Raw genomic sequence first — 56504 nt, 5'->3', positions numbered from 1 at the left:
CAAGCGTCTACGAGCGCAGCCGTCCGCTTTACGCGACCGCTGCCACCCGCCAGTCCAAAATCGGCCATGGGCGTACCTTAGGGCGGCAGGCTGCAGAGTGAAGAGTGCAGCGTTTTGTTTGAGCACCAAATTGGAATGCTGATCGAGAGGAGTCGCTTGGCCTACGTTTCGTCGGCTTCCGCAAACAACTCCTCGAAGGGCGCGATGACTTGCTCTTGTGTTTGTGGCTGCCGGAGAATGGCAAGTGCTGCGATCTCAGCACCGAAGCGCTTGCGCGCCGCAGCAAGATCGACGTCGCGCTGCAGGTTCAGCCAGAGGTCGGGCGTCGTCCCAAGTACATGACCCAAGCGGAGCGCCATCGGCGCGGTGACGGCGCGCTTGTCATTGAGGAGTTCATTGACGCTCAGGCGCGAAACGCCGAGCGCCGAAGCGAGTTCATCCTGCTTGACGCCGCCCATTTCGAGAATGTGCTTGCGCAAGACAGTGCCGACGGACTCAACTTCGGCTTCGCTCGACATGAAAACTCCTGGTCTAGAAACGCTCGAGGCTGGGGTTGACGATGCGGTCAAGCTCGTCGTCCCATTCGAAACTGATCGCCCACCGGCCATGAACCGGCGCGGCGAACCGGCCGTCCTTCAAAAGGGCGACCTTGGTGAAGACGCCGATGTCGGACCAACTGGCGGCGGCCGTCAGCAGGCGCATAAGGCGGTGCGCGTTCCGGACGACCGGCAAAGGCAGTTCGGGACACGCGGCGGTGGTAAAGATGCGCGCAAGGCGCGGGTCGGGGATATCCATATTCATTCACTCCAGGGACCTGATTGATCGATGCGCGGCAAAGCGCTTGGCGATCCAGGGCTAGAGGTGGCGAGACGCCGGTATGGATGTCGAAGATTCGGATACGTTCGAATGTGTTTCGCCCGTCCGGTCGGGCAACGGCGCGTACAAGACGATGCTGTCCAATGACGAGCGCGACCTGTTCGAAAATGTCGCGAACGAATGCTTCGATCGTTTCGGCCGAGCGATCGCCCATCTTGCTGATGCGCGCGAGGACATTGTCAAACAGCCGCTCGGTCAGGCGGAGATCTAGACCCATCCGCTGGATCATGCCGAACGACTTAAGCGGCGGCGCCGGCTTGCGCAGCGCCGAGCGGGTCGTCTGATTGACGGCGACCTGGCGATTGAGGAAGTTGCTCAGATAATAGATGGACCAAACCCGCGGGGCGCCCATCCTCGCCTGCACGCCGATCGCCGCCGGATCGACCGCGTTCAGCGCGGTCTCGCGAAAGTCATTCCAGGATTGTTCGCGTTCGGCAAAAACCGACTTGCGTAGCTCCGCCGGTTTGCTGCCGTCACTTGCGGGGGAGGAATTGTCTACATCCGAACCGACCGGTGCGGCGGTCTCGTCGCTTGGAAGCGGCGGTTTGCAAAGGTAGCGATATCCGCTGACACCGTGGGTCTCGGCTTGACGCAGTAGTGGTAAACGCGGGTTCGACGCATTGCACCGCGCCAACAATGAGACCATTTCTGGCGGCGCTTGCAGCGACGTCGACCAAAGGGTCATTCCCTTGATGCTTGTTGCAGCCGAGCAGGCTTCGGCAACCTCGCGCGCCCTCTCAAGCAGCGCCGACGATGCCGAGTGCTGTCCGTCGCAAACATGGCGAAGCGCCTCGGACGTCCCCAGCATCCTGTTATGACCATCGCAGATATGGTGAATCCGTTCGGTCGCTTTGGTATAGGCGAATGCGCTGGAGCGCGCCCGTTCCAGCGGGTCCTTGAACATCGGCATGAGGAGACGCGACCCGAAGTTGGCAGCTTCCGCCGCCGCCATCTGCGATTCTGTCAACGGCTCGCGCCGTCCCAGCATCTCGCGAAGAATGCTGCGCGCTGTCTTGGCGCTTTCCGCCGGTTCGGATTGTCGCGCGACGTCTTTGGCGAACCCCGCCGTATGCGATGGGTCGTGCGCCACCGGCTCGCGAGAGGAATCGCCTCTGGGCCGCGACGCCGCGATTTCCTTCGCCTTCGCCAAGGCGGCGTCCTCTGTTGCAGAGTCGGGAAAGGCGGTGGGTGACGTCATTTGTATGCTTGTAATGTATAGGATTACGTTTGTCAAGCGGAATCGCTTCGCTGCCAGTCATGGCTTACCATGCTCAAATGGAACCAGGCCTGAACGAAGGTCGGGATTGCCTCAATTTTCCGCTGGCGGCGCGAACCCCCATTGGCGCAGCCGCCTCGCCCGGAGCGGAGACTTGGCGGCGATACGGCCGAGCGCCTGTTCTACCGTGGCCCGGATCTCAGGACGGTCATGTTCGTGGCCACGCGCCATCTGAAGCGCCGTTCGGACAAGGAGAGAGAGGTCGGATCCTTCGGTTCCCTCGAACATCGCCTGATAGGCATCCACGTCAATGCCGGCGAGCAGGGCGAGATCATCATCCTGCCAGGCGCGGCCGTGCGCGATGTCAAGAATGACGGCCTTCGGATCGCGTTCGTCCCGGAACGTCGCGAGCCGCTGCGCGAGCGCCGCGGCGAGCGCCGGATCGGCGGGTTGGTCGGCCGGGAAATGATGATTGAGAATGTTGAAGAAATCGGGATTCTCGGGCTGCGCATCGACATAGGCCTTGGCAATCGCGTCGGCCTGCTGTCCGCGTCCCTGCTCGCGGAGGAAGGCGATCGTGCCATTGATGTTGATCGAGTCTGTAATCGCGAGACTTTCGTGCGCCGCCTTTTCGATGGCGTCGATAACGAAAGCGTCATCCTCGACGAGCGACTCCCTATAGCGTTCCCATGCCTTCGACAGAGGGTTGATGCGGCTGTTGCGCTGCAACTCCTCGTGTAGCTTCGCCGCTTCCGTCCGCAGCCGCTCGGCATCGAAATAGCCCGCCGCGGCGGCATCGAAGATGGCCACATCGAAATCGTCGCTCGCATTGTAGGGCAGGTTCGAGAGTTGGTCGCGCCAGCGTATGAACGCCTCGTCGGGGCCGTTCTCGCGCTCCATCATGGCAGCATGGAGCGAATTATAACCCAGCAGAAACTCCAGCGATGGTGCCTGGCCCGGCTCATAGACGGACCAGCCGCCGAGGAGACAGGCGACGATGCCCTGCGAGATTATGCGCTCGGGCGCGCCGGGAAGCAGGTCGACGAGTTGCAACGCGATCCGCTCGATCTTCTTGATCACCCGGATATTGGTGATTCCGAGCGTAATCACGCCCCGGCGGAGTTCGTCGCTGATCGCGCCATCGCCCGGGATCGCAATTGCCGCGGCCTCGGCCGGCGAGGGCGCGAATATGACGGCGGTGTCGACCACCTTTTCGAGCAGGCGCTGGAACTGATCGAGATCCAAATCTCCCATTGCCCCATCGTTGAGGAGCAGCACGATCTGGCAATTGCGCTGTTCCTTTAGGAAGGAGATCAGTCCCAGCAGGTCGCGCGGAGACAATCCGGCGCCGGCACGTTCGAGATCGTCAATGCAGATGAGTTGATCGCGCACGAGAAAAAAGGCCGAACGCGCGAGCATGTTGCCGATCTCGCCAAAACCGACGGGGCCGAGCGCGGCGCCGAGCCAGCCTCGCGATTTGCGGACAAGGGATTTCCCCGCTTCGAACAGGTCGGCGAGGCTTTCGCTATCCGGACCGCTTATCGCCTTATCCGGTGAAACCCGGCCTTCGAAAATCGCGTGCCGGACCTCGTCGAGCGAGTTCAGTCCGAAGAGTGAGACATAGGAATATTTCTTGGCGTGGAGTTTGCCGCCGGTTTGCGTCTCGCCGAGAATCTGAAGCCAGGCATAGGTCTTCCCGACGCCCCAGCGGCCTTTGATGCAGAGCACCTCGGCCTTCTCGCTCTCGAGAAAGCGCCGAATCTCCTTGATGACGAGCGTAGCAGACATTGTTCCTGTTTATTCACACGATCCGCACCGCCGCTGCAATCGCGACGTCAGCTTTCGCCGATTTCGAACTAAAACTTGTCAGTCCGAAATCGGCCATCACCTCATTATTATTTGTCGACACGAACGTTGGCTTCTTGCCCTACTACCCTGAGGGCAGCAGGACCACAGCCCGTCAAACACTGTTCCAAACGGCTCAAAACTGGCGCTGGAAACTCTCAACGCTACTCGTCCACCGTGACAGTTTAAGTGCCGCCGCGTTGCGCATCTCGCAACGCCGCTCTCCGCTTGAGCAATAACGCTGCGCTCCGCTGCGCTCATAGATTGGGCCCGAAATTCAGGAGGGCAGCTTTGATGAGATATGCGATGTCAGCGGTGGGGGTGGCGATTCTGGCGAGCGGCACGGCGCAGGCGCAGACCGAAACGCGTCCGGACCCCGACAACGAGATCATCGTTACCGGAACGCGCGCGTCGGGCCGTGCGGCGCTCGAATCGTCGGCGCCGGTCGATGTTGTCAGCGGTGACACGATCGCCGACACGGGCTTCCCCGATCTGGGCCGTGCGTTGAACTTTCTGCAGCCATCGGTCAATTTTGCGCGCGCGGCAACGACCGCTACCGCGGCCAATACGAAGCCGGTCACGTTGCGCGGCCTGTCGCCCGACCAGACGCTGGTGCTCGTCAACGGCAAGCGGCGCCATGCCAACGCGGTTCTGAACGTCAATAACAGCATCGGACGCGGGTCGGCGGCAGTTGACCTCGACACCATCCCCGAAAGCGCGATTGAGCGGATCGAGATCCTGCGCGATGGCGCTGCTGCGCAATATGGGTCCGATGCGATCGCCGGGGTCGTCAATATCATCCTCAAGTCCAACGCCAGCGGCGCGAGCGCCGAGTTGTTCGGCAGCGTCACCGAGGAAGGAGATGGCGAAACGGGCCTTGCGAGCGCGAGCGCCGGCCTCGCGCTCGGCGACGGCGGGCATCTCACTGTCAGCGTATCGGCGCGTGCGCAACGTCCCACCAATCGTGCCTTCGTCGATCAGCGGTTCAACCGTGTCACCTATCGCATCGGCGACCCCAAGGCGTCGGTTGCGAGCCTCGCATTGGATACCGCGCTGCCCCTTGGCAACGCGGCCGAAATCTATGGTTTCGGGACATTGACGCGCAAGATTTCGAACAATGGCGCGGGCTTCCGGGTCCCGGGCTTTTCACCGATCTATCCGGACGGCTTCCTCCCCATCATCGAACCGCGGATATGGGACGTCGGGGGCACCGTCGGTGTTCGCGGCGACATCGGCGCTCTGAAGGCCGATCTCAGTCAGAGCTTCGGTTCGAACGAGGCCGATTTCAGCGTCTTCGATACTGCCAACGTCTCGCTGGGCCTCGCCAGCCCGACCCGCTTTAATTCGGGCGGGGTGACCTATCGCCAATATGTCACCGACTTCACGCTCTCGCTGCCGCTCGACGGCGTGCTCGCAGGCGGGAATATCGCGGCAGGGGGACAGTATCGGCATGAATCATACAAGATCAGAAGCGGCGATCCCAATGCCTATTTCGGTACCGGCGCCGATGGTTTTGCGGGGTTCAACCCCCGTAACCCGACGAACGAGAGCCGCAACGCCTGGGCCGCTTTCCTCGATCTCGAACTGCGGCCGGTGGAACAGTTGCTGCTCGGCGGCGCGATCCGCTACGATGATTATGGCGATTTCGGCGGCAAGACGACCTGGCGCGCAACCTCCCGCCTCGAACTGATGGAAGGCGCGGCGATCCGCGCGACTTATGGAACGGGTTTCAAGGCGCCATCGCTGCAGCAGCAGTATTTCAGCGCGGTGCAGGGCGCGCTCAGTGCCGGGCGGCTCGTCACCGTCGGGACGCTGCCGGTCGGGGACCCCGTCGCGCGCGCGCTTGGCGCGAGCGACCTGAAGCCCGAACGGTCGCGCAATTTCACTGCAGGCCTTGTCGTCGGTCCGATCGACGGTTTTTCCTTTACCGCTGATTATTTCCGGATCCGGATCAAGGACCGTATCGCGCTCAGTGAACAGCTCGGCGGCGCGGCGGTTGTGAATATTCTGACCGCGGCGGGTATCACCAATTTCCAGCAGGTCCGCTTCTTCACCAACGCGATCGACACCACGACGCGCGGCGTCGAGCTGACAGCACGGTGGCAGGGGGACTTGGCCCCCGACACGCAACTGTCGCTGACCGCGGGCTATGGCTGGTTCAAGAGCCGGCTCGACACGCTGCGGCCCAACCCGGTCCTGCCCGCGCTGCCGCTGCTCAACATGAAGTCGATCCTGTTCGTGACCGAGGCGCAGCCGAAGTCGAAATTCACCTTTCAGGGCAGTCTGACGCACGGTGCTTTCGACGTCGGGGTCAATGTAGCCGCCTTTGGTACCTACACCTCGCAGCCGCTGACCGCAGTGCAGACCTTCGGCGGCAAGGAGACAGTCGATGTGTCGATGGGCTACAAGATATTCGATGGCGTGCGCGTGGGCCTGGGGGTCCAGAATCTGTTCGACGCACGGCCCGACACGATCGACGATCAGGTGCTGGCGATCGCCGCGACCGGCGGGAGCTTTCCGACCGGCGAGGAAACGCCGATCGGACTCAACGGGCGCACCTGGTATGCCCGGCTGACGGCGCGCTTCTGATGTTCGGGCGGCGCCAGCTTCTCGCCGGGGCGGCATCGCTCGCCGCAACCCGGTTCCTCGCGGCAGCACGCGCGGCGCCGGCGGATCATGTTCCGCACCTGTCTGCCGACCCCTTTGCCCTTGGCGTCGCGTCGGGCGAGCCGGCGACCGACGGTTTCGTTCTGTGGACGCGGGCGTTGGGGCTAATCGGCGATACCCGCCTCGGCTATGAAATCGCCAGCGACGAGGGCTTTCGTAGCATCGTCCGTTCGGGCCGGGTCGATGCGCCGGCGGCGCGCGGCGGCGCGGCGCATCTGGAGGTGCGGGGGTTGCCGCCGGGTCGACCTTTCTTCTATCGCTTCCATCTCGGCGATGCTGTCAGCCGCATCGGCCGGACCGCGACGATGGCGGCTGATCCGCAGCAGCTTCGCCTTGCGCTCACTTCGTGCCAGCATTGGGAACATGGCTGGTTCAGCGCCTATCGCGACATGATCGAGCAAGGCGTCGAAGCGGTGCTGCAGGTTGGCGATTATATCTATGAGAAATCCTTCGGAAGCGGTCCCGACGTTCGTTCGTTCGGTGTGCCCGATCCGCAGACGCTGGGCGATTATCGCGCTCGCCACGCTCTCTATCGCACCGATGCGGATCTCGCCGCAGCGCACGCCGCGATGCCCTTCATCGTCGCCTTCGACGATCATGAGGTCGAAAATGATTATGTCGGCGAGCATGGCGGTGTGACCGCCGAACGCACCGCCTTTCTGCGCCGCCGGGCTGCGGCTTGGCAGGCCTATTTCGAACATATGCCGCTGCGTCCGTCGGCCCTGCTCAGTAACGGCGGACTCCAGCTCTATCGTCGGTTCCGCTGGGGCCGGCTTGCGACGGTCCATATGCTCGATACCCGGCAGCATCGCAGTATCCAGCCCTGTTCGGATACAAAGCGCGGCGGACAGGTCGTGCGGGATTGCGCCGCCGTCGATGACGCCGCTGCGACGGTGCTGGGCGCGCAGCAGGAGGCTTGGCTCGACGCCGGACTGATGCGCGAGACGGCCGGGTGGAGTCTGATCGCTCAGCAGACGCTTTTCGCGCGCCTTGCGCTGCCGCAGGGACCCGACGCCCGCTGGTCCGACATGTGGGACGGCTACGAGGCGGCCCGGATGCGCGCGCTTGCGAGCCTGTCGCGTCCGGCGGTTCGCAACGCCGTGGTGCTGGGCGGCGACGTCCATTCCTTCTGGCTGAACAATATCCTCGCCGACTTCGACGATCCACAATCGAAGGTCGTGGCGAGCGAGGTGGTGACAAGTTGTCTCGCCTCGCGAAGTGGTCCGGCCGCGCTGTTCGATGGTGCGGCGGCGAGGAATTCGCACGTCCGCTTCCATGACAATGCGCATGCCGGATATGCGCTGCTCGACCTTGTTCCGCAGCGGCTCGATGTCGATCTGCGCGCCGTATCGTCGCTCACCGATCCGGCGGCGCAATGCGTCTCGCTTGAGCGGCGATCGATCGAGGCGGGTCGACCCGGCTTCGCCTGACACCGGCCGGAGAACGACGGGCCGGTCATTGCATCCGGTGCAATTGTCGTTCGATTCTGGCCGTTTGATTGCCAGCCCGTCTGCGGCGAACCTGCCCGCCAAGCCATGTCGTGCGACGACGGGCAACGGGCAGGGGAAAGACATTGCACAGTGCCGAAGCCGTCAACCTCGTTGTCGATCGCAGCGGGCCGCTTCCCGGTGACCTCGTCATGGTTCGCGATGCTCCTGCCGCGGTGCTGCAAGACAGGGCTGTGCGGCTCGCGATCGATTGTTTCAGTCTCAGCGCCAATAATCTGACCTATGCGCTCCTCGGCGACCGATTGGGCTATTGGTCGCTCTTCCCCAGGCCGGACCCGTGGGGCATGGTGCCGGCCTGGGGCTTTTCGACCGTCGTCGAGAGCCGCCATGCCGCGGTCGAGGTTGGCGAGCGCCTGTACGGCCTGTGGCCGATGGCGTCGTCGGCGGTACTGGAGCCGGGGCGGGTCAACACCCGGCTGATCGTCGAGAACGCGCCGTCTCGGCGCCCGCTGCCGCCAGCCTATAACAGCTATTTCCGGGTTGATGCCGACCCGATCCATGCGCCCGGTACCGAAGAACGGCAGGCGGTCATCCGTCCGCTGTTCATCACCTCCTTCTTGCTCGACCGGCTGATCGGGCGGACCGGAGCTTGGGGGAGCGACACGGTGATCGTCACCAGCGCGTCGAGCAAGACGGCGCTGGGGCTCGGCTGGCTGTTGCGCCGAAACAGACCGGGGTTGCGGGTCATCGGCCTCACGTCCGAACGCCATCGCGCGGCGGTTGCGGATCTTGGTTTCTTCGACGACGTGGCGACCTACGGCGCGCTGCCCGCGATCACGGGGGCCGCGATCATCGATTTTTCCGGGAATGATGCCGTGCTCGCCAGCCTGCGCGAGCGGTCGCCGCCGGTCCATCTCTGCCGCGTCGGCCTGACGCACGGGCGCGATGAACCCGCCGTGCCCCGCCCCGACGAGCATTTTTTCTTCGCGCCCGACGCGATCATCGCCGTGGCGGCCGAACTGGGGCCGGCCGGCTTCGATGCCGCGCTCGCCAGCGCGACCCGCGATTTCATCGACGCGTCACGCGAATGGCTCGCGATCGACGCGGTGCGCGGCGCGGAGGCCATTCGCGACGTCTGGGCGCGGATTCGCTTCGGCAATGGCGATCCCACCAGGGCGGTCGTTGCATCCTTTTGACCACAAAAGAAAATCGGGAGGGTTTATGAGAATGAATTTTCGCTGCGGGCTGTCGCTCGTCACGCTTGCGTTCGCTCCGTCGGCATGGGCGCAGGGAGAGGGGAATGTCGACGGATCGGGCGACATCGTCGTCAACGCGACCAAGAGGTCGCAGAATCTGCAGGACGTACCGATCGCGGTTTCGGCCTTTTCGTCCGAACAGCTCCAGAAGTCGGGAATCAACGATACGCGCGAACTGATGACGCTCGCCCCCAGCCTGAACCTGACCAGCACCACATCCGATTCTGCCGGTGTCGTTATCCGTCTTCGCGGCGTCGGCAGCGAGGCGATCAACCCCGGACTCGAATCCTCGGTCGCCACCTTCGTCGACGGCGTCTATCGCAGCCGTTCCAATCTCAGCCTGACCGACATCCCGGGCATCGAGCGGATCGAGGTGCTGCGCGGTCCGCAGGGGACGCTGTTCGGAAAAAATACGTCGGCGGGCCTCATCAACGTCATCACCTTCGCGCCGAAATTCGAGCCGAGCTTTGATGCGGCCGCATCCTATGGCAATTACGACATGGTCCGGCTGAATGCCGGAGGGGGCGGGACGCTGATCGCCGACACCGCGGCTTTCCGGATCGATGCCGCCTGGCAGCGCCGTGACGGCTTCCTGCGCGATTTCGACAGCGGCCAGCGCTATCGCAACCGCAATCGCGTGACGCTGCGTGGCCAGCTTCTGCTCACGCCCGCGGACGACCTCGATATCCGGCTCATCGCCGACTATGGACATCGGCGCGAGACGGGTCCCGATACCTATTCGCCCACCGTTAACGACCCTCTCTATGTCGGCATTTTCGCGGCGATGGGTTTCGACAGCCATATCGGCCGCAGGGACCTGACCATAACGACGACAGAAGATCGCGCTTCGCTCGAAGAAACCGATCAATGGGGCCTGTCGGGCGAACTCAACTGGGAGCTCGGCGGTGCGAAGCTGACCGCGATCACCGGCTATCGGCGCTGGCGTAACGATCAGGCGCGCGAGGTCGACTATGCCGAGGCCGACCTCGTCTACATCCCTTTCAAGGCCGCGGCGCAGGCATTCGACACGTTCACGCAGGAACTTCGCCTCGACGGGACAGCGGGGCCGGTCGACTGGATGGTCGGCGGCTTCTACAGTCATGAAAAGGCTTTCGGCCGCTATGGCTATCGTGTCGGCCGCGACCTCGAACCCTTCCTCGACCGGCTCTTCGGGCGGACGACAGGGCTGGCTAATCCGATTTCCTTCTACACCGGTCTGCCGGTCGGGGCGAGCTATCCCGAGGGATCGGGCGTGGGGCGTGACGATTTCCGCCAGACGTCGCGCAGCATTTCGGTATTCACGCACAATGTCTGGCACGTCACCGACCGGCTCGATCTGATTGGCGGCCTTCGCTTCACGCGCGAGACCAAACGCGTCGACGTCGATATCGTCGACACGCTGAATCCCGGCTGCCAGGCGCTGATCGCCGCGGGCCTGTCGGCCCCCGGCGCAACGCCGATCTCGGGCATCCAGTGCCTGCAACTGTTCGACGCGCGCTACGACGGATCATACACAGCGCGAAAGGTCGAGAAGGAATGGTCCGGGATCGCGACGATCAGCTATGATTTCAGCGACGCGCTCCATGGCTATGCGACGTACAGCCGCGGCTACAAGGCGGGCGGCTTCGTGCTCGACCGCGCCGGCTTTCGTCCGATCACGGTCAAGGCGCCGGACGCCGACGACCTCGCCTTCGATCCGGAACTTGCCACGAACTACGAAGCCGGGTTGAAACTCCGCTCGCCGGGCGGCGCGGTCACGGTCAACGGCGCGCTCTTCTACACCCGCTTCACCGACTATCAGCTCAGCTACAATACGGGGGCCGCGCTGATCACGACCAACATCCCGCGCGTTACCGCCAAGGGTTTCGAACTCGAAGCCAGCGTGCGGCCGGCGCCGGCCTGGCAACTGGCGGCGGGCGTGACCTATGCGAGCTCACGCTATGGCGCGATCCCGCCGGGCCCTCCCGCCAATGTCGTCGCGATCGCCGGGCAGCAACTCGCCAACGCGCCGAAATGGGTCGTCACCGGCTCGATCGGGTGGGATGATCTGGTTGCGGCGGGCAAACTGCGGGCGTTCGCGCAGGTCGACGGACGTTATCAGTCCGATGTGCTGACCGAACGCCTGCTCCGGCCGACGTCGGGGCAGAAGGGCTATGCCTTGTTCAACGCCCGTTTGGGTTTGGGGGCGGCGGACGAGCGCTGGACGTTCGAGCTATGGGCGCGCAACCTTGCCGACCAGCGCTACATCGGATCGATGATTCCCGCGACCTTCCAGGGCGCAACGCTGGTTGGAGCGCAGGGCGAACCGCGCACCTATGGCCTGACATTGCGGACGAAGATACGATAGCCGCAAAGGGAAGGGGCCGGCTCGCCCAGTCGGGAAGCCGGTTTGAAAATGGGGGAGCGCCACAACGGCGGCTCCCTTTTTTCTTAGCTGGATGATGCCGCGTCCCGGGTGATCACCCTGAACAGGGCGGTGGCGCGGCCCGCAAGCGCCCCGTCCGCGGTTACTTCGGCCGATGCGAAGGCGATGGTCCGGCCCGGTTGCGTCGACTCGGCCGCAATCTCGACCCATTGCCCCGCACGCGCCGCGCCGAGGAAATCGACCGACAGATGGATGGTGACCAGACTGGTCCCTTCGCCGACCGCGAGTGCGCAGGCGATGCCCATGGCATTGTCGCAAAGCGTCGACAGCACACCGCCGTGCAGCATAGCGCGCGCATTGCAATGTGCCTCAGCGACACGCAAGCCGATTACAAAGCGACGGGCGTCGCGTTTTGAATATAGCGGCTCCCACGCGTCGGTCACGGGGCTGCGGCGAAAGTGCCGCGCGAACCCCGCAGGCGGGTCGGTGGGGGCGCTCACCAGTCGAGCCGAAGCGTCGCGCCATAGGTACGCGGCGCGTTATAGGCGACGGAGTAGGCGCCAAAGAGGGCGAAACTCTGCACGGCGAAGCTCTCCTTCGTGATGTTGCGTGCCCAGAGCGCGATGTCCCACCCGCGTTCGCTCGTCAGGCTGATGCGCGCATTGACCAGCGTGTAGGACCGCTCCTTCAGATAGGGCGTATTCTCGGCATTGAGGAAGAAGGCGCCATTATATTTGCCGTCGACCTGGATCGCCATATCCCACCCGTCGCCGACGCCGAACTGATAGCGGGCAAGGAGGTTCGCCGAAAATTTGGACGCCAGCGGCAGGTCGTTGCCGTCGAAGACCGGCTGCGCCGGATCGTCGATCCGCGTGTCGATCCATGCGAGGCCTCCGCGCAGGTCAAAACCGCGGACGGGACGGAATGTGGCGTCGATTTCCAGTCCGTTGACGCGGGCCTTTGCGAGATTTCGTAGCTGGTTAAACGGCAGTCCGGTAACGGTGTCGACCTGCGCGACGCGGACCTGCGGTTTGCGGAAATCATAGTGATAGAAGGACCCGTTCAGGAACAGGCGGCGGTCGAGCAAGGTCGACTTGATCCCAGCCTCGTAAGCCGTCAGCGTCTCCTCCTCGAAAGGCTGAAGCTGCTGGCGCGTGAAGGCGAAGTCGCCGTCGAAGCCGCCGCTCTTGAAGCCGCGGCTGACGCTGCCATAGATCAGCACCGCGTCCGAGGGCTTGTAATTGACTCCGATCTTGCCCGAAAAACTCTTGTAGACAGCTTCGTCATCGACCACCGCGGCATCGGCGGAGGTTGAGCCGAAATTGACCCGCGCGCGCACCGGCGTCAGCCCGTCATTGTAAATCCACTCCGACCGGCTCCGGAAATCCTTGCTTTCATAGGAGTAGCGCACGCCGCTGATCAGGGTGAGCTGGTCGGTCGCCTTCCATTCGGCGTGAGCGTAAGCAGCTGCGCTCCATGTGTCCTGCGCGAAGTTGAGTTCGAGCTGGTCGGCGACGCGCCTGGCAAGCGCCGGGTCGGTGAAATTGGTGAGGCCGAGCAGCGGCGACAGCGTGCCGAAGAAGCGCAGGTCGATCTTTTCGCGCGCGCCATAAAGGCCAGCGATCCAATAGACTCGTCCGCTATCATCGGAAGCCAGTCGTAACTCCTGAGAATATTGCTCGAGCTGCGTGTCGCGGAGCTGGTTGAGCTCGTGATGCGGCGCGCCGTCGGTATCGGTGAATGCCCGCTTGCCTGCCTCGTCATAGGAGGTGATCGAGGTCAGCATCGCGCCACCCAGGTCGAACTCGCCGCGCAGCGAACCGCCGTAATTATGCTCGCGGTTGCGCCCAACAAAATCGACCCGGACACGATAGGGATCGCCGTCGAGATCGGTATAGCCGAAGGCATCGCCGCAGAATCGCGGATCGCGGATGCCGGTGAGCGGCGTCGCCGCGCAAGGCTGGGCAGCCCCCGGGATCGAAGAGAAGCCAATCGAGGTCAGCGGCAGAACGTCGCCGGTTGTTTCGCCGCCATGGACATTGAGCAGCAGGTCGACGCCGTCGCCGTCGTCAAATTCGAGCAGCCCGCGGAGCGCCCAGCTTTCCTGCTCGCCCGGCCTGCGTTTCGGGTTGAAGAACAGCGGGCTGAGCGGCAACGCCGTGTCGGCGGGTGTCCAGTCGTTGATATAATAGCCGCTCGCCTGATTGGCGTAGCGGCCGGCGATCCGGGCCTTGAGCGTGGACGACAGGGGGCCGCCGACCGCCGCGTCGAGCGTGATCGTCCGGTAGTTCCCATAGGAGAGTTCCGCATAGCCCTCCGCGGCATCGGTCGGCCGCCGGGTAGAATAGCTTACCGCGCCGCCGGTGGTATTCCGGCCGAACAAGGTGCCTTGCGGCCCCTTTAAAATCTCGACGCGGTCGGTGTCGAAAATCTGAAAGCCGGTGAGGATGTTGGAGCCGAGATAGACTTCGTCGAGATAGACGGCGGCGGCGGGTGCGACATTCGGCGCAAAATCCTGAACCCCGACACCGCGGATGACGAAGGTCGGCTGGCGGCCGAGATAGCTGTAGACTTGGACGCCCGAGACCGATTCCGAAATCTGCTGGGCGGACGTCACGCCCAGATCCTTTAGCTGATCGCCCGTAAAGGCAGCGATCGAGACGCCGACATCCTGAAGATTCTGGTCACGCTTTTGCGCCGTAACGACGATCTCGCTCAGTTGATCGTCGGCCTGCGTTGCGGGTTCGGTTGTCGCGGTCGGGTTCTGGGCCAGCACCGGCACCGGTGCGGCCATCAAAAGCAGGCTGGCGCCGGCGAGAAGCCTGTTTTTCATATCCGTCTCCCTTGGCGGCGGATTCGTCGAGATCCGCCCTGTCGCAAGGATGGGGGAGAATGGCAGGCGCGGCCATTGACGGGTTCGCGACCCGCGTTGCGCCGATCGCAATGCGGGCGCGGCGCGCGACACGCAAATCCCGTTGCAGCCTCGGCAACGGTCAAGTCGCGGAGCGGCGATATAGGAGGGGCCTGTCGCCGGTTTGGCAGAGTGAGGAGGAACTGCAATGAAGCTGATGGACGCTGTGGCTTGCGAAGGCGCCCAGAGCGTAGGCGCGATGTTTTCCGGCGCGTGCGATCGTTTTGCGGAGCGGGCGCTGATCGAGTTTTGCGGCCGTGCCATTCGCTTCGGGGAAATCGCCTCGGCGGCCGCCAGCGTCGCGGCGGGATTGGCGGCGCGCGGGGTCGCGAAGGGCGATGTCATCGCGCTCTATTTCCGTAACACGCCCCACTATCCTGTGCTGTTCTTCGCGGCGATGCGCCTCGGCGCGGTGGTGGTCAACCTGACCCCGCTCGATGCGGCGCGCGAGTTGCGGTTCAAGCTGGCCGATACGGGGGCCAGAATCCTGGCGACGCTCGACGAGGAGCCGTTTCGCAGCCAGGCGGCGACGCTGCTTGATGACGGTCTCATCGATCTCCTTCTGCTCGGAAGCGATGCTTACTGGACTGGCGGCAATCCGCTTGCACCTGCCGGGAAAGCGTTCCTGTCGATCGATGCGATGGTCGCGGAGGCGGCCGCCTGTCCGGCCGCGGTTGTCGCGCCCGGCGACCTTGCGCTTATCCAATATACTGGAGGGACGACGGGCGTGCCGAAGGGCGCCCTGATCACCCACGGAAATCTCGTGAGTGCCGTCGCGATGTTCGATGCGGCGATCGCCGCGACCTCGAATTGGCGCCGCGGCGAGGAGCGTCATCTCGGCGTTCTACCGCTCTTTCACATCTATGCCCTTGCCGGCGTCCTGTTGCGCGCGATCGCGAACGGTGAAACGATCCTGCTGCGCGACCGCTTCGACGCGGCGCAGACGCTCGACGACATTCGTCATGGCGGAGCGAGCTTCTTTTTCGGGGTTCCGACCATGTTCGTCGCGTTGCTCGAATTACCGGGCATCGCCGCGGGCGACCTTGCGTCGATCAGCTATTGCGTCTCGGGCGGCGCTCCGCTGCCCGGCGAGGTTGCCGCGCGCATGGCCGAGCTCGTCGGACAACCGCCGGTCGTCGGCTGGGGGATGACCGAAACCTGCGGCGCAGGAACGCTCGGACGGCAGGGCGCGGCGGGCGAGGCGGGCGCGATCGGTCATCCGCTGCCGGGCGCGTCGATCGAGATTTTGACGCTCGACGCCGACCGGAAACCGATGGGGATCGGGGAGGTCGGGGAGATAGCGATTTGTGGCCCCAATGTGATCACCGGCTATTGGAACCGCCCCGAAGAAAGCGCAGAGGCCTTCGCAGCGGGGCGCCTGCTGACGGGTGACATGGGGTTTATCGACGCCGGGGGACAGGTCCATCTCGTCGATCGCCGCAAGGATCTGATCATCGCGTCGGGTTTCAACGTGTATCCGCGTGTCGTCGAGGAGGCGATCTACGAGCACCCCGCGGTGGCCGAGGCGCTGGTGTACGGTGAGCGCGATGCCTATCGCGGCGAGGTGGCGGTCGCCGCGGTCTCGCTGCGAACCGGCCAGACGCTGGACATTGGCGAACTGCGCGAGTTTCTCGCCGACAAGCTCGGCCGGCATGAACTGCCCGCCCGGCTGGAGATCCACGAAGCGCTCCCGCGCACGGCGGCGGGCAAGCTGTCGCGCAAGGATCTTCGCGACGCAGCGACAAAAAAGGACAACTGACATGGATGACTTTCAATGCGTCGCCAACGGTCTCGCCTTCCCCGAAGGGCCTGTCGTGCTCCCCGACGGAAGCCTGCTTGTAGTCGAAATCCGCGGCCAATGCCTGACGCGCATCGCTCCTGACGGCGACCGGCGGATCGTCGCCGCGCTGCCGGGCGGTCCCAATGGGGCCGCGGTCGGGCCCGACGGCGCCATCTATATCTGCAACAATGGCGGGTTCGCGTTCGGCGACGTGGAGCTTTATGCGATCAACATCCCGGTCGGACCGGCACCGGATTATGCTGGCGGGTCGATCCAGCGCGTCGATCCCGAAACGGGCGAGGTCCGGACGCTTTACACCGCGGCGGGGGGCGTGCCGCTGCGCGGGCCGAACGACCTGGTTTTCGACCGCCATGGTGGCTTCTGGTTCACCGATCATGGCAAATCGGGACACCGCGAGCGCGATCGGGTGGGCGTGTTCTATGCCGCCGCCGACGGCAGTTTCATCCGTGAGGTAATCTTTCCGCTCGAAAACCCGAACGGAATCGGCCTCTCGCCCGATGGCTGCACGCTCTATGTCGCCGAAACCTATACCTGCCAGCTCTGGGCCTTCGACATATCGGGGCCCGGAGAGATTGTGCCGTACCCCAATCTCTTCGGTCATGGCGGGCGCTTCCTCCATCGTCCCGCGGGCTTTCGCTATTTCGACAGTCTTGCGGTCGAGGCAGATGGCAATATTTGTGTCGCCACGATCGGCGAGCCGGGCATTTCGGTTGTCTCGCCCGCCGGGGAATTCGTTGAGTTCGTGCCGACGCCGGACGTCTTCACCACCAACATCTGCTTCGGCGGTCCCGACATGCGGACCGCCTATATTACCCTTTCGGGCACCGGCCGGGTGGTTTCCACACGGTGGCCGCGGCCCGGACTGCGGCTGAACAACGTTTGACGGCGCTCAGACAAAGCGATCGAGTCCGCTCTTGATCCAGTTCCGGAACTTGATGGCGTCGGGGCGGCGTTGCACCGCTTCGTCGGCGAAGACCAGATAATAGTCGATGCCCAGCGGCGCCTGATAGCCGCCGATCCGAACGAGTCGGCCCTGGTCGAGCAGCCGGTGCGCGAGGATCGGCGCAACGATCGCGACGCCGAGTCCGGCCGCCGCCGCTTCGAACATCAGGAACTGCGCCTCGAAATAGGTCGGCGGCGACAGCGGCGCGCCGTCATACTTCATATTGCGCAGCCATCGCTCCCAAAGGCCTTCGGGACGGTAAACGGCGAGCCTGTCGACATCGGGCAGCTCGGCGAGGCGGGTCGGCGGCGACCGTCCGGAAGCCAGCTCCGGGGCCGAAACCAATATGCCGTTGATTGGGGCGATGCGGATTGCGGGCATCGATCCGATGTCGCCGGGCCCGACATAGATCGCGGCATCGGCGTGCCCCCGTCTGAGATCGTCGATGTCGCGCCCGATGCGCAGTTCGACATTGACCTCCGGATGCGCGCGCTGGAAATCGGGCAGGTTGGGGATGAGCCAGCCGATCGCGAAGGATTGCGGGACGACGATGCGGAGCGCCATGCCGCCGCGCTCCGCCTGCAGGTCGACGGTCGCGCGGCGGATCGAATCGATCGCGGGCTCGACCGTCCGCAAATAGCGTTCGCCGGTCTTCGACAGCGTGACCGAACCCTTGTCGCGCACAAACAGCGCCACGCCGACAAAGGCTTCGAGCGCCTGAATCCGACGCGAAAAGGCTGATGGACTGAGCGCAAGCCGGTCAGCCGCGTCGCGGAAGCTTGACGAGCGCGTCGCGAGGATGAAGGCTTCGATCGCCTCGAGTGGAGGTGCCTGTCGTCGGATGGTTCTGCTCAAGCCTCCCTCCCTGCCGTCTACACGAGGGCGGTGGCGCCGTGAAGGCGGCGCGTCACCAGCCGAACGCCCAATTTTCGAGCCGTTCATAATCGCGGCCTTGCGCCACCATCACCTCGCCTTCGCCGGCGGTCGCTGCGGGATCGGCGGCGGCGTGGCGGGCAAGCTCGAATCTTGCCAGCTGGTTCGAATGGACCTCGTCGGGGCCGTCGGCAACCTGCGTCGTGCGCGCATAGACATAAGCCATCGTCAGCGGGATATCGGCGAAGCCGCCGCCGCCGAAGGCCTGGATTGCCATGTCGACGATCTCCGCTGCCATGCGCGGGACGATGATCTTGATCATCGCGATTTCCGCTTTCGCCGCCTTGTTGCCCGCGACGTCCATCATCCACGCCGCCTTCAGCGTCATCAGTCGCGCCTGTTCGATGCGACAGCGCGCCTCGGCGATGCGGAAGCGCCAGAGCGACTGGTCGGCGATAAGGGTGCCGAATGTCGTGCGCTCCGACAAGCGGCGGCATGCGCGTTCCAGCGCGCGGTCGGCGACCCCGATCAACCGCATGCAATGATGGATGCGCCCCGGGCCCAGCCGGCCCTGCGCGATTTCGAACCCGCGGCCTTCGCCGAGCAGCATGTTTTCGGCGGGGACGCGAACATTGTCGAAGATCGTTTCCATATGGCCGTGCGGGGCGTCGCTTACCCCGAAGATCGGCAGGTAGCGCCGGATATGGACCCCGGGTGTATCGGTCGGCACGAGGATCATCGACTGGCGGGCGTGGCGGTTCGGATTCTCGGGGTCATTCTGCCCCATCACGATCATTATCTTGCACCGCGGGTCGCCGGCGCCCGAGGTCCACCATTTGCGCCCGGTAATCACATATTCGTCTCCGTCGCGGCGAATACGCGTGCCGATATTGGTTGCGTCCGATGAGGCGACGGCGGGTTCGGTCATCGCGAAGGCCGACCGGATCGTCCCGTCGAGCAGCGGCTGCAGCCATTGCTTCTGCTGTTCAGCCGTGCCGTAGCGGACAAGAACTTCCATGTTGCCGGTGTTCGGTGCGTCGCAGTTGAATATCTCGGGGGCCCAATAGGATCGGCCCATGATCTCGGCGAGCGGCGCATAGTCCAGATTGCCGAGGTTCGCGCCGAATTCGCTTTCGGGGAGGAAGAGATTCCAAAGCCCGGCCGCACGGGCTTTCTCCTTCAGATCTTCGAGGATTTCCAATGGCTGCCATTGGCGAAAATCGTCCGGCTGTGCAAAGACCTGATCGTAAATGGTGCGCTCGGCCGGGTAGACATGGCGCTCCATGAACGACTGGAGATGCTCGATAAGCGCCTTGCAGCGGTCGGAATACTCAAAATTCACAGGCATTATCCTTTTGCGGGCGGGGCGAGGCCGAGGCAGGCGAGTCCGGCTTCGGCGATGACGTCGAGTTGGCGGAGCATGGCGGGAGCGATGGCACCGGTCGCATTGCGGTGCAGCACGCCGTGCGCGATCGCAGCGGTGCGATAGAGCGCGAATGCGCGATAGGCTTGCCAGGCGGCGGGCAGCGCGAAGCCCGTGGCGCGGCAATAGCGCTCTACAAGCGCGGTTGGCGCGGGAATACCGGAACCGGATCGCGAACGTCCCGCTAGACCCGGCAGAATCGGATTATCGTGCGGCAATTCGAAAGCGAGCAGGAAATAGGCGAGGTCGGCGAAGGGGTCACCGAGTGTCGAAAGCTCCCAGTCCAGCACGGCGGTTACCCGGCCGTCCGCGAGCAGCAGGTTACCGAAGCGATAGTCGCCGTGGACGATGCTCGTTCGCGACTGCGAAGGCAGGATCCGCGAAAGCAGGCTGCCGAGTTCGAGCAGCGCTGGCGGGACTATTCCGTCGGCGGCGACCTGCTCCGACCATCGCATTAGCTGGCGGTGATTATAGTCTCCCGACGATCCGAACCCGGCAAGGCCAATCGCGCCGGGCGAGAGCCGGTGCAGGCGTGCCAATATGTCGATAGCCTGCTCATAGGCGGATGCGCGCTGCCCGGGCGAAAGTGCCGGCAGCGCTGGATCCTCCTCGGCGGCGCCGTCGATCAATGGCATCAGATAGAAGGGGGCACCGAAATGCGAAGGATCGTCGACATGCAGCAGAACCGGCGGCACCGGAATATCCGATCCCTCAAGCGCGGTCAGTATCCGCACTTCGCGGTCGATCCTGTGCGCCCAGGGGAACGTGACTCCCACCGGACGGCTGCGCAGCACATAGCGGCCGTTCGCGGCATCGAGCAGGAACGTGGGGTTCGACCTTCCGCCCGCCAGCGGGCTGATCGACACCGGCCCGCATAGTCCCGGGACGCCATTTTCGAGCAGCGCGGTCATCGTCCCGCCCAGCGGTTGCGGCAACGAATCCGTCTTCTTTTCCGTTCTTTGGCTCATCGCGATAATCGGTAGGCGGATTGCCGGACGACCAGGTATCGCGAACTTCCCAACGCGCGTTGCGCAACCGGCAACGGTCAGCCCGCCCGTTCCAGATCGGCCGCGAGATAGCGCGCCGCGAGCCGGTAGTGCAGCGCCCCCCAGACGAAGAGCGACGCGGTCAGGACCAGTGCGATACGCAGCCCATAGGCCGCGTTATCCGCGTTATCGGCCGCCGCCGCGAAATGGTCGCTGAGCCAGCCGGTGAGCGGGGGTCCCATGCCGAGCCCGACGAGGTTGACGGTCAACAGCACGAGCGCGCTGGCGGTGGCGCGCATCGTCGGTTTTGCGAGCGATTGAACAAGGGCATATGTCGGGCCGAGATAGAGAAACTGGGCGATTCCGGAAGCCAGCAGCAATGCTATCGCCACCGTCTGTTCCTCCTGCAAATAGGCGACGATCGAGAGCGGCGCCGCCAGCGCGAGCCCCGTCGCCGGAATCCATGCGCCGAAGCGCGTATCGCGCCGCATCGCCCGGTCGACGGCGAGGCCGCCGAGAAGTGTTCCTACCCCGGCCGCCAGGCCCGAGATCAGACCGGTCGTATATCCGGCGGCGGCGAGTCCCATCTCGAACTGCCGCATGAAGAAGGGAGCGGTGAAAGCGAGAATGCCGTATCCGGCGGTCGAGGCGACGGTGATGCCGATCGTCAGATGGACGAAAGCGCGGCGCGCCGCCAGATGCGCCAGCGTTCGGCCGAGCGAAGGCGGCGCGGCGGGTGCGGTCCGCGTCGCGCCCGCCGTGCGCGGATCCCTGATTACGAGCAGCACGACAAGCGCGAGGATCAGGCCGGGCGCACCCACGAGCATGAATGTCGCGCGCCAGCCCAGCGCTTCGCCGAGCGCACCCCCGGCAACGGCGCCGAACAATATTCCGAGGGGAACGCCGAGTGAATAGATCGAGATGGCGGTCGCGCGCCGCTCGGGCGGAAAGAGATCGGAAAGCAGCGCGTGCGCGGGCGGCGTGCCGCCGGCTTCGCCGATGCCGACTCCGACGCGGTACAGGAACAGCTGGATGAAGCTCGTCGCGAGGCCGCACACCATCGTCATCAGCGACCAGATCGCCAGCGCCGCCGCGATGATGCGTGGCCGGTCGACGCGTTCGGCGAGGCGGGCGATCGGCACGCCGAGTACCGAGTAAAAGAGTGCGAAGGCCGTGCCGGATACGAGCCCGAGCTGGGTATCGCTCAGCCCCAGCTCCTGTTTCAGGGGCTCCTGGAGGACGGAAATGATCGTGCGATCGATGAAGTTGAAGCAATAGACCGTGAGAAGAAGGCCGAGCGCGACACGCGGATCGCTCGCGCGGCGGGGGCGGATCATGCGTCGCGCCATTCGGCGGGTCGCCGCTCGAAGAAGGCAGCCATCGCCTCGTGAAAATCCTCGGTCCGGGCGCAGAGAACCTGGTTGCGATCCTCCATCGCGATGGCGGACTCGATCGACGGGGCGTCGATCGCATGGCGGAGCGCTTCCTTCGACAGACGAAGCGCGGTCGGTGCAACCTTGAGCAACCGGTCGGCCATCGTGCGCCCTTCGTCTTCCAGCGCGCTTGCGTCGTCGACCAGCCGCGACACGAGGCCCAGCGAATGGGCCCGCTCCGCATCGATGAAGTCACCCGTCAGGATCAGTTCGGAAGCGATCGACGCGCCGGCTAGGCGCGGCAGCAGATAACTGACGCCGATATCGCAGCCCCCGAGGCCGACATTAACGAAGGCGCAGTTCATGCGCGCGTCGCGGGTCGCGATCCGGATGTCGGCAGCGAGCGCAAGGGCGAAGCCCGCACCGCACACCGCGCCGTGGAGCAGCGCGATGACCGGCTGAGGACAGCGGCGCATTTCTACGATGAATTCGCGATTGGCGCGCTGGATCGCAAGTTCGGTCCGGACGCCGGCATTGCCGAATTGAAGGTCGGGGGGCGCGTCCTTCGTTGCCTTCAGATCCACGCCCGCGCAGAAAGCGCGTCCGGCTCCGCGCAGCACAATCACGCGGCAATCATCGTCGTCGCGCTTTTGCCTGAAATAGGAGGTCAGCGCATCGGCCATGCGCGGATCGATGGCGTTGAGCCTGTCGGGACGGTTGAGCGTCAGTATATCGAGCGTGCCCGAGCGGTGTATCTGTAACCCTTCATTCTGGCGGACGGGTTGCGCGCGTGTCTTGTCGGTCATGCCGGCAGCCTATCGACCCCTGTCCGCAGGGCGAGTCGGCAATTCGCAACGCTCGTTGTGTTTGGCGCAAGAGCGGGGCGTTCTTCGAAACGCCGAACCTAATTCGATGCCTGTCTTTTATGAGGGACGGCGCAAGGCCGACCACTTCTAACCGGCCAGCCTCTGCTATCGCTGTAGAGCATGTGGTTTACGCCGCGATAGTCGGCGACCATATGTCCGTTTTGGCGGGGCTACGATCCAAAGCCGCCTGTCCGCAATCGGCCACGAGTTTCTATCGAGGGCGATAAGGTTCGCAGGCGATTCCGTCGCCATCGCCATCCATCTCGGGGCGATAGCCGGGCTGCCCTCGATATATCGGCGCGGCACCAGCAGCCCAGGCTTCCTTGCAGTTGCGGAAATATGCGTTGGATGCTGGAGGCGGCGTCGCCGGTCGGGGGCCGTCTGACACGCGCGCGGTCGGCTGGCGCGGGGCGGGGTTGGCGGCCCGATAGTCGGCGGGCATCTGGAACTCGCCGCTCCAGAGACCGAGTCTGCGCTCACGCGCTCTTGCTTCATTGGGAACATAGGCGGCCGTGAATTTTGGCAGGGCCACAGCGAGGCCCGCATCGACGACGGCGGCGGAGAGGTCGATTATTCCGACCTGGCACATCGCGACGGTGCGGCCATAGTCGTCGATGTCGCGCTGTTCGCAGCGCACGGACTGGCCTTCCACGATCGCGGCGAGCTTGTCGGCCGCTTCCTGGCCGCAGGCCCAGGGACCGTCGCCGCGCGTGCAGGTCTGCTTCAGTTCGGGCGCGTCGATCCCGTAAAGCCGGACGACGATACCTGTGAGGTTGAGCGTATCGCCGTCGGAGACCCGCGCGGGGCCGCTCACGTCCTGTGCGACCGACGGGGTAGGGGGCAGGGCGAGCGAGAAGATGATAGCGGCGATCGCGGTGCGCGTGGGCCGGCGTGTCGCGCGGTTCGGGTTTTTCGATGTCACAGCAGGGTTGCGGCCGTGCGTGCCGCATTTTTCCTGGTACGACCCGCGTACCAGAGCTCGGGCGTGTGATCGATGACGAGACGATCGGCGGGATATTGGGTGACGAGCTTCATCGCCTCCTCGGCCGGTGCGTGCAGCCATGCCTCATGGTCTTCGGGATGTAGGATAACGGGCATGCGGTCGTGGACCTCGAGCATCTCGGGGACGGCATCGACCATCACCATGGTGTAGCTGTCGCCCCATTCGTCGGTCGGACGCCAGAAGCCCGCGCAGGCGGCCAGCGGCTGGTCGGCAATGCTGATCCATGTGCGTGTCATTTGCCCTTCGGGCCCAACGGCTTCGGCGAAGGCGGTGATCGGGATGAGGCAGCGATGCCCGGGCTGGACGAACCATTCGCGCCACATGCCGTAAGGCGACATCAGCTTGTCGTCGCGGGCGTTGTTGACGTGGGTCGGCTTGTTGGGCTTGCCGGTCTTCTTGTTGGTGGAATGCCGCGGAAAGCCCCACACCATTGCGTCGAGCTGGCGTTCGCCGGCGACCTCGCGAACGACGAAGCCCGTGCCGCCCTTCCAGACATCACCGGTGCTCGCATTGGTCTGCTTCTTGCGCTGCGCCTTGAAATGCGAGGCGACCTCGTCGACCGAGGCCTTGAGCGTGATCTGGTTGCACATCGGCGGCTCCCGTTCAGGCGGCGCCGAGCAGCCCCTCGAAACTGGGCTGGATCGGCGGCGTGATCGTGAAGCTACCTTCGGGGAAGGGGCGCAAGATGTCCAGCGGCGGGCGCTCCTGTTGCATCCAGTCGAACCAATCGTCGGGATCGACGACCGCCACATGGCGGTCCTTGTGCGGCGCAAGGTCCGGATAGGCGGGGACGGTCAACGCCGCGAAGGCATCGAGATAGTCGCGCGTCCCTCGCTGCCAGACCCCGGCAATGCAGAAGAAGGGGATGTCGGTGACGAGGCTTGCCGCATAGAGCGTCTTGCCGTCGCGCTTGATGCCGAACTCGTTGGCGAGGATGAGGCAGGGGCTTTCGATCCGCGCGGTTTCGGACTTGAGCAGCGGGATCTGTCCGATCTCGGGGTCGCGCGACCGGAGGCCCCAATGCGCCTCGATCTGGCGTTCTTCCTGGCCATCCCAGATCATGATCCGGTGCCCGCCTTTGCCGACACCCTGCAGGACGTCGTCGAAATCTCTCTCCATCGTCTAGCTCCTAGCTCCGGTAGCGGCGGATCGCGCGCTTCCATTCGCGTTCGTCGACCCGCTCCTTGATGCAGATCGCGTCCTTGTCCCAATTGACCACTTCGAGGCGGAGCGGTTCGACGCGGCGGCCGGAACTCCAGGCGCATTGCCGGCACCAGAAATGGCGGCACGCCTTGCGAAGATTATCGTCCCAGCCTTTGCGGTGAAAGCGGTACCAAAGCAGTCCCGCATCGAACTTGGCGTGATGACCGCAGCGGCAAACGGGCTGCACCGCATAATGCCAGATGGCCGCCTCGAAAATGTGCGTGGCCCGCGGAATGCCCGATTTCGTATGCTGCACGTCACAGCGCCAGCACCAGCTGATCGGCGTCGGCGGCGGCCGTGGTCTCACCGTGGATGCGCGCGATCGTCAGCGCCAGTTCCTGCGCGGCCGCTTCGCGTATGATTTCCGTTGGCGCGGTGAGGCCGACGCGCGCCCATCCTGGGGCGTCCAGGAGTGCGCGTGCGACTCGGTCAGGGTCGATTCTCATCATGGATCAATGAGAACATAAAAAGAACAAATGAGCAAGCTGCGGTACGCGCGCGTGGGCCCGTCTTCGCGATGCCGCCGCCACGCAAGCGGCCCCGGCGCAAGCCGAACGGACGGGCTCGGCCGTCCGGGCGTCCGCCCATTTCGGCATTTTCCAAGAAGCCGCCCAATAGCAATCGGCCCGAAACGCCAAAGCGGGTATCTTTGGAGCCCAGGGATACCCTGTGTTAAGCTTGGCTGTGCGGGGCGCACGCTGGTCGATCGTGCTTTGCGCCGGGTCAGTGACGCCGAATTATAGAGAGGAAAGATTACTCCAGATTGGCAAACCTTGTACGGAAAAGACAAACTATCCCGGCTGCAGGAAAGTTTTGTTTTTGAGAATGGCGAGGTTTCCCTAACGGCGGCCGCGTCGGTGGAGGGGCCTCTGGTGCCGATAAAGGGACCGGTCTCATCATTCCGATAACAGTCGGCCGGGCACGCGACCCGCCCGGCCGTATCTGGGCGGCGCTCCGCGTCCAGACCCCGGTTTTCCGGGCGCGGGGTGCCGTCATTTTCAGGGGCTAAGGCCACCCGGGGCTGCGCTCGGAATATTCGCTTCGGCGAGTGCGCGCCTACAAACTACCTGACCGCCATATCCAACGGTCAGAAGCCACGCATTAACCCGACGTGGCAGCGCGGAGAGCCCGCGAGCCGCATTGGTCACGCGAGGCGGGTGACGGGGTGAGGGCGCCGCGCATCCATGCGGCGTGGTGCACGCAGAGCTGACGTCGCCACTGCTATCTCATGACATTGCTGCCCGTCAGTTCGGGAGGCCACCTCCCCTATATCGCTCCCCTTCTTTCCGCTGACCCAGCCAGTCCTCTCAGTGACGCAGTGATCGGCTTTCGGCCTCCGCACGCCACGGCGCGGGCGGCGAGGTGAGCGCGCGCATGCGGGCAGCGGCGTGGGCCGAGGGCGCGGCGCCACAGAGGAGAGAAGGATCGGGAAGAGTGTCGCCGGGAAATGGTTCGCGCGCGACATTCGAAAGTAAGTGTCATGAATATCGGTGAAATCAGGAATGTGAATGATCGTCTGACTGGCTCGATCGCGACCCGCACGATCGACCTCCCGCGCATCGGTCTGCGCAAGGTCGAGAGCATGAACCCGCGGGCACCCGTTTACGAGGTGCTGGCGCTCAACGTCGCCCGGCGCTGGGTGCAGGTCGGGGCGCTGTGGGAAGCGGCGTCGAAGAAGACCGGCGAGGTTTTCCTCGCGGGCAATATCGACGACCCGAGCCTCCCCGAACCGCTGCCGGTGGCTCTGTTTCCGTCCGAAGACGGCGGCTACACCATCGCGTGGCGCCGCGAGACCGTCCGTGCCGAGTTCGGCGGCGGTTTCGGCGCGAGCACGCGCAGCTATGACGAGCAGCCGCAGGACCGCGGCTTCGGCGAGAGCACGGCGGGCTCGAACGGCGCGCTGATGGGCGCCGGCGCCGACCTCGACGACGAGGTGCCCTTCGGCTGACGAAGGCGCCGCAACCGGGCCGGGAGGCGCAGCTGCGCTTCCCGGCTCTTTTCTTGCCCGATCCAAGGAGACCGAACATGGTCGCTCATTCTTCCGCGCAAAGTGTTGACAGCTTTGCAGACCTTCGTGCCCTCTACGCCGAACAGATCGCCACGCCCGAATTCCAGGCATCGTTCGGCGATCCCATCCCGCTTTCGATCATCGAACCCGGTGACGAGCCGGGCGAGCATGACATGCCCGAACCCTTCGCGGCGCAGGCCGAATGCGGCGGGATCATCGCGACGATCTTCGACCTTTTCAACGACACGAGGCTCGCGCCGCTTTCCGCCGAGATCGCGTGGGGGTTCGTGAACAGCTTCCACTTCGTCGCCGGGAAACTCGAGCGCCGCGAGGATGCTCTCGCGGCCGAGGTTGGCGAGATGGTCCGGCGCATGGACATGAGCGAGGTGTTCAACAGCGAGCTCGAGGAAAAGCAGCTCCTGTGCCAATCGACTGCCGAACAGCGCGCGGCGATCGAATGCATGCGTGACTATGCCGCCGAAATGTATCGCACCCAGTCGGGCTGGCCCTGGTCGCCCGCGCGCGGATCGCGTGCATCCTCGGCCTCGACTGCGAGCCAGATCGCGGCGCAGGACTTCCTGCGCGAACGGGCACTCGATGCGCGCGAGCGCTACCTGCCGCAGGGGCCGGTCGTAGTCTTCTCCGGCCCCGCGCAATGGCACGACTGGGAGATGCTTTGGCGGCGGCTCGACGAGATCCGCGCCCGCGTGCCCCATATGACGCTGGTGACGACCGGGCAGCGCAAGGGCGCCGACGCGATCGCTGCAGCGTGGGCGGGGCGATCCGAAACCCGCGTACCCGTCGTGGCCTTCGGCCTCTACGGGACCGGGCGTAAGACCGCCTTCACCCGCAACCGAAAGCTCGCCGAACTTCGTCCCGTCGAAGCGGTGGTTTGCGAGGGGTCGGGATTGCAGGCCAATCTCTACCAGACGCTGCGACAGGCCAATGTCCCGATCCACGCCTTCCGCAAGACGGACCAGGCGCCTGAGAAGGAGAGCGCCGTCCGCCGCCCCACCGCGCATGGCGCGATGAAAGCGGCGCGCGGCGATCCGATGTTCGCCGCCGCCTGACATCGGCCGGGCCATAGGCCCGACCGTCACTTTGATCTCCCTGAGCCGGTGCGCTGAAGCGCGCCGGCTTTTCTTTTTGCTGCAGGGGATTTGCCGCACGTCCTGACCGCCCAGGCTGCGCCGAACCAGCCACACCGCCGTGCTCGCATATCGCGCCGTACAAGAACGGGAGCCTTTGCGGATCGGGGGCATCGAGCCCCCGCTCCGCAAACCTCTTCCTCTCTCTCAAGTCTTCTTATCGTGGCACGGGACCGCATCGGCCTCAAGGACGGCGGGGCCCCACCATTTTCCCTGGCGGGTCGGGCGCGGGGCTTCTTCCTTCCATGTGCGGTGGCCGCCAGAGAAAATCGTGACCCCCACCGCCGCTTCGCGGTCGGGCTTCGCCCGATCCTTGACCCCGATGCTCGGCGCCCGTGCAGGGGGAATGACCTCTCAATCTAGAGGAGGTCAATATGACGACGTTCAAACGCAGCATAAGGGATTTTTCGGAAATCGCCGCACTTATTGCCGAGGAGACGGGAGAGGCGAACGACAGCTTCAGCGCCGCCTTCGACACCGATCTCGAACGCAGCAAGCTTGGGAAAAGCGAGGAGGAACTGACGTGCGATATGCCCGATGCGATGCAGGTGCAGCTTGCCGTCGAACTGATGATCACGACCGTGTTCGACGTGCTGCGCGACACGCGCATCGAAAGCGCGGCCGAACGGATCGCATGGGGGATCGTCCACAGCTTCCACCGCGTCGCAGGACAGTTCGCCGGACAGTCCGACCGGGCGGCGCAGGAGGTGCGCGAGTTGCTGCGCTCGGCCGACGGCAGCGAGATCCACGGCGTCGAACTTGAGGAACAGCAGCAACTCCTGGAATCGCTCGATGAAGCGAGCGATGCCATAGCCTGCATGCGCGATCATGCAGCGGACATCTTCCATGCCGAAACGGGGCGTCCGTGGTCGGCGCCGAAAGCGACGCTGGTATCGTCGAAGCGCACCGCGTCGGTTATCGCGGGGACCGATTATCTCGCGGCGCGCCGCCAGCGCCGCCTCGCGCAGCATTTTCCGGCGGGGCCGCTGGTGGTCTTCTCCGGGGGCGCTCGCTGGGCCGACCATCGCCCGATCTACAAGGCGCTTGAGGAGATGAAAGCGGCGCGCCCCGACATGGTGCTGCTGACCACCGCGCAGGACAGGGGCGCCGATGCCATCGCCGCGGCGTGGGCAGCAAGAACGAAGACGCCGCTGGTCGCGCTGGGGATCGACAAGGCGCGCTGGGGGAACCGGGCGGGGTTCGTCCGCAACGACCAGATCGCGCGGTTGCAGCCGGTGGGTGCCGTGGTCGCCGAGGGTACCGGGGTGCAGGCGCAGCTCGTGCGGGTGCTGCGGGCGGCGGGGGTAGACCCGGTGCTGCTCCCGCATCACGATATGCCGCGCGAACGGGTGCGAGCATAGAAAGGCGAGGGGATCGGTTCGGGCGCAAGCTCGGACCGATCCCCTTTTTTATGTCGAGCGTCCTGTCGCCACCCTCAGGGAACCGGACGCGGGAGCGCCCGGTCCCGTCGGGCGGCGATGCGGTGCGGCGCACCGGCCTCCTGCGCGCGGCTTCGCCGTGCTCGTCGCTGGGACCATCCCTTCGGGATGGGCGTCATTTGTTCGGGGCCATCCCCGAGAGGGCTTTTAGCGCCGCGACAGATGCAGTCCCTCCAGCACGGATCGCAAGATCGACGATCTCCCGAAATTCACGCTCGGTGAGCGTCTCGACAGGGAGCTCGGGCACGATCGCGGCATATTTGCCGCGCAGCGCGCGGCGGGCATTTTCGACATCGTCTGCGACCTTGCGCTGGCGCGCTTCGAGGTCGGCGAGGCGCTCGCGTTCACTCTTCTTGGGCATGTCCATCTTCCTTTCGATGGTCTGCCCGCCACGCACTTTCCTATCGAATGGATACGCCATGAATCAAGTCTCCCGAGAATATGCCCGGCGGGCCGCCGGGAAGGAAGAAATCCCCCTGGCGGGGGAGCCCGCGCGCCTTCCGGCACGAGGCTGCGCAGCGACATGGTCGCTGCGGTGGGCGGACGCACGCCGTTGGCGTTTGTAATGCACCCTACGCACGGGTGCTGCGCCGCGCTCTGGCCCGCAAAATCGAGGATTTTCGCGCGAATTCGCGAGATCCTCGTTGGGCGTCATATGTCGGACATGTCGGACAAGACCGGCGGACTTTGTCCGACAGCGCCGCTAACCCCTTGATCCATAGCGCCATCTTCTGCCCGACGCGTCGGACGCATTAGGCCATTGGAATATTGGAGCTTTGCGGCTATAGTCGAGCCGCTTCACAACCTCATGTCCAAAGGCTCCACTTTTTTGGAGCATCACTTTGGCAAAATTATCTCTCCGGCTCGACGACGCTCTCTATGATCGTCTGCTCGCCTCGGCGGACGCGGCGGGCATGACCCCGTCCGCTTATATCCGCGAGGCACTCGAACAGCTCAATGGCGCCGATCCCTTCGGTTTCCACGCCCGCTTCGATGAACTTCATTCGACCGTCATCCAGATACTCGCGATCCTCGCGTCGGACGTTGGTGCGCGCGACCCCCGGGCGCTCGCCAAGGGGATGGAGGACACCCACCGGCTGCTCCGCGAACGGGGGCTGCCGACCGGCGATGCGCTTGCTCGCCAGGGGGGAGGGCGGATGTCATGAGCATCTTTCGCAACGACACCCTCGGAAGCTGGACGCGCGGCGGCCAAGCTATCGTCCACAATGTCCGCATGACCACCCAGGTCTTCTTCCAGACCGTGATGGCGGGAACCGCGATCTGGATCATCGGCGCCATCTGGTACGCGCTCGAAAAGTCGGGCGATTATCAGCGCTACCTTCTCCTCAAATATGCCGAGGCCCTGTTCAAGTCCGATACGGCGCGAGGGACCACCGACCCGGTGCTGTTCCGCAGCCCCGAGGGGCGTGAATATTGGACCTCGGCCGACCTGCTCATCGGCGCGCCGATCATGAAGGAAGCGCTGAAAACGCTCGAGAGCGACATCATCACCGGGGCGATCCTCTCCGGTTTCTTCGCGCTCGGCGCGCTCCTCGTCGCCTGGTTCTATTTTACCCGGATGGGGCGTGGACTCGGTTCGAACGAATATCTGCGCGGCGCGCGCTTCGGGTCCGTCTGGCAAATCCGCCGCGCGCTCTGGCGCGAACGCAAGGGGAGTTTCGCGATCGGCGGCGTCAAGGTTCCGCTTGCTTTCGAGCCCGAACATATATTGATCTGCGGGGCTCCCGGCACGGGCAAGACCAACATGATCGTCAAGATGCTCGCCGGCATCCGCGCCTCGGGCCGGCGCGCGATCGTCTATGATACCGCCGGCACCTTCGTCGAGAAATTCTACCGGCCCGGGAAGGACATCCTCCTCAATCCGCTCGACAAGCGAACCGCCATCTGGTCGCCCTGGGTCGATGTCCCGCGCGACTATCATTATGACCAGATCGCGGAATCGATGATCCCGGACAAGCATGGCGACCCCTTCTGGTCGAAGGCCGCGCGCGGGACTCTGGTCGCAGTCATGCGCAAGCTCGCGGCCGAGAAGCGCACCTATGTCTCGGCGCTCCTCGAGACCATCGTGCGTTCGCCGCTGAAGACCCTCGGCGCCTATGTCGCGGGGACCGATGCGGCGGCCTTTGTGTCGTCGGAAGGCGAGCGGACCTCGGCGGGGGTGCAGGCCGAGCTTGCCTCGGTAATGCGCAGCTTCGCCTATCTCGACGATACCGACGATGGTCTCTCGATCCGCGACTGGGTGACCACCGAGGGGGATGACAGCTGGCTTTTCATCACCGTCAAGGCCGACCAGCTTCCGTCGCTCCGCCCCCTGATCACCGTCTGGCTCGACATTGCGATCAGCGCGATCATGAGCCTTGAACCCGATCAGGCCCGGCGCCTCTATTGCGTGATCGACGAGCTGCCGAGCCTCCAGAAACTGCCCTCGCTTTCGGATTTTCTCGCCCGCGCCCGCAAATATGGCGGCTGCGGCATTTTGGGGTTCCAGTCCTATCCGCAGCTGAAAGCAACCTATGGCCAGGAGGAAGCCGCCGCCGTGACCGGCTATTGCTCGACCTGGGTCGCACTCCGGGGGAACGACGGCGACACCGCCGATCTCGTCTCGAAGAATCTGGGACAGGTCGAGCAGGTCGAAGCCAATGAGGGGATGAGCTACGGCGTCAATGATATGCGCGACGGGGTCAATCTCTCGCGCATCCAGGTGACGCGGCCGCTCGTCCTCCACACCGAGGTCACGAACCTGCCGAACCTTGCAGGCTTCTTGCGCTTCGGCCGCGGCTTGCCGGTGATCCGGTTCGACGATCGCTACAACCGGACGCCGTCCTCCGCGGAGGCTTTCATCGAGCGGAGCGATCCCCCGCTGCGCACCGTGTCGACCCCTTCGCTGCCTGCTCCCGCTGCTCCATCCAAACCGCCTGCCACGCGCAAGCGCCCGCCGAAACAGGCCGCCGGTTCGGCGGCGCCCGAACTTCCTCTGGGTCCGGTCGCCACCGCTGGCGATGGCGACAAAGGCGACGGAAAGGCACCGATCGATCCTGCCGGTGGTATCGGGGGACATGACCCCGATGCGCCGATTGCACGCCTCGAGATCATCGCCACGCCGTGGACGCACTCGCTTCGCCAGCACGGTCGCCCGGGCGGCCGCCGCAGTCCCGCGAATCCGGCATGATCCATCCGCGCCGCCTCGGGGGCACGCCCGCTAATGTCGCCCGCTATTACACCATCGGCGACTATTATACGAAGGGAGGGAACGAGCCCTCGGCATGGGGCGGGCGGATCGCTACCGAACTCGGGCTCGAAGGTGCGGTCGAGCGCGGGGCGCTCGAGATGCTGCTCGCCGGCAAGGTCGGCGAGCAGCATCTCGGCCGTCGCCGCCATGGCACCATCGAGCATCATCCCGGCTGGGACTTCTCGGTCAACGCGCCGAAATCGGTGTCGATCATGGCGCTGGTCGCGGGCGACGAGCGTATCGTTGCAGCCCATGAGAAAGCGGTGGGTACTGCGATCGGCTGGATCGAGGAAGATGCCGCGCTTCGCCGCCGCATGAACGGCGACATCGTCCACGAGACGACCCGCCAGCTTCTCTACGCGCGCTTCACCGAACATGCCTCCCGCGAGCTCGACCCCCATCTCCACACCCATGTCGTCATTCTCAACATGACCCGGCACGCGGGGGATGAACAAATGGTCAGCCTCGAAACCCGCGCCATGTTCGCCGAGCAGATGACCGCCGGGCAAATCTACCGCAACGATCTCGCGCATCGCCTGCGCGGACTCGGATATGATATCGACTTCGACCCGCGGCGGGGGCTCTTCGAGATACGCGGCGTACCGCAGGACATGATCGCCGACATGTCGCGGCGCGCCGAACAGATCGACGCCCACGCCAAGGATCATGGCCTCGAGGGGCAGGCGGCACGCACGAGATCCTTCTTCGAAACCCGCCGCGCGAAGCAGAAGGTCGGGCTCGAAGGCCTTCATAGCCAATGGTCGGTGCGGTCCGCGGCGCACGCTCCAACTCTCGACGCAATTCGCAGCCGCGCGGACGAGCGCGGCGAACGGGAAATAGGCGTCGATCGGGCGACCGCGAGCCGGGCATCGCTTTACGGACTTCGCCAGTCCGAGACGCGCGAGGCCGTCAACAATCTCGGGCGGCTCATTCGGACCGGGCTCGCCTCGCATGTCGGCGAGGTGCGGCTCGAAGATGTCCGGCCCCTCTTCGAAGCGCATGAAGAAAGGTTCAAGCTGCTGCGGACCAGGGAGCAAACGGGCGACGGCGTACTGACGCGCGGACGGACCTCGCGCCGTACCGCGCGCCTCGAGATCGCGCTTTCGGGCCAGATCTCGCTCAGTCTCGACGACACTATACCCTTAGCTTCACCAGAACGGATCGAGGGATCGCTTCGGGGCAGCATCCTCAATGACGATCAGCGCAAGGTGCTAAGCTGGCTCGCATTGTCGAGTGACCGGGTCGTCAGCGTCGATGGGGTTGCGGGCTCGGGCAAATCGACGCTGGTCCAGCAATTGAAGGCGGCCGCCGATCCCGATTGGACGTTCGTCGGTTTGGCGCCCACCTCGTCGGCAGCGGGCAAGCTCGGCGCCGATGCCGACATTGAATCGCGAACCGTCGCGGCGCTGCTTGCCGGCGGCGGTCATGACGTTACCGACCGCCATGTGCTCGTCCTCGACGAGGCTGGCCAGCTCGGCAGCCGGCAGGCGCTCCGCGTGCTGCAAATCAGCCGCGACACGGGCGCCCGCGTCATCTTGCTCGGCGACAACAAGCAGACCGGGGCGATCGAGCAGGGAAAACCCGCCTGGCTCATGCAGCAGCTCGGTCTTCCGACAGCGCGGCTGAAGGTCGCGGTTCGGCAGGAAACCAAGTCGATGAAGGCTGCCGTCGCAAACGCGCGGCGCGGCGATTATGCCGCGTCGCTCGATGCGCTCGACAAGGTGGTTAGCGGCCAGCGCGCCGACAAGCTTGCGGAATCGTTGGTTGGCGAATGGACGCGGCTCAAACCCGGCACCCGCGAGACGACCAACATTCTCGTTCTCGACAATGCGACGCGGCTGATCGTCAACAGCCGGATTCGCGAGGTGCTGAAACGGGAAGGCGCAATTGGGCTTGAGGATCTGCGGCACTCCGTCCTCACATCGTCGGGCATGACCAACGAGGAGAAACGCTTCGCCCGCTTCTATTCGTGCGGGCAGGTCGTCCGGTTTGCGCGCGATGACGCAGCGCGCGGAATTGCCAAGGACCATGAATATCGCGTCGCCGGCATCGAGCCCGATAGCAAGGGTCGCCAATGGGTACGGCTGGCGGGCGAGAATGGCGGTCAGCTTCTCTGGAACCCGAGGCTGGGACGGGCATCCGAGGTCGCCGTCTTTCTGGAGGACACACGCGACGTGGCAGCGGGCGACCGCATCCAGTGGCGCCTGGCAGCGAAGGAGCTCGATCTTAAAAATGCGGAACGTGGGACCGTGGAGCGGATCGACGGCTCGGTCGCGACAATCCGTTGGGATCGCAAGGCCGAGCCGCAAGCTATTGATTTAGCGCTCCATCGCACCTGGGATCATGGCTATGCCGAGACCGTCTATTCGGCGCAGTCGAAAACCTACGACCGCGCCTATGTGCTGGCGCCGCTCGGATCGGGCCTCGTCAATGCCCAGAATTATTACACCGCGATCACGCGCGCGCGCTTCGGCGTCAAGCTCTGGACCGAGGATCCCGAGCGCCTCGTCCGGAAGCTCGAGGCGAACTCGGGCGAGAAGACATCGGCGCTGGAGGGGCTGGGGCGCCTCGCGCGCGACAGCCACCGAATACGGAGCCTGCGCCACCCGGGCGCAATCGAACGCGAGCGCGCTGCAATGTTGCAGTCACGAACTGAGCGCGCGCAGCGGCGGGCGGACCGAGAACGCGCTTGGGCGGAGATGTTCCGTCCGGCCAGCCTCGCCGAACGGCTTGCCGGGCGCGCCCACCGTGCGGCAGGCCAATTCGATGACTATCTGCACGGGCTATTGGGTGCGGGCAAGCAAGCGGCACCCGAGCCGGTACCCGAACAGCGGCGCCACCAGGAACCCGATCGCGGAGGCCATGATCGATGAAATCCGATGGTCCCGGACCGGACCACGAAGACTGCGGATCAGCGAGCGGAAGTCACGTCGGACCGATGGCGTTCGAACCCATCGACATCGACACCCTTTTATTGTCGGAGCGACGAGCCCCATGATGAAATTCCCTATTGTCTGCCGTTTGCTGACCATCATTGTCGCGGCTTCAACCTTTGCCGGGTACGCAAGCACGGCATCGGCCAAGCCTCCGGACGCGCAGCAGGAAGTCGAACTCGCCACCTGCATTCGCAAGGCCTCAAAAGGCAGGGCCTGGCTTGAGCGCACCCTGTGGGGACTCCGCGATCAGGAGGGCGGCTGGATCGGCGCCGCGGTCGCCAACAGCAATGGCACACATGATCTCGGACCCCTTCAGGTCAACAGCTGGTGGGTTCCGAAAATCGCCAAACTCGTCGGACGTCCCGAGGATCATGTCCGATCATGGTTGCAGAACGATGCCTGCTTCAACGCCGAGGCCGCGCGCTGGATATTTCTGTCCGGGCTGGCCGTCACAGGCGATTATTGGAAAGCGGTCGGCGTCTATCATAGTCCAACGGGGTGGAGGCAGGCGCGATATGCAAACAGCGTCGCAGTCCATTTACGGCGGCGCTTTGGACGATCGATATGGTGACACCGATATTGCGGAGATGACCCGCGCTTGGGTGGCTCAGCGGAACCACGGCCCGCTGAATGGGTCGGCGAGATACTGCTGCGCGGCCTTCACTAGCCGCTGGACGCGCGAGCGGTAGGATGCACTTTCAATTCGCCAACGACGCGCCGTGACACTCTCACCGAACAGGACCTCGGCGATTCTCTTCTGCGATGCGCCCGCGGCCAGCGCATCGGCGGTTCGTAGCTCGAGTATCCAGCGCGCGGCCCGGCTTTCGCGCGGACGCAGCGACGCCGGCATTTCGCCGCGCGCCGTCAATGCCAGAAACTGTTGCAACGCCGCGATCTTTGGGGCCGCTGAATCCACGCCTTCGATCTCATGCACGAGAAGAGTGGATCGGCCGAGCAAGGTGCCATCATGGTGCATAAGCCGGATCAGCCAGCGACCGTCCGAAATGAGCCAATGTTCTCTGTTCGCCTGATCGACCGAGATCGAGACATAGTCGGCGAGCGCGAGGACATCGAAATTATCGCCGGGACCAGGCGCGCGGCGTCCGGCGCGCGTCTGGAGAACTTTGGGGTCGACGTCAGGCGACCAGATGGGGCGAGCTTCGGGTGCGGAAATGGCGGGGTCGATCCAGGCAAGCAGACCGACCCTTATCGGTGCATCGATCGGGAGCCGGTCCCGGGCCGCCCATAGGCGGCGATACCGGGGTGTTCGCCGCAGCCATTCCCACGCGAAGGCGCGGCGGTCGCACAGCATAAGCGCCGAATATTCACTGGCCACCTGCCAATCGGCTGCAGGCGGACCGCTGTTCATGCAAAATAGCCGGAATATATTCGGAATATTTTCATGAAGCGTCGTTCTGGCCCTTGTCGATATCCCTCAGATTCCGGAAGCTTGGCGAGTGGTGATGTCGTGCCGTGCGGCACGTTCCGGTTGCGCCAGGCGAGGTGGTTGCAACGCTGCTTTACCTCCGCGGACCCGAACCTGCATTGTCCGGGCTTGCGGGTCTCCGGCGCGCACATGCGGCGCCGGGAGCAGGGCTAGCCGGCTATTCGGCACCTTCCGCAAAATAGGCGCTGAGTCGATGCATAATCTCGGGCTCGATCGTCATGATGCTCCGTCGCCCGTCGAAGGTATCGGGCTGCCGCCGTAATATGCCTGCTTCGCAGAGCTTTTGGGCGAGTCGTAGCGCGCTGCTCATCGGGATGCCCGATGCGACGCACATGGGATATAGATGGAGCACCCGGCCTTCGCACTGGTGGATGAACAGGTCGAGCAGCATGTCCCAGGCAGGCTCGACGAAAAGACATTCGGCGCCAATAAGTTGTCGGCGCAGAAAGCGGCGACGCTGCGTGATGCGCGCGTTGGTCAGCACGAGCTCTGCCTTGGCCCGCCGATCGGCGGCGGTATCGGGGCTCTTCAGGGTGAAGGAGAAGGTGCCGCGTCGGGCCGTATCATCGACGATTATCCGTGATGTCTGGTTTGCGGTCACGACAATATGACCCGACAGCCGGATATCGAGTGCATGTCCGATATCCGCGAGGCGGCGCGTTGCTTCGATGTCCTCGTCGCTCGGATGCGGATTTCCGCTCGGATGATTGTGGACGAGCAGAATCGCGGCGGCATTGAGTTCGAGCGCGCGGCGGAAGATGACCCTCGGATAGAGCGCCAAATGGGCGAGGCTGCCGCTTTGCAGGCATTCATCGGCAATAAGATGGCGCGACCCATCGAGGAACAGGATGCGCAGATGTTCGTCGGCGAGCGACCCCATGGATGCGATGAGATAGTCTCCGAGTTTCGCATCGTCCAGATCGATCCGCCTCGAATAGAGCCTGCCGCGCATCGATGCGAGCATCGCGCGCCGCGTGCAGAGGAGCAGGTCGATCACCGCTGCGTGGTCGCCGAGAATGCGGGCCAGGGCTTCGGGCGTTTGGGCCCAGATCCTCTCGAGGCTGTGAAACTCTTCGAGAAGCGCGCGCGCTAGGTCTTCGCTGTCTTCCGGAGAAATCGCTGCGATGAGCTGTGCCAGGACGGATAATTGGCGTTGGTGCGAAGCCGTCTTTGGTGCCGCCAGGTTGCGAACAACAGGAGAGGGGGAACCGCCCAGGAGGCCGCTACCTGCATGACCATATAGGCCGCCGGATCCATCGCGAGATTGAGGGCGCGGCTGGAATGGGCCAGCAGCGGCAATATGTGGAGAACGGCCGCGATCATCGGCCAAAAACGATAGGCGAAAAGTGCGAGCAGCAATGTCGCGGAGGCGCCGAAACCATCGATGAGCAAATGCCCGAAGTCGAGAACCGCATATTCGGGCGCAACGAACTGGTGCAGCAGAAGGTCCGATCCGACCATCGTCGCCGCGATCCCCGCCATCACCCGTTCGGGGCCGCCACCCCGCCAGGCGGCGTAGCCAAGAGCCGCGAGCAGGAACAGGGCGAAGATCGCGACACGCATTTCGCATCTGTTTCACTCTCGCGGCCCCCGGTCAAATTCTTACGTTGCGACCGCATGCAGCCGGTGGACGGCTGCCCGCTTCGGGCATTCCTCGTGCAGGTCATAACCCGCCGTTTCCTGGCCGATGGCGACCAGTTCGCCATGGACGCGCAGCACATCGCCGCCGGCGTCGATCAGTGCCATCTGCGCTTTCGCAAGGCGCTGGATCGTCGCCTGCCCCTTGGCGGGCGGCACGCCTTCGGTATCACGCCGCGCCGTGACCACGCTCGCCATGAGCGACGATACGGCGATGAGGGCATCGTCGATCCGGATTTCGGCTGACGGCAATTGCTGCTGCAAGCTGGTGGCAATGGATATGAGATGTTCGGACATGACTTCTCCTTTGCCAGAAGCAGGGCTTCCGGCTGTTGCTGTAGGGCAAGATGAAGGGATTTAGCCGGACATGAGCCGCGTCAGCGCCTCTGCAATACCGAGCCCGCCGAGCAGGGCGAACACCACCACCATGAGCATGATGGCGATGATTGTAGCCTTGGCAGTCGGTGCATGGTCATGCCTCCAGATCGTCCCGGACGGTGGGCGTTCGCCCGATAATCCGGCCATCGCCCCTTTGCCCTCGCGGACATCGAGATAATGGTCCGGATCGCCGTCCGGGAAATCGGATGGCGCGAGGGAGGGCATGATGGGAAGCTCTACCGGATCATATGCGATCCGATCGCATATGCTCTTCAGCCGGGCATAGCGGATGGCGGTATCGTCACGATTGATGGCGGCGAGCGTCTTGCGCGCAGCCGATATCCGCTGATCGACCGTGTACCGCGAAATGCCGAGCTCGCGGGCGATCTGCTTCGACGTCTTGCGCTGTAGCACGAGGTCGAGGCACAGGCGCTGCTTGTCGGTGAGCAGCGCCCAGAGCCTTGCTTCGGCTGCGTCAGGTTCCTGCGCCCCATCCATCCCGTCAGTTTCGTGACATTGTATATTGAGGCAAGCCGCTTTTGAAATTTGGCTTCTTCATTAAGCCCATCCTCGAACAGATATTGCCCGTGACCGGGCGGTGACCTTTGATTGTCGGTGTGCTTCGACTTCGAAACAATCCCCAATCTGGTTCTAACTGACGAATATATTTGAAACATATGGCGCCGCCGATAGCGTCGCCCCTGTTCCGCGCTGCTGGTGGACCAACGGCAGGCGTCATGGCTGGACTTTCGCCTGCTTGAGAGGGCTGGGGGGCAGCACTGAAACAGGGGCTTCACCCGGCAGTCAGGCTTGAGGACGCTGCCGGTGCCGCCAATGGGTCGGAATGCGCACAATCGAGGCCGCGCGGCAACTTGAAGACGACATCATGGCGGTCGATAGCGAGGACGCGCTCGTCGATATCCTCCGCGAGATTTGCTCGCATATGGGCTGCGCCTGGTTTGCGATCAGCCACCATGTCGATTTTCTCGCGGCTCCCGACAAGGGCATCCGTCTCCACAACTATCCTGAAGGCTTTGCGCATTGGTTCGACGAGAATCGCCTCGGCGTCTCGGATCCCGTGCACCGCTTCAGTCATCGCCGAACATCGGGTTTTCGCTGGCGCGATATGACGCTCCATCGGCCGCGACCTCAAGATGCCGAGGTGCTGGAACGCGCCCGCCGTCACAACATCGCCGACGGACTGACGGTCCCTGTGCATTTGCCGGGGGAGGCGCATGGCTCTGTATCCTTTGCATGGACCGATAGCGGATCGATGCCGCCCGAAGCGCTTGTCTTTGCGCAAAGCCTCGGGGCGTTCGTCTTCGAAGCCGCGCGCCGGCTCGGCGATCCCGTCTCGCTCGATGAGCGGCCGCAGCTTACCGATCGGCAGATCGAATGTCTGATGTGGGCGGCGCGCGGCAAATCCAATTCGGTCATCGCGCAGCTGCTCGATATTAGCGAGGAGACGGTGCGCGAGCATTTGCGCAATGCGCGGGCAGCCTATGACGCGCCGACGCGGATAGCGCTCGCCATTCGCGCCCTGTTCGACAGCGCGATCTGTTTCGGGGATGTCGCCCGAGGCTGACACCCCCCCTTTGTGTTATGGCACGGCCGCATTTCCCGGTTCATCTGAATTGTCTCTTTTCAAACAAGGGGACAATCTCATGCTTCTCACCATCGACCAGGATAGCCGGGACCGCGAACATATCGCGCTTCGTTCGATGTTCGCGGCGCGCAAACGCGTCTTCATCGATCTTCTGAAATGGGACATTCCGGCCCTCGCGGATCAATATGAAGTCGATCATTTTGACGATATCCATGCCACCTATCTGATCGTCACCGACGAGGCGGGCGAACATCTCGCTTCGGCACGTCTGCTGCCAACCACGCGGCCCGCGCTGCTCGATGCGCTCTTTCCCTTTCTCGTCACCGGCCCCATCCCTCAGGGGCCAGCCATCTTCGAAATCACCCGCTTCTGTCTCTCGCCGGGGATCGGCGCGCGGCAGCGCCGGATCGCGCGCGACGTGCTCCTCGTGGGTCTCGCCAAACATGCCCTCGCGAACGACATCCACACCTACACTGGCGTCGCCGAACATACCTGGTTCCGGCAGATTCAGACTTTCGGCTGGGATTGCCACGCGCTTGGCGAGCCGGTCCTCCACCAGGGACAGGCGCTTGTGGCGCTTCGCATCGATATCGATCGCTCCACGGTGGCGAAGCTCGCCGCAGCGGGCATCGCCGTCAAGTCCGCTGCGGCCCCCGCCGCGCGTGCCGCTTGAGGAGGGCGCGATGATCATCAATCCAGCATCATACGGAATAAACCGTCGAGGCTCGCCCGCGGCCCGTGACCTCATGTCCAATGGCTTCGCGATCATCCGGGGCGCCGCGCCAACGTCATTGCTCGGCCGTATCAATGTCGACCTCGATTCGCGTTATGCTGCCACACCCTTCTGTGAAGGCGGCTTCTACGGCGCGAGGACCAAGCGCTTCGGACGCCTGCTCATTCGCTCGCCGCACATGGCGGACCTCGTCATGAACCGCGCGATACTCGAATTGGCCGAGATCGCGCTTGGCAATTGGTGCGAGCGCATTCAGCTCAACCTAGCGCAGGCGATCGAGCTTCATCCCGGCGCGCTCGCCCAGTTCCCGCATCGCGATCAGGATATGTGGCAAGGCGCGCTCGGCGAGGTCGAATATCTCGTCAACGTCATGTGGCCGCTGACCTCGTTCACTGCAGAAAATGGCGGAACGATCATCTGGCCGCGCAGCCATGGGCTCGAAGCGCTGGTGGAAGAGCCAAGGGAGGCGCCCATCATCGCTGAGGCCGAACCCGGCGATGCGATCGTTTTCCTCGGGTCGACGCTGCACGGAGCCGGCGCAAACCATAGCAAAGCTGTCCGGCGGGGGATCATTGTCAGCTACTGTCTTGGATGGCTCAAGCCCTATGAGAATCAATGGCTGGCCTATCCTCCGCATATCGCGCGATCCTTTCCAAGGGAGATCTCCGAACTCGTCGGCTATGTCCAGCACCGGCCCAATCTCGGCAATTTCGAGGGTCAATGCCCGTCGGTCCTCTTCGATGCCGACCCCGAGGACGCGCGCGCGGCGGTCGATGCCCTTCGGCCCGATCAAGCCGCCATGCTCGCGCAGCATGTCGCGTCCCAGCAAGCGGTCGCCTCGGGGACGAGATCATGAGTCCCGGCGCGACGATGGAACTCGTCTATGCCGAGCTCAAGGCGAAGGTGATGCGCGGCGACTTCGCGCCGGGGGAGCGGCTCGAACCCGCGCAACTTGCGAGGGTGCTTGGCGTCAGCCCGACGCCGGTCCGCGACGCCCTCTACCGGCTTTCGGGCGAAAGGCTGCTCGAAGCCTGGCGTCACGAAGGGTTTCGGCAACCGATACTGGCCGAAGCCGACCTCCACGACCTTTATGCCTGGGGCGCGTCGCTTCTGGCGCTGGCGCTCGAGGGGCAGCCGCCCGACCCCCACATTCCGCAGAGATCGTTCAGCGACTCAGGCGCCGGCGATTATCCCGAGCGGGTTGCGGCGCTGTTTCGGGCGATCGCCTGGACCAACTCTAATCGAGAACTTCGATTTGCGACGGTGAGTTTGATCGAACGCTGCCATGTGTTTCGGGCCGCCGAAGTACGCGTCGACCGGCGGAGCGACGCGGCGATCATCGCGATGGACGATGATTTTCGTTTCGGGCGCTGGAGCGCCTTGCGCAGCAAAATCACACGTTTCCATCGCCGCCGTATCCTTCTCGCGGGCCGCGTCGTGGCGGAACTCAGGCCGCGCGAAGAGTCGCTCTAGAATATATTCGACCCATATGAGCCGTATAAAATTCCTATTTGAACGAGGGAGCATAGCCTTGGCCGTGTCGCAATTCCGCGGCATTGACGAAGGAGAGTCCCATGGACCGCAATGACATTGTCGAAGACGGCATCGAGGAACTGGGCGTCGCGAGCATCGAGACGCGCGGCTCGCTCATCTACGTCGCCGAAATCGGCGGCTTCGAACGGCTCGTTCCGGCCATCCTGGCTGACTGAAGGCCGGGGAGGGCGCGGCACATCGCCGCGCCCTCCACATTCTCATGACATATCAGCTTCGACCCGGGCTTTCCTTTGGCTTCATCGGCGAACGCGCCGTTTTGCTCGACCTCGACATCAACCGCTATTTTCTGATCAAGGCCGAGGCCGCCCAGGCTCTGCGGGACCTGATCGCCGGGACCATTGATGCAGGCACAATTCGTCGCCTTCCCCGGCCCGGCGGGCGGTCGCTGCTGGTCGAAGGCAGCAACGGTTTCGAACCGGTGGAGGCTGCGCTGCCCGGCTCAAGTGTCCTCGAGGCGGAAGCCCGTGTGTCAGCCCATCTTCCATTTCACCATGCGCTGCGCGCGCAACTGGAGGCGAGCGCCAGCCTGCGGATATTGGGCATCAAGCGCAGTATCGCGGCATGGCGCCGGGCTCGCCCGGTGGATGTCGGGCGGCAGTTTTCGATCGAAACTGCGGACCACGCGCGCGCCTTCGCTCTTCGACGTGCCGACGTCCCGATCCAGCGAAGCTGCGTTCCGGACTCGCTCGCCCTGATGCGCCTCCTCTGGCGAAAGGGCCTCGACGCCGACCTCTATTTCGGCGTTCGCCTCGATCCTTTCGCCGCGCATTGCTGGGTGCAGGCCGAAGACTATCTGTTGTCCGATCCGCTGGCGAATGTGCTCAGTTTCACACCGGTCTTCAGGCTGTGACTTTGCGCATCGCCTTCGAAGCGCGCGCTGCGTCGCATTCTGAACCCCGTGGGAGCCTCCGCGAGGTCGCGCGACTGGCCCATGTCCGGTTGCTGAGCGACGCGGCGGTAGCGTTTTCGAAGAAGGGTAACACGCTTCTGTTTGGCTGGGCGTTCCGCCGCTCGGACAATCGCGCCTGCGATGAGCTCGGTGATGACGAAGCCCGTGAAATCGAAGCGCGCGGCGCTGAATGGGCCGTCAAACATTTGTGGGGCAATTATCTTCTGGCCTGGAAGGAGCCGGCGGGCGATGTCCATGTCCTGCGATCGCCGGTGACGGGACCAGCGCTCTTTTTCGCCGAAGACGGCGCCTGCGCATTTTCGCACCTCGAGATTGGCAAGGCGATGGGCCTTTCCCTCGACAGGCTCGATCCCGCCGCGATCGATGCCCAGCTTCGCTTCCCTATCTTGCGCGGTCCGGCAACCGGGATCGCCATGGTGCGCGAGCTTCTCGCCGGCGAAACACTCATGATGGGTTCGCCCGCGGTCGTTCGCCAAGCCTGGTCGCCATGGTCCTTCACCGTGCGTCCACCAGTCGAGGCGTCGCTCGACGAGCTCCGCCGACACGTCATGTCAGCGGTCGGCGCATGGTCGACGCGGTTCGAGCGCGTCCAGCTCGAGCTCTCGGGCGGGCTTGATTCCTCGATCGTCGCCGCCTCGCTCGCGCGGACGCGTGCGACGTGGCGCGCGGTGACGCTTGTGACGCGGCGTCCTGATGGGGACGAACGCCGATACGCCCATGCGGTCGCCGATCACGCCGACATAGCGCTTCTCGAAATATTGCTGAATGCGGCCCCACCGGACCCGCTTGCTGCCCTCGGCGAACCGCGCGTCAGGCCCGGCGGCTTCGGCCTGATCGACGAGAGCGATATCCGGTTATGCGAAGCAGCCGAGGGCTATGGTGCGGGCGCGATATTCACCGGCGTCGGCGGCGATAATCTCTTCGGCTATATCATTTCCGCAGCTCCCGTAGTCGACGCGCTGCGCTTTGCCGGGCTCGGCGCGGCCTGGCGAGCGGCCTCCGACCTTGGGCGCCTCACTAACACCCATATGCTCGAAGCATGGCGCTTCGCTATCAGGCGCCTTCTGAAGCGGCCTCCGCCCTGGCCTCGCGATGAGCGGTTCCTGGCTAGCCGTCATGCTTCGACGGTGCCAGAACATCCCTGGTTTGCCGATGCGTCCGCCGCCAGCGACGGACAGCGCGCCTATGTGGGCATGCTGATGCGCATCCTGCCCTTTCTCGACGGTTATGACCGCGCTTTTCATGTGCCCGTGATCGCGCCGCTGCTTTCGCAACCATTGGTCGAATACGGCCTTGGCGTCCCGGTCTGGCAATGGTCGGCGGGCGGGCACGATCGCTCACTAGCGCGCAAGGCGTTTGCGGGCGATCTTCCGGCGCTTGTTTTACAGCGCCGAACGAAGGGCGGACTCGAATCCCTGTTTGTGCCGGCCTATGATCGAAACCGCGCACATCTGCGCGACTTTTTGCAGGAGGGACTGCTGGCGGCGCTGGGTATCATTGATTGTGACGCGATTGGCGCCGCGACCGCGCGTCCTGCTGGCGCGCTCGACAATGACTATGTTCGCATATTGCAACTCGTCGACATGGAAAGATGGGCGCGTTCGGTTGCAGGGGCACCGACGGCTGGCGGCCAATAGCCCGTGCCGGATGTCCGCCGGGGAACGGACGCCCGGCACGAACCTATGGCGCGGGACGTTGCAAGGGATGTCCCGCGCGCAATTCGCGCCAACGCGCATATCGATCCTGCTTTTGAGGGTTCGGATCCTCGAAATCGGCCAGCCAGAAGCGATACCAGTCGAGGTTGCGCGCATTGACCGCAAATTGATGCACCGGCTGGGTCTTGATGTGAGGCTCGTCGGCGAACACGAAGAGCTCGGCGGGCTTTCCGGCCCGTTTGAGGCGCGTGTGAAACTCGATGACAAGGCGAGCCTCGGCTTCGGGTAGTTGCATCAGGAGAGGGGTGTCGAGGCCGGCGGCGTCGCTTGTCGCGGAAAGCCGGTTCCAGCCTTCGGGATCGGTGTCGGGATCGCCGAGGCCCCATCGGTTCGCCAGCGTGTCGGGCATACCGCTGCCGGGCAACGCAGTGGCCCAATAGAAATGGGGTTCGAACTGCGCCGACGAGAGCGTCGCGGCGGCGAAGCGATCCGACTTGCGGATGGCCCAGAGGGCGACCTGCGATCCGAAACTGAGGCCGCCAATACCGACATGCCGTGGATCGACGATGCCGTCTGCGGCGAGCGTATCGATTGCGGCGGAGATGCCCGAAAGCGCCAGGTCATATTCTTCCTCAGCGTTGGAGAATTTGCCCTGAGCCTTTCGGATACAGAGAACCGCTATCCCGGAGTCCGCGAGGGGCAGCATCGGGATCTCGTCGCCGACGCCGCCCTTCAAGAAACCGTCGCAATGATAATATTGGATCACGAGCGGGAAGGGCGGCGCAGCGTGCGCTGGACGAAGCAGGAAACCGCTGAACTTTTGCCCACTGGCGATCGACCAGGACATGGGCGTGGCCTTTGTGGCGATCTTGCGCCGCAGGTCCGCATTGGGGTCGACCAGGAGTTTCCGGGCCCCGCTGCTATAATCGACGCGAACAAGCCTCGGCGGCGAGACGCCTGAGGCTTCGGCGCAGACAAGGAAGGCGGGTCCAATCGCGCAGCGATCGGGATTGAAGGGCGAGAAGGGCGCCCCGTCGGTGACCGCGAGCCGTTCAGGCGCTTCGCCATTCAGACGCCACAACGAAATTGTCTCTTCGGATCCCGGACTGGCCTCGAAGAGCAAAAGCGCCTTGCCGTCGGGGCGCCAGCCAAGCGCGCGGAGCCTGGGTGATGCACAGGCAGCGATAGCGCATTCGAGGGGCGGATGGCCCGGCTGCAACACGTCGACGCGGGTTTTGCCTCCATCGCGAACGATTCTGGCCTCCGCGCTGTCGCCGGCGACGACATGTTGCCCGATCGCAGAGGTCTGCGGCACGGGAGAGTCGGGCTGGGCCGATCCCCACACCATCGCCGATTTTTCCGTCGGCGGCGTGTCCGCGAGGAGGCGCACGCGTTCAAACCATCCTCCCCGAAGCCGCTGCATGACGCGCTTCCCGTCGACGATCGCGCCCCCGGCGAACGGCTGCATGACATCGACCGTTGGATCAACGAGCACCCCCTCATCATAGGCCCGCTTTTCCGCCGCCGCGATTTGGGCTCGTGTCGCCCCGACATGATAGATGATGCGGCGACCATCGTCCGCCATCCGGAAATCGACGATGTCGGCAGGATCGGAAATCGCGAGCCGGGCCTTGCCGCCCATGCGCCACGACCACACGCCGACCGCGCCGTCCTGCATCGCAAGAAAGTGGAAGCCTTTCGAATCCGCGTCCCATATGGGCGCATTCTCGATCAGCGTGCCGGCAAAGCTGAACCTCGCCGCGCCTCCATCCGCGACGCGGCGATGGTCGCCGCCATTGACCCCAACGATATGCCAGCCAAGTGCAACGCGGTTTTCGGCCACCGAAGGCTCGCTCACACGATAGGCAGCCCAGCGGCCGTCGGGCGATATGGTGACGCCGCTGATGTCGCGTGTCGCCACAATATCCTCGACGGTGACGAGCGGCGTGGCGGCGGCCATCGCCGCCGCCAGCATCACCATGTTACGATCCCCTGCAGCGCGATCGTTCGCCCTACAGCGCTCGCCTGCTCGGGGTCATAGCCGAGTACCGAGGTCGCCGTTCTGAAAAGGACATAAGGCGGGTCCCGATCGAAGAGATTGTTGACGTTGAGTGCCAGGCGGAAGGCTCGCCCACCTGGAGCGCCAGCGATGCGCGCGCCGAGCTGGAGGTCGAATGTCGTCCAGCTCTTCACCTTTTCGGCAGGCGTCGCGGTCTGGTTGCGATAACCCGACATATGGAGCAGCGACAGCCCGCCGTCGAAGGGCCCCGCCTCGAAGCCGAGGCGACCGCGCAGGCGGAGCTTCACGGGATTGCCAAGCGTCCCGACCGCGTTGATCGCTGGCGCGGAGCGCGTGACCTGCTGGTCGATGCTGAACAGGCGAGATCCGCCCAGCGAAAGCGTGAGCGCGCCATTCGGAATGGAATGGCGGTAGGAAGCGTCGAAATCCAGGCCGCGGATCGTCACCCGCGACAGGTTGAAAGTTCGCGCATCGGCGATGACCTCGATATCCGAAGCTTGGACACCGAGCGGATTTCTGAGGTTCGGATTTGCGAAATAGGCAGCGACCTCCGCCGGGTCGGGCGTCTCGTCGACAAGCTCGCCATAGACATCCCGCCGTGCGAGGAAGTTGAAAATATCGAAGGAGGCGCTCGCGATACGGTCGCGATAGGCAATGTCGAACCAGGTGGCTGAAAGCCTCAACCCCGGCAGGGCGACGGGTTCGAGGTCGACGCCCGCCGTCCAGCTCGTCGCCTTCTCGGGGCCAAGGTCGGGACGGAAACCAAGTAGCGCGAGCGCCAGCGTCTGGCCGGTCGGCGATTGAGGATCGGGCAGATAGACGGGCTGGTAGGTCGCATTGGCGGCGCCGACCAGTTCGGTGAAGAAGGGTGCCCTGAAGGAATGGCCATAGGAGGCCCGGACCACCACGCCCCGAACGGGCGTCCAGCGCAGACCCAGCTTGGGGTTGCTCGTGCTGCCGACGTCCGAATAATCCTCATGGCGTCCGGCGAGCGACAGCTGCAGCGCACCCGGGAGGCTCGTCCCTGCATCGAAGATGGGAATTACCAACTCGCCATAAAGGGCTCGAACCGTGCGCTTGCCCGGAAGCCCGGGCAGGCGCGAGGTGGTTGTGCTGTTACCGAAGAGGTCAAAGACCGACGTATAGTCGAGGCGTTCGCCGCGAATCTCGGCGCCGGCGGCGAGTTTCACTGTGCCGGCGGGAAGATCGAACAAACTGCCGTCCGCGCGCAGAGCCGCCGTCCAGACTCGCGAGCGCACCCGCGAGACAAGGCCGCCGCGAAGTCTGCCGACAAGCGCCGGATCATTGACCGCGCCGTCTCCGAACACGTTCAGCGCTGTTGCCGGGTCGGATAATACGAGCGCCTCGGAGCGGCGCGTGATGTGGATGATATTGATGTCGTCGGCGCGCTCGCGCTGCAGGCCGTAGCCGCCGCTGATCTCGAGCGACCAGTCGCCAACATTGGCGCGTGCCCCGCCTGAGAGGTTGAGGGCGCGCGCTCTACCGCGCGCGCCCTCGGGACCGAAATCGGCCGACGGGTCGTAGAATACCGTGATCGGCTGACCGGTGCCGATCGGATCGACATAATAGGGATTGGCGCTCGTGACGGTGACGGGAACGGGTCCGAACCGGCGCTGGTTCACACGGTAACGCCTGTCCGCATAGAGACCCCGCGCAAAAAGGGTGATCGCCCCGATCTCCTGTTCGGCTGAGGCATAGAAGCTGAGGCTGCGTTGGCGCGGCAGGATGTCGACGAGCCGCTGCGCGTCGGCGCGATTGAAGCTCCCCTCGATCAGATCGGCCGCGGTGAGGCCCCGCCCGTCCTGTCCAGGGGGAATTGCGAAAACGCGGCCATTGGCGGCAAGGATCGTCCCGGGATTGGCGAAATTCGACCGAAGGTCGGGGCCGCCTACGGGGCGCAGATCTTCGCTGGTGAAGCGCCGCTTCGTTGCGGGCAGGTTGCCGCGGCTGTAATATTCGGCGGCGAGTACGAGGTGACCGCTGTTCCATTTTTTGCCGAGCAGCTGGGCGATCTGCATCTCGCTGAAATCGCCGTCCGCCGTCCCGGCTCGCATGCGCGTCTCCGCACCTTCGAAGCGATTGCGGAAGCGAAGATTGACGACGCCTGCTACCGCGTCCGAACCGTAAATGGCCGACGCCCCGTCGGTCAGTATCTCGATACGGTCGATCGCGGACGAGGGGATCAAGGAGAGATCGGTAAACGCACCCCAGGCACCGCCCATGGCCGGGCGAACGCCGTCGAACAGGGTGAGCGTAGAGGCGCTGCCAAGACCGCGCAAATTGATCCCCGACCCGAAGTTGAGATTTGTGTTCGCATTGCCTCGCGCGGTCGCGCCAAATGTGGCCTCACTGGGGCCGCCCGAGAAATTCTGCGGGATGGTTTGAAGATAGTCGGCGAGCGTCGTGCGCCCGCTCCGGTCAAGCGCATCGCGATCCACGATCGTCACGGGCGAGCCGACCGGGCCGGCTCCGCGAATGCGGGTACCGGTGACAATGATCTGCGCGTCATCACTCTGCGCGGTCCCGCGATTTGCCGAGCTTTCGGCGAACCTGTCGCCCTTTCCCTCGCGGATAACGAGCGTTCCGTCCACGCTTTCGGCGACCAGTTCGGTGCCGGCCAGAAGCTGCGCCAGGGCCGCATCGGCGTTGAAGGTGCCGCTGACCCGGGCGCTTTTCTTGCGCGCGACAACGTCCGAATTGGCGATGACGTCCCGGCCCGAAAGTTCGGAATATTGCCGCAAAGCGTCCGCCAGATCCTGCGGCGCGATGTCATAGCTTTGTTGGCCCGTCTCAGCCGAGGCGGCGGGCACTGGAAGCCCAATCGTCGCAGCCGTCGAAGCCAGGATAGCTGCCAGAAGTCTCACTCTCATCTTTCCCTCCCGCGCGGCCGTGATGGCCGTCTGGAAGGGCGAGACGAGGCCGGCTGAATTATCCCCCCGTTTTTTTTCGGGACAGGATGATGGCGCCGTCACTCTCTTGGGCCGAAAGTCCGAAAACCGCGCTGAGTTTTCGCGCGAGCGACGCGCTGTCGGTGACATCGAACCGGCCCGTGACCTCAAGCGATCCGAGCGCGGGGTCAGCCAGCCGGATTGACTTGCTGTTCACCCGGTTCGCTTGATCGATGACCTCGCTGAGCGGCAACTTGTCGGCGACGACCCGAGATGTCGGTTGGACGTTTGCCACGGGTAGCGTCATTGCCGTGTCGGGCGTCGACCGAGCGGCGTCGCCGCGCGGCAGATGAAGCGGTTCGCCGCCCTGTACCTCGACCGTGTCGCCGGGGTTCAGTCTGACCGTGCGTCCGCCGGGCGCTGTCGCCCGCACATCGACAGAGCCGCTGACCAGCCGGACGCTCGGATTGCGTCGTGTCAGATCGACTTCGAAGATGGTGCCGAGTGCGACAATTTCGGATCCCCCGGCGATGACACGAAAGGGCCGGGAGGCATCGTGCGCTACGGTGAAACGGGCACGGCCGCCGGTCATGACGACCTCCCTGTCACGCTCCGAAAATCTGGTCTCGATCTTCGCTCCGTCGAGGAGTTCAACCAATGTGCCGTCGACCAGCCGAACGGCTTCGCCCTCGACGGACCGGGTCGCGATTTGCGGACCGGTCCCGGCACGCCCGGCATACCAGGCGCCTCCGAGGGCAAGCATGACGACGAGCAGGAAAGCCGTTGCCCAGCGTAGCCGGTTTGATCCGGAAGGGCGCAGCGCACGCGCCCTGATCCGGCCCGCGACATTCACATCGAGAGCCGCCCAGCGCTTTTCCGCCTCGGCATAGGCCGCGGCATTTTCGGGATCGGCCATCCACGCATCGAACTTCGCGCGATCAGCCGCCGCATCGCTCGCGCGCATGCGCGCGAACCATTTTCCCGCTTGTACCTCGCGGCTCATGACCGCGGACCTTTTACGCGAAGGATTGCCGTCATGGCCTTGGCGATTTGCTTTTCCACGCCCTTCTCGCTCATTCCTGTTGCAGCCGCAATTTCGGCATAGGACATACCCTCGAACCGGTGCATCAGGAAGATGTCGCGGGTTTTCGGTTTCAGGCGTTCGAGACGGTCCTCGACACGGCGCATCATGTCCCTTGCTTCGAGCGCGGCGTGGGGGTCGGACCCTGGATGCTCGGTATCGTCATATTCATGATGTGCCGAGGCGAAGCGACGCCGGTCGACATGGGCACGTTCGATGAGCAGGTTGCGTGCCGCTCGTGCCAAATAGGCTCCGGGCTTTTCGATCCGCGACACAATATCCGCGCCGCTTGCGGCAAGGCGTTGGAAGCACTCCTGGACCAGATCCCCGACATCCTGTGAATTCGTCCGTCGGCGCAGGAAACGGGAAAGTTGCGGCTGGTGCTCTTGATACATGGCTTCGATAGCCGCAGACTTATGCTGGTTGCCCCAGTCATCGATTTCGATCTGAAATGCAGGCTCCGCTCGCCGGCGCGCTTCGGCAGCCTCTTCGTCATAATCCATTGTCTCGCCTTCCCGGACGGGAGGAAAGGCGGCCTAAAGCCGGGTGTTGAGAACACACTTGAGGCGCGTGCGCCGTCGCCTTTAGCCCGAAGGCTTGTACATACGCGACGGCCACCCGGACAGGATGGCGAACAGGTGTTTTTGCTCAAAGGGTTCTCAAGCCCCGGCATCGCGCCGCCTGCCAGCCCGATGCCCGTTCAGCATAATCGATTGCTTTCCAAGAGCAAGACTTCCGCCGGACCATGCCTCATCGTGCCCGGACACTCGGAAAAGCAAGGGGATGCGCGCGCTTCTTGTTCGGAATGCAGGGAGTGAAGGGGGGGAGTCAGAAAGGTGGTGGCGGTCGCTCAGGCTGCCGGTCTGGCAGGAGGATCATCATGTCCAGCAACGGGAGCGGGAGTAAGCGGTTGCGGATCGCGCGGCGGGCGATCCGCCGAATGGAGCCGTTCGATCGCGCCGTCTTTCTTGCGATCCGGTTCGAGAACGCGGGCTACGAGGATTTGGCCGAAAGACACGGCATGGGCATTGAAGAGATCGAGAAGGCGTTTGCGCGCGCCGTCCATATCCTGATCACCACGCCGCCCCCGCCGTGGTGGCAGATCTGGCGCTATTGAAGGCCGCGCCCTTGACTTCGAGACGCCACCGCCCTGAAACGGCGTCATGGGAAAATATGATGCGCTTGGCGCCTTCCTCAGGCGGTGGAGGGTTTGCCACGATGCCGATGGCGTCGAGCTCAGCTTTTCGCACATCGAGAGCATCATTGGCGCGGTTCTTCCGCGCGCGGCGTTCGGTGCCGATTGGTGGTCAGCGGCAGAGTTTTCGGAAGTAGAGCCGCCCCATCGACGTGCCTGGCTCGATGCGGGCTTCGAGGCGGTTGCCAAACCGGCTCGCGAATGCGTCTATTTCCGTCGTCGAAGCGGCGGCCAGTAGGTAGAAAGATATCCGACTATGCCGGGGTCAATATGATCAGGATTGATTGTCCATATTATTCCTCTACATTGTGACGGACGCGAGGTTTTTATGAACAAACAAACGACCCTGAATGTCCGTATTGGCGGCGCCCTCAGCGATTTCGTGGCGACCAATGTTGGCGACGACGGCTCCTATGAGAATGTCAGCGAATATGTCCGTGATCTCATTCGGCGCGATAAGGAACGCGCGGAAGCGGAGCAATTCGCCCGCTTGAAGGCGGAGTTGCAAAGGGCCTTCGCAGCGCCTGACTCTGACTTCGTGGCTCTCGATGCCGATGCGGTGATCGGTCGGGCGCGCCGAAACTGACGATGGCTAATTTTCGGGTTTCCGCGATCGCCGGGCAGCGGCTCGACGAAATCTATGCCTATACGCGGGAGAAGTGGGGAGATGCGCAGGCAGAAGCCTATGTGCGGGGCCTTTTCGACTGTTTTGGTCGGATCGCCAGGCGCGAGCTTCTTTGGCGGGCTATTCCGGCTGAATTCGGTGTTGATGGCTATTACGGCAAGTGCGAACATCATTATGTCTATTGGCGTTTGCTCGGCGACGGAACTGCGGGCATCGTTACGATCCTTCACGAACGCATGCATCAGATGGATCGTTTCCGCGACGACACCGCGGCATAAGGGGCTGCGGCAGTTCCGAAGCGCAGGGCGAAAATGAAAACAGAAATCGACCACCTTCCGGCAAAGCAGCAGGGCGAACTCGAACGCATCAAGGCCGTGCTGATGGAGGAGTTCGCGCGATCGATCGAGCGCGCGACACAGCCTGGCAAACGCAACGGCAAGATCCTGAAGATCATCCTGTTCGGCAGCTATGCCCGCGACGATTGGGTCGATGAGCCGGAGAATGGCTATCAGTCCGATTTCGACCTGCTGATCGTTGTCAGCCATGAGGATCTCACCGACATCTCCGACCATTGGTACATCGCCGAGGACAAGATCCTCCGCGACCCCGATGTCGGACGGACGCTGAACATCATTGTCCATACGCTCGCCGACGTGAACCGCGCGCTCAGCCGCGGCGAATATTTCTGGGTCGATATCATCCGCGATGGCGTGATGCTATACGACCTGCCGAACCATCCTTTGGCAACGCCGAAGCCGCTGACGCCAGTTGATGCCTATGAAATGGCCGTGGGGTATTTCTCGGCAAATTTTGCGGAAGCCGGGCGCAGACTGGAAGCGTTCGATTTCGAGTTTGGTAAGGCCATGCTTGACGGGGGATGGCTAAAGGGAGCTGCATTCGCATTGCACCAAGCCGTTGAGCGGCTTTACGGGTGCTATTTGCTTGCAAACACGTTCTATTTTCCACGCTCGCACAATATCAAGTTCCTGCGATCGCTCGCAGAGGACCGCGAGCCGCGCCTGGTTGAAGCCTGGGCTCGCGACAGTAAGATCGACCGCCGCCGCTTCGAATTGCTGAAACGCGCTTATGTTGAGGCTCGATACTCTGCCAGTTACGAAATTAGCGCTGCCGACCTCGAAGCGCTTGCAGCGTCGGCCGAGAAATTGCGCGCGATCGTCGAGGCGATCTGCGGTTCACATATCGCGGACCTGAAGAAAGCTGCCGGCGGCAGCTAAAATCCTGGTTCGTTGCCCGTGATCAGTTTCAGGAATTCTCGTACTGTGACGATCTGTGCTCCGGCATGGCGTTCCAGGCTCAGCAAGTCGGCCCTGTCTCCCGTGATCAGATATCCGGGTTTCGCCGCTTCGATCATTGCCAGCAGATAATTGTCCCACGGATCGCGGCTGACGGAGACGTCCGGCAGGTCCTGTGCCATTATGGCGGCGCCCTTCAACTCGTTGACCATTCGTCCGGCGACTGCAGGATTCAGCCGGGCGCGGATTTTGGGATAACGAGTGACGCGCCGAAGTTCGTCCAATTGTTCGGCAGATGTGACCAGCGCGACCCTGCCCTGACGCCATAGGGCAATCAGCTGGTAGGGCAGCGACCGTTCATGCAACAGGGCGCTCACAAGCACATTGGTATCGATAATGACGCGCATGCGTCAGTTCCGACGCGCGTCGGCAACCGCTTCGTCTATCAGACTATCCATCTCCTCCGGTGACAGGTCATCGAAACCGGCACGGGCCTCCGCCAACGTCAGGTCGAGCAGGCGCCATTTCACCGATTCTTCGATAAAACGCGACAGGTCGCCCTTCTTCATGCCACGCTGGGCAAGATAGGTTCGGACATCGATGTCGGTTTCCGGTGCGACATTCACCGTCCAGCGGGTTACTTCGCCCATCACACATTCCCTCATCGTCGCTAAAGCGGTTATACGCTTATCATCTTATGTGCCGTCTATCAACCGACCAGCCTAAGGGGCGTTGGAATCACCGCAAGCAAACGGGAGGCTCGTTTTTTGTGGTACCAATATTCGAGCCTCTGCAAGACCGGCGCCGGGCCGCAGCTTTCGTCTGCGGCGCCTGCCTATCTGGCTTTTCGCGCCGGAAAGCGCAGAGGCTTGGTTTGGGCGAATGTCGGATGTCGCGGCACATCAAGATGATCCGACTTTCGATGTCGAAGCCAACCGACTGCGTTTCTGCCGCGAGCTGCTCATGGAGCGGCGAATAATGGACCGCTATATCCGGGAAATCAGCCTGAGCCCTGCAAGCTGGATCATCTTGCTCGAGCTTTATTCAGCTGACGCCGCTAGCAAACGATTGTCCGTATCCAGCCTCGGCTATGCGAGCGGCGTTTCGATCGCGACGGCCGTTCGGCTGACCCAAAGTCTAGAAGCGCGCGCGATCGTCGAACGTCAACGAGATCCGCACGATGCGCGCCGAACAAATGTGGCGCTTTCGGCACGCGGGAGAGCATCTCTTCGGTGCATCTTTGACGATTGCGTGGCGAACAGGGCTGCAGCGCCAGCCCTGAAGAATTAGCCCATTGCAACCTGAGGGAAGGGAGGGGGCGTGGCGAGCGTGCAATCGAAATCGGCGAGGGGAGCACATGTCGCTTAGCTCCCGAGGTAATTCGTTCGATTTCGGCACCACTCCGAATTCCCATGCGTTGCCGTCGATGCTACATTTGAACGCGAGGTAAGCCATGCAGAACACGCCTTCTTCAGCGATCCCGGAGCTTGAAATTCCGCAGCCCGCTGCGGCCGATTGGCTGTGGCGCCCGTGGTATGCCAAGCTCTGGTGGGCAGCGATCCCAATATATTGGACGGTGGCGGCGGCGTCGTTGAAGATCCCGGCCCTGCGGGCGTTTTTCGAGAGCGCTTTCGCTGGCTATCTGACCGCCCTCTTCTTCCCGC

General features: G+C 63.9%; 55 protein-coding genes (1 of these 55 only partly in view). 27 read left to right on the top strand and 28 right to left on the bottom strand.

Annotation, left to right across the window (positions count from 1 at the left end; genetic code table 11):
- Positions 1-161 precede the first annotated feature (161 nt).
- The 3 genes from JHC57_RS00570 to JHC57_RS00560 all read right to left on the bottom strand — a co-directional run bounded on the left by JHC57_RS00570 (position 162) and on the right by JHC57_RS00560 (position 3880).
- Positions 162-518 (bottom strand): HigA family addiction module antitoxin, encoded by a 357-nt coding sequence (locus JHC57_RS00570; RefSeq protein ID WP_215353408.1) that lies wholly within the window; start codon positions 516-518, stop codon positions 162-164.
- A gap of 47 nt (positions 519-565) precedes the next feature.
- Positions 566-2074: a hypothetical protein gene (locus JHC57_RS00565; RefSeq protein WP_215353407.1), complete on the bottom strand. Its 1509-nt coding sequence runs from the start codon at positions 2072-2074 to the stop codon at positions 566-568.
- Positions 2075-2185: 111 nt separating this feature from the next.
- The gene (locus JHC57_RS00560) at positions 2186-3880 is read right to left on the bottom strand and encodes a hypothetical protein (RefSeq protein WP_215353406.1); all 1695 of its coding nucleotides are present in this window, start codon (positions 3878-3880) and stop codon (positions 2186-2188) included.
- Here JHC57_RS00560 and JHC57_RS00555 point away from each other — a divergent pair.
- The 5 genes from JHC57_RS00555 (at position 3880) to JHC57_RS00535 (ending at position 11655) form a co-directional block, all read left to right on the top strand.
- Positions 3880-4176 (top strand): hypothetical protein, encoded by a 297-nt coding sequence (locus JHC57_RS00555; protein WP_215353405.1) that lies wholly within the window; start codon positions 3880-3882, stop codon positions 4174-4176. The two genes, JHC57_RS00560 and JHC57_RS00555, sit on opposite strands and share 1 nt — an antisense overlap.
- A gap of 55 nt (positions 4177-4231) precedes the next feature.
- Positions 4232-6526, top strand: coding sequence for a TonB-dependent receptor (locus tag JHC57_RS00550; protein WP_294027776.1), 2295 nt, complete (start codon positions 4232-4234; stop codon positions 6524-6526).
- Complete coding sequence (locus JHC57_RS00545) at positions 6526-8034, top strand: alkaline phosphatase D family protein (RefSeq protein ID WP_215353403.1); 1509 nt, start codon at positions 6526-6528, stop codon at positions 8032-8034. The genes JHC57_RS00550 and JHC57_RS00545 overlap by 1 nt, the downstream gene beginning before the upstream one ends.
- A 143-nt stretch (positions 8035-8177) precedes the next feature.
- Entirely contained in the window at positions 8178-9248 is a 1071-nt protein-coding gene (locus tag JHC57_RS00540) for a DUF2855 family protein (protein WP_215353402.1), read from the top strand.
- Between the two features lie 25 nt (positions 9249-9273).
- A complete protein-coding gene (locus JHC57_RS00535; RefSeq protein ID WP_215353401.1) occupies positions 9274-11655 on the top strand; it encodes a TonB-dependent receptor in 2382 nt (793 codons plus the stop codon).
- Positions 11656-11738: 83 nt separating this feature from the next.
- On the opposite strand, the gene JHC57_RS00530 is transcribed toward JHC57_RS00535, so the two are convergent.
- Together JHC57_RS00530 and JHC57_RS00525 are read right to left on the bottom strand one after the other, a co-directional pair.
- Complete coding sequence (locus JHC57_RS00530; RefSeq protein ID WP_215353400.1) at positions 11739-12116, bottom strand: PaaI family thioesterase; 378 nt, start codon at positions 12114-12116, stop codon at positions 11739-11741.
- Positions 12117-12169: 53 nt separating this feature from the next.
- The gene (locus tag JHC57_RS00525) at positions 12170-14506 is read right to left on the bottom strand and encodes a TonB-dependent receptor (RefSeq protein WP_215353399.1); all 2337 of its coding nucleotides are present in this window, start codon (positions 14504-14506) and stop codon (positions 12170-12172) included.
- Between the two features lie 226 nt (positions 14507-14732).
- Here JHC57_RS00525 and JHC57_RS00520 point away from each other — a divergent pair, with 226 nt between their 5' ends.
- On the top strand, positions 14733-16343 hold the full coding sequence (locus JHC57_RS00520; RefSeq protein WP_215353398.1) for an AMP-binding protein: 1611 nt from the start codon (positions 14733-14735) through the stop codon (positions 16341-16343).
- 1 nt (position 16344) lies between these two features.
- Complete coding sequence (locus JHC57_RS00515) at positions 16345-17268, top strand: SMP-30/gluconolactonase/LRE family protein (RefSeq protein WP_215353397.1); 924 nt, start codon at positions 16345-16347, stop codon at positions 17266-17268.
- A gap of 6 nt (positions 17269-17274) precedes the next feature.
- Here the strand turns inward: JHC57_RS00515 and JHC57_RS00510 are convergent, their stop codons facing one another.
- The 10 genes from JHC57_RS00510 to JHC57_RS00465 form a co-directional block, all read right to left on the bottom strand.
- Positions 17275-18183: a LysR substrate-binding domain-containing protein gene (locus tag JHC57_RS00510; RefSeq protein WP_215353396.1), complete on the bottom strand. Its 909-nt coding sequence runs from the start codon at positions 18181-18183 to the stop codon at positions 17275-17277.
- A gap of 52 nt (positions 18184-18235) precedes the next feature.
- Positions 18236-19549 carry an acyl-CoA dehydrogenase family protein gene (locus tag JHC57_RS00505; protein WP_246553343.1) on the bottom strand — a complete coding sequence of 438 codons (1314 nt, stop codon included), beginning with the start codon at positions 19547-19549 and terminating at the stop codon, positions 18236-18238.
- On the bottom strand, positions 19549-20592 hold the full coding sequence (locus JHC57_RS00500; protein WP_215353394.1) for a phosphotransferase family protein: 1044 nt from the start codon (positions 20590-20592) through the stop codon (positions 19549-19551). The genes JHC57_RS00505 and JHC57_RS00500 overlap by 1 nt, the downstream gene beginning before the upstream one ends.
- Before the next feature lie 77 nt (positions 20593-20669).
- The gene (locus JHC57_RS00495) at positions 20670-21947 is read right to left on the bottom strand and encodes an MFS transporter (RefSeq protein WP_215353393.1); all 1278 of its coding nucleotides are present in this window, start codon (positions 21945-21947) and stop codon (positions 20670-20672) included.
- A complete protein-coding gene (locus tag JHC57_RS00490; RefSeq protein ID WP_215353392.1) occupies positions 21944-22789 on the bottom strand; it encodes an enoyl-CoA hydratase/isomerase family protein in 846 nt (281 codons plus the stop codon). Before JHC57_RS00490 ends, JHC57_RS00495 begins: the two co-directional genes overlap by 4 nt.
- 271 nt (positions 22790-23060) lie before the next feature.
- The gene (locus JHC57_RS00485) at positions 23061-23771 is read right to left on the bottom strand and encodes a thermonuclease family protein (protein WP_255265978.1); all 711 of its coding nucleotides are present in this window, start codon (positions 23769-23771) and stop codon (positions 23061-23063) included.
- Positions 23768-24442: an SOS response-associated peptidase family protein gene (locus tag JHC57_RS00480; protein ID WP_062769464.1), complete on the bottom strand. Its 675-nt coding sequence runs from the start codon at positions 24440-24442 to the stop codon at positions 23768-23770. The genes JHC57_RS00485 and JHC57_RS00480 overlap by 4 nt, the downstream gene beginning before the upstream one ends.
- A 13-nt stretch (positions 24443-24455) precedes the next feature.
- A complete protein-coding gene (locus JHC57_RS00475) occupies positions 24456-24971 on the bottom strand; it encodes an SOS response-associated peptidase family protein (RefSeq protein WP_215353391.1) in 516 nt (171 codons plus the stop codon).
- A 10-nt stretch (positions 24972-24981) separates the two neighbouring features.
- Positions 24982-25311, bottom strand: a complete 330-nt coding sequence (locus tag JHC57_RS00470; RefSeq protein WP_058804215.1) for a hypothetical protein — start codon at positions 25309-25311, stop codon at positions 24982-24984.
- Position 25312: 1 nt separating this feature from the next.
- Entirely contained in the window at positions 25313-25501 is a 189-nt protein-coding gene (locus JHC57_RS00465; protein WP_232003473.1) for a DUF6771 family protein, read from the bottom strand.
- A 1034-nt stretch (positions 25502-26535) separates the two neighbouring features.
- Between JHC57_RS00465 and JHC57_RS00460 the strand changes: the two genes are divergently transcribed.
- From JHC57_RS00460 to JHC57_RS00450, 3 genes are all read left to right on the top strand, one after another.
- Complete coding sequence (locus JHC57_RS00460; RefSeq protein WP_058804217.1) at positions 26536-27003, top strand: DUF736 domain-containing protein; 468 nt, start codon at positions 26536-26538, stop codon at positions 27001-27003.
- A 77-nt stretch (positions 27004-27080) separates the two neighbouring features.
- Entirely contained in the window at positions 27081-28133 is a 1053-nt protein-coding gene (locus JHC57_RS00455; protein ID WP_058804218.1) for a DUF2493 domain-containing protein, read from the top strand.
- A 452-nt stretch (positions 28134-28585) separates the two neighbouring features.
- A complete protein-coding gene (locus JHC57_RS00450; protein WP_058804219.1) occupies positions 28586-29572 on the top strand; it encodes an SLOG family protein in 987 nt (328 codons plus the stop codon).
- A 193-nt stretch (positions 29573-29765) separates the two neighbouring features.
- Here the strand turns inward: JHC57_RS00450 and JHC57_RS00445 are convergent, their stop codons facing one another.
- The gene (locus tag JHC57_RS00445; RefSeq protein ID WP_058804246.1) at positions 29766-30011 is read right to left on the bottom strand and encodes a hypothetical protein; all 246 of its coding nucleotides are present in this window, start codon (positions 30009-30011) and stop codon (positions 29766-29768) included.
- A gap of 481 nt (positions 30012-30492) precedes the next feature.
- Between JHC57_RS00445 and JHC57_RS00440 the strand changes: the two genes are divergently transcribed.
- Genes JHC57_RS00440 through JHC57_RS00425 form a run of 4 tightly spaced genes read left to right on the top strand, consistent with a single transcriptional unit; the run spans position 30493 to position 36407 of the window.
- Positions 30493-30816, top strand: a complete 324-nt coding sequence (locus JHC57_RS00440; protein ID WP_062769473.1) for a hypothetical protein — start codon at positions 30493-30495, stop codon at positions 30814-30816.
- Complete coding sequence (locus JHC57_RS00435) at positions 30813-32840, top strand: type IV secretion system DNA-binding domain-containing protein (protein WP_082813374.1); 2028 nt, start codon at positions 30813-30815, stop codon at positions 32838-32840. Before JHC57_RS00440 ends, JHC57_RS00435 begins: the two co-directional genes overlap by 4 nt.
- The gene (gene mobF / locus JHC57_RS00430; protein WP_062769515.1) at positions 32837-35773 is read left to right on the top strand and encodes a MobF family relaxase; all 2937 of its coding nucleotides are present in this window, start codon (positions 32837-32839) and stop codon (positions 35771-35773) included. The genes JHC57_RS00435 and mobF overlap by 4 nt, the downstream gene beginning before the upstream one ends.
- Complete coding sequence (locus JHC57_RS00425) at positions 35763-36407, top strand: lytic transglycosylase domain-containing protein (protein WP_322787082.1); 645 nt, start codon at positions 35763-35765, stop codon at positions 36405-36407. Before mobF ends, JHC57_RS00425 begins: the two co-directional genes overlap by 11 nt.
- Positions 36408-36443: 36 nt before the next feature.
- Here the strand turns inward: JHC57_RS00425 and JHC57_RS00420 are convergent, their stop codons facing one another.
- The 5 genes from JHC57_RS00420 to JHC57_RS00400 all read right to left on the bottom strand — a co-directional run bounded on the left by JHC57_RS00420 (position 36444) and on the right by JHC57_RS00400 (position 39797).
- Complete coding sequence (locus tag JHC57_RS00420; protein WP_062769479.1) at positions 36444-37205, bottom strand: DUF2285 domain-containing protein; 762 nt, start codon at positions 37203-37205, stop codon at positions 36444-36446.
- Between the two features lie 235 nt (positions 37206-37440).
- Positions 37441-38280: a RadC family protein gene (locus tag JHC57_RS00415; protein ID WP_294027756.1), complete on the bottom strand. Its 840-nt coding sequence runs from the start codon at positions 38278-38280 to the stop codon at positions 37441-37443.
- Between the two features lie 92 nt (positions 38281-38372).
- Positions 38373-38846: a hypothetical protein gene (locus JHC57_RS00410; protein ID WP_062769482.1), complete on the bottom strand. Its 474-nt coding sequence runs from the start codon at positions 38844-38846 to the stop codon at positions 38373-38375.
- 39 nt (positions 38847-38885) lie between these two features.
- Positions 38886-39218, bottom strand: coding sequence for a hypothetical protein (locus JHC57_RS00405; RefSeq protein WP_062769485.1), 333 nt, complete (start codon positions 39216-39218; stop codon positions 38886-38888).
- Between the two features lie 60 nt (positions 39219-39278).
- Positions 39279-39797 (bottom strand): helix-turn-helix transcriptional regulator, encoded by a 519-nt coding sequence (locus tag JHC57_RS00400; RefSeq protein ID WP_062769488.1) that lies wholly within the window; start codon positions 39795-39797, stop codon positions 39279-39281.
- Between the two features lie 346 nt (positions 39798-40143).
- On the opposite strand from JHC57_RS00400, the gene JHC57_RS00395 reads away from it, so the two are divergent.
- From JHC57_RS00395 to JHC57_RS00370, 6 genes are all read left to right on the top strand, one after another.
- Positions 40144-40884, top strand: a complete 741-nt coding sequence (locus tag JHC57_RS00395) for a LuxR family transcriptional regulator (RefSeq protein WP_062769491.1) — start codon at positions 40144-40146, stop codon at positions 40882-40884.
- 79 nt (positions 40885-40963) lie between these two features.
- Positions 40964-41578, top strand: a complete 615-nt coding sequence (locus JHC57_RS00390; RefSeq protein ID WP_215353470.1) for an acyl-homoserine-lactone synthase — start codon at positions 40964-40966, stop codon at positions 41576-41578.
- Between the two features lie 10 nt (positions 41579-41588).
- The gene (locus JHC57_RS00385; protein WP_294027751.1) at positions 41589-42494 is read left to right on the top strand and encodes a phytanoyl-CoA dioxygenase family protein; all 906 of its coding nucleotides are present in this window, start codon (positions 41589-41591) and stop codon (positions 42492-42494) included.
- Positions 42491-43111 carry a GntR family transcriptional regulator gene (locus JHC57_RS00380; protein WP_062770315.1) on the top strand — a complete coding sequence of 207 codons (621 nt, stop codon included), beginning with the start codon at positions 42491-42493 and terminating at the stop codon, positions 43109-43111. The genes JHC57_RS00385 and JHC57_RS00380 overlap by 4 nt, the downstream gene beginning before the upstream one ends.
- 101 nt (positions 43112-43212) lie before the next feature.
- Complete coding sequence (locus tag JHC57_RS00375; protein WP_255266016.1) at positions 43213-43347, top strand: hypothetical protein; 135 nt, start codon at positions 43213-43215, stop codon at positions 43345-43347.
- A gap of 101 nt (positions 43348-43448) precedes the next feature.
- The gene (locus tag JHC57_RS00370) at positions 43449-44042 is read left to right on the top strand and encodes a lasso peptide biosynthesis B2 protein (protein ID WP_294027747.1); all 594 of its coding nucleotides are present in this window, start codon (positions 43449-43451) and stop codon (positions 44040-44042) included.
- Here the strand turns inward: JHC57_RS00370 and JHC57_RS00365 are convergent.
- On the bottom strand, positions 43982-44578 hold the full coding sequence (locus JHC57_RS00365; RefSeq protein ID WP_218017003.1) for a hypothetical protein: 597 nt from the start codon (positions 44576-44578) through the stop codon (positions 43982-43984). The genes JHC57_RS00370 and JHC57_RS00365 overlap by 61 nt on opposite strands.
- Here JHC57_RS00365 and JHC57_RS00360 point away from each other — a divergent pair.
- Positions 44516-45739, top strand: a complete 1224-nt coding sequence (locus tag JHC57_RS00360; RefSeq protein ID WP_366928521.1) for an asparagine synthase-related protein — start codon at positions 44516-44518, stop codon at positions 45737-45739. The two genes, JHC57_RS00365 and JHC57_RS00360, sit on opposite strands and share 63 nt — an antisense overlap.
- 43 nt (positions 45740-45782) lie before the next feature.
- Here JHC57_RS00360 and JHC57_RS00355 read toward each other — a convergent pair whose 3' ends face one another.
- From JHC57_RS00355 to JHC57_RS00340, 4 genes are read right to left on the bottom strand one after another with little or no spacing between them, the layout of a single operon-like run.
- Positions 45783-47738 carry an Atxe2 family lasso peptide isopeptidase gene (locus tag JHC57_RS00355; protein WP_062770306.1) on the bottom strand — a complete coding sequence of 652 codons (1956 nt, stop codon included), beginning with the start codon at positions 47736-47738 and terminating at the stop codon, positions 45783-45785.
- Complete coding sequence (locus JHC57_RS00350) at positions 47732-50668, bottom strand: TonB-dependent receptor (RefSeq protein WP_082813419.1); 2937 nt, start codon at positions 50666-50668, stop codon at positions 47732-47734. The genes JHC57_RS00355 and JHC57_RS00350 overlap by 7 nt, the downstream gene beginning before the upstream one ends.
- Before the next feature lie 58 nt (positions 50669-50726).
- The gene (locus JHC57_RS00345) at positions 50727-51689 is read right to left on the bottom strand and encodes a FecR family protein (protein ID WP_120218825.1); all 963 of its coding nucleotides are present in this window, start codon (positions 51687-51689) and stop codon (positions 50727-50729) included.
- On the bottom strand, positions 51686-52270 hold the full coding sequence (locus JHC57_RS00340) for a sigma-70 family RNA polymerase sigma factor (RefSeq protein WP_120218826.1): 585 nt from the start codon (positions 52268-52270) through the stop codon (positions 51686-51688). The genes JHC57_RS00345 and JHC57_RS00340 overlap by 4 nt, the downstream gene beginning before the upstream one ends.
- Before the next feature lie 407 nt (positions 52271-52677).
- Here JHC57_RS00340 and JHC57_RS00335 point away from each other — a divergent pair, with 407 nt between their 5' ends.
- The 4 genes from JHC57_RS00335 to JHC57_RS00320 all read left to right on the top strand — a co-directional run bounded on the left by JHC57_RS00335 (position 52678) and on the right by JHC57_RS00320 (position 54822).
- A complete protein-coding gene (locus tag JHC57_RS00335; protein ID WP_120218827.1) occupies positions 52678-52884 on the top strand; it encodes an RNA polymerase subunit sigma in 207 nt (68 codons plus the stop codon).
- A gap of 406 nt (positions 52885-53290) precedes the next feature.
- Positions 53291-53548 carry an addiction module antitoxin gene (locus tag JHC57_RS00330; RefSeq protein WP_215353386.1) on the top strand — a complete coding sequence of 86 codons (258 nt, stop codon included), beginning with the start codon at positions 53291-53293 and terminating at the stop codon, positions 53546-53548.
- A gap of 2 nt (positions 53549-53550) precedes the next feature.
- Complete coding sequence (locus JHC57_RS00325) at positions 53551-53865, top strand: type II toxin-antitoxin system RelE/ParE family toxin (RefSeq protein ID WP_120218830.1); 315 nt, start codon at positions 53551-53553, stop codon at positions 53863-53865.
- Positions 53866-53898: 33 nt separating this feature from the next.
- Positions 53899-54822 (top strand): HEPN domain-containing protein, encoded by a 924-nt coding sequence (locus JHC57_RS00320; protein ID WP_120218831.1) that lies wholly within the window; start codon positions 53899-53901, stop codon positions 54820-54822.
- Here the strand turns inward: JHC57_RS00320 and JHC57_RS00315 are convergent.
- Together JHC57_RS00315 and JHC57_RS00310 are read right to left on the bottom strand one after the other, a co-directional pair.
- Positions 54819-55247: a putative toxin-antitoxin system toxin component, PIN family gene (locus JHC57_RS00315; RefSeq protein WP_215353385.1), complete on the bottom strand. Its 429-nt coding sequence runs from the start codon at positions 55245-55247 to the stop codon at positions 54819-54821. The two genes, JHC57_RS00320 and JHC57_RS00315, sit on opposite strands and share 4 nt — an antisense overlap.
- Positions 55248-55250: 3 nt before the next feature.
- Positions 55251-55490: a ribbon-helix-helix domain-containing protein gene (locus tag JHC57_RS00310; protein WP_172594965.1), complete on the bottom strand. Its 240-nt coding sequence runs from the start codon at positions 55488-55490 to the stop codon at positions 55251-55253.
- Positions 55491-55722: 232 nt separating this feature from the next.
- On the opposite strand from JHC57_RS00310, the gene JHC57_RS00305 reads away from it, so the two are divergent.
- Together JHC57_RS00305 and JHC57_RS00300 are read left to right on the top strand one after the other, a co-directional pair.
- A complete protein-coding gene (locus tag JHC57_RS00305) occupies positions 55723-56130 on the top strand; it encodes a MarR family winged helix-turn-helix transcriptional regulator (RefSeq protein ID WP_120218834.1) in 408 nt (135 codons plus the stop codon).
- Between the two features lie 163 nt (positions 56131-56293).
- Positions 56294-56504 carry the start of a hypothetical protein gene (locus tag JHC57_RS00300; protein ID WP_215353384.1) on the top strand. It continues 236 nt past the right edge of the window, so 211 of the gene's 447 nt are visible here — the first part of the coding sequence; the start codon lies at positions 56294-56296; the stop codon falls past the right edge of the window.

The organism is Sphingopyxis sp. (assembly GCF_016463645.1).
GTDB lineage: Bacteria > Pseudomonadota > Alphaproteobacteria > Sphingomonadales > Sphingomonadaceae > Sphingopyxis.
This window is presented reverse-complemented; position numbering and strand designations above follow the sequence as displayed.

Bases quoted from the DNA above. Each gene is read 5' to 3' on its own strand.
- JHC57_RS00490 (WP_215353392.1), bottom strand. From the start codon at position 22,789: ATGACCGACAAGACACGCGCGCAACCCGTCCGCCAGAATGAAGGGTTA.
- JHC57_RS00480 (WP_062769464.1), bottom strand. From the start codon at position 24,442: ATGTGCAACCAGATCACGCTCAAGGCCTCGGTCGACGAGGTCGCCTCG.
- JHC57_RS00325 (WP_120218830.1), top strand. From the start codon at position 53,551: ATGGCTAATTTTCGGGTTTCCGCGATCGCCGGGCAGCGGCTCGACGAA.
- JHC57_RS00525 (WP_215353399.1), bottom strand. From the start codon at position 14,506: ATGAAAAACAGGCTTCTCGCCGGCGCCAGCCTGCTTTTGATGGCCGCA.
- JHC57_RS00560 (WP_215353406.1), bottom strand. From the start codon at position 3,880: ATGTCTGCTACGCTCGTCATCAAGGAGATTCGGCGCTTTCTCGAGAGC.
- JHC57_RS00425 (WP_322787082.1), top strand. From the start codon at position 35,763: ATGATCGATGAAATCCGATGGTCCCGGACCGGACCACGAAGACTGCGG.
- JHC57_RS00420 (WP_062769479.1), bottom strand. From the start codon at position 37,205: ATGAACAGCGGTCCGCCTGCAGCCGATTGGCAGGTGGCCAGTGAATAT.
- JHC57_RS00460 (WP_058804217.1), top strand. From the start codon at position 26,536: ATGAATATCGGTGAAATCAGGAATGTGAATGATCGTCTGACTGGCTCG.
- JHC57_RS00350 (WP_082813419.1), bottom strand. From the start codon at position 50,668: ATGAGAGTGAGACTTCTGGCAGCTATCCTGGCTTCGACGGCTGCGACG.
- JHC57_RS00535 (WP_215353401.1), top strand. From the start codon at position 9,274: ATGAGAATGAATTTTCGCTGCGGGCTGTCGCTCGTCACGCTTGCGTTC.
- JHC57_RS00570 (WP_215353408.1), bottom strand. From the start codon at position 518: ATGTCGAGCGAAGCCGAAGTTGAGTCCGTCGGCACTGTCTTGCGCAAG.
- JHC57_RS00385 (WP_294027751.1), top strand. From the start codon at position 41,589: ATGATCATCAATCCAGCATCATACGGAATAAACCGTCGAGGCTCGCCC.
- JHC57_RS00390 (WP_215353470.1), top strand. From the start codon at position 40,964: ATGCTTCTCACCATCGACCAGGATAGCCGGGACCGCGAACATATCGCG.
- JHC57_RS00380 (WP_062770315.1), top strand. From the start codon at position 42,491: ATGAGTCCCGGCGCGACGATGGAACTCGTCTATGCCGAGCTCAAGGCG.
- JHC57_RS00520 (WP_215353398.1), top strand. From the start codon at position 14,733: ATGAAGCTGATGGACGCTGTGGCTTGCGAAGGCGCCCAGAGCGTAGGC.
- JHC57_RS00395 (WP_062769491.1), top strand. From the start codon at position 40,144: ATGCGCACAATCGAGGCCGCGCGGCAACTTGAAGACGACATCATGGCG.
- JHC57_RS00405 (WP_062769485.1), bottom strand. From the start codon at position 39,218: ATGTCCGAACATCTCATATCCATTGCCACCAGCTTGCAGCAGCAATTG.
- JHC57_RS00310 (WP_172594965.1), bottom strand. From the start codon at position 55,490: ATGGGCGAAGTAACCCGCTGGACGGTGAATGTCGCACCGGAAACCGAC.
- JHC57_RS00565 (WP_215353407.1), bottom strand. From the start codon at position 2,074: ATGACGTCACCCACCGCCTTTCCCGACTCTGCAACAGAGGACGCCGCC.
- JHC57_RS00465 (WP_232003473.1), bottom strand. From the start codon at position 25,501: ATGAGAATCGACCCTGACCGAGTCGCACGCGCACTCCTGGACGCCCCA.
- JHC57_RS00515 (WP_215353397.1), top strand. From the start codon at position 16,345: ATGGATGACTTTCAATGCGTCGCCAACGGTCTCGCCTTCCCCGAAGGG.
- mobF (WP_062769515.1), top strand. From the start codon at position 32,837: ATGATCCATCCGCGCCGCCTCGGGGGCACGCCCGCTAATGTCGCCCGC.
- JHC57_RS00315 (WP_215353385.1), bottom strand. From the start codon at position 55,247: ATGCGCGTCATTATCGATACCAATGTGCTTGTGAGCGCCCTGTTGCAT.
- JHC57_RS00550 (WP_294027776.1), top strand. From the start codon at position 4,232: ATGAGATATGCGATGTCAGCGGTGGGGGTGGCGATTCTGGCGAGCGGC.
- JHC57_RS00345 (WP_120218825.1), bottom strand. From the start codon at position 51,689: ATGAGCCGCGAGGTACAAGCGGGAAAATGGTTCGCGCGCATGCGCGCG.
- JHC57_RS00305 (WP_120218834.1), top strand. From the start codon at position 55,723: ATGTCGGATGTCGCGGCACATCAAGATGATCCGACTTTCGATGTCGAA.
- JHC57_RS00455 (WP_058804218.1), top strand. From the start codon at position 27,081: ATGGTCGCTCATTCTTCCGCGCAAAGTGTTGACAGCTTTGCAGACCTT.
- JHC57_RS00435 (WP_082813374.1), top strand. From the start codon at position 30,813: ATGAGCATCTTTCGCAACGACACCCTCGGAAGCTGGACGCGCGGCGGC.
- JHC57_RS00410 (WP_062769482.1), bottom strand. From the start codon at position 38,846: ATGCGTGTCGCGATCTTCGCCCTGTTCCTGCTCGCGGCTCTTGGCTAC.
- JHC57_RS00495 (WP_215353393.1), bottom strand. From the start codon at position 21,947: ATGATCCGCCCCCGCCGCGCGAGCGATCCGCGTGTCGCGCTCGGCCTT.
- JHC57_RS00340 (WP_120218826.1), bottom strand. From the start codon at position 52,270: ATGGATTATGACGAAGAGGCTGCCGAAGCGCGCCGGCGAGCGGAGCCT.
- JHC57_RS00355 (WP_062770306.1), bottom strand. From the start codon at position 47,738: ATGGTGATGCTGGCGGCGGCGATGGCCGCCGCCACGCCGCTCGTCACC.
- JHC57_RS00320 (WP_120218831.1), top strand. From the start codon at position 53,899: ATGAAAACAGAAATCGACCACCTTCCGGCAAAGCAGCAGGGCGAACTC.
- JHC57_RS00360 (WP_366928521.1), top strand. From the start codon at position 44,516: ATGGTGCGCGAGCTTCTCGCCGGCGAAACACTCATGATGGGTTCGCCC.
- JHC57_RS00450 (WP_058804219.1), top strand. From the start codon at position 28,586: ATGACGACGTTCAAACGCAGCATAAGGGATTTTTCGGAAATCGCCGCA.
- JHC57_RS00500 (WP_215353394.1), bottom strand. From the start codon at position 20,592: ATGAGCCAAAGAACGGAAAAGAAGACGGATTCGTTGCCGCAACCGCTG.
- JHC57_RS00445 (WP_058804246.1), bottom strand. From the start codon at position 30,011: ATGCCCAAGAAGAGTGAACGCGAGCGCCTCGCCGACCTCGAAGCGCGC.
- JHC57_RS00375 (WP_255266016.1), top strand. From the start codon at position 43,213: ATGGACCGCAATGACATTGTCGAAGACGGCATCGAGGAACTGGGCGTC.
- JHC57_RS00505 (WP_246553343.1), bottom strand. From the start codon at position 19,549: ATGCCTGTGAATTTTGAGTATTCCGACCGCTGCAAGGCGCTTATCGAG.
- JHC57_RS00330 (WP_215353386.1), top strand. From the start codon at position 53,291: ATGAACAAACAAACGACCCTGAATGTCCGTATTGGCGGCGCCCTCAGC.
- JHC57_RS00475 (WP_215353391.1), bottom strand. From the start codon at position 24,971: ATGGAGAGAGATTTCGACGACGTCCTGCAGGGTGTCGGCAAAGGCGGG.
- JHC57_RS00545 (WP_215353403.1), top strand. From the start codon at position 6,526: ATGTTCGGGCGGCGCCAGCTTCTCGCCGGGGCGGCATCGCTCGCCGCA.
- JHC57_RS00400 (WP_062769488.1), bottom strand. From the start codon at position 39,797: ATGGATGGGGCGCAGGAACCTGACGCAGCCGAAGCAAGGCTCTGGGCG.